The 55,970-nt window shown below is 63.8% G+C and carries 69 protein-coding genes; 10 read left to right on the forward strand and 59 right to left on the reverse strand.

Features of this window, described 5'->3' with window-relative positions:
- Window positions 1-158, forward strand: a 158-nt coding sequence (locus IEX97_RS00645) for a transposase domain-containing protein (RefSeq protein WP_188880542.1), incomplete at its 5' end; no start/stop codon positions are given.
- Here the strand turns inward: IEX97_RS00645 and IEX97_RS13965 are convergent.
- The 6 genes from IEX97_RS13965 to IEX97_RS00675 all read right to left on the reverse strand — a co-directional run bounded on the left by IEX97_RS13965 (window position 120) and on the right by IEX97_RS00675 (window position 3,522).
- A complete protein-coding gene (locus IEX97_RS13965) occupies window positions 120-668 on the reverse strand; it encodes a class I SAM-dependent methyltransferase (protein ID WP_188880544.1) in 549 nt (182 codons plus the stop codon). The two genes, IEX97_RS00645 and IEX97_RS13965, sit on opposite strands and share 39 nt — an antisense overlap.
- Before the next feature lie 139 nt (window positions 669-807).
- Window positions 808-1,140: a rhodanese-like domain-containing protein gene (locus IEX97_RS00655; protein ID WP_188880545.1), complete on the reverse strand. Its 333-nt coding sequence runs from the start codon at window positions 1,138-1,140 to the stop codon at window positions 808-810.
- Window positions 1,141-1,155: 15 nt separating this feature from the next.
- A complete protein-coding gene (locus IEX97_RS00660; protein ID WP_188880547.1) occupies window positions 1,156-1,977 on the reverse strand; it encodes a dienelactone hydrolase family protein in 822 nt (273 codons plus the stop codon).
- A 64-nt stretch (window positions 1,978-2,041) separates the two neighbouring features.
- Window positions 2,042-2,773, reverse strand: coding sequence for a S1C family serine protease (locus IEX97_RS00665; protein WP_229776176.1), 732 nt, complete (start codon window positions 2,771-2,773; stop codon window positions 2,042-2,044).
- A gap of 125 nt (window positions 2,774-2,898) precedes the next feature.
- Window positions 2,899-3,243 (reverse strand): YuzB family protein, encoded by a 345-nt coding sequence (locus IEX97_RS00670; protein ID WP_188880548.1) that lies wholly within the window; start codon window positions 3,241-3,243, stop codon window positions 2,899-2,901.
- A 105-nt stretch (window positions 3,244-3,348) separates the two neighbouring features.
- A complete protein-coding gene (locus tag IEX97_RS00675) occupies window positions 3,349-3,522 on the reverse strand; it encodes a hypothetical protein (protein WP_188880549.1) in 174 nt (57 codons plus the stop codon).
- A 191-nt stretch (window positions 3,523-3,713) separates the two neighbouring features.
- Between IEX97_RS00675 and IEX97_RS00680 the strand changes: the two genes are divergently transcribed.
- A complete protein-coding gene (locus IEX97_RS00680; RefSeq protein WP_188880550.1) occupies window positions 3,714-3,980 on the forward strand; it encodes a YuzB family protein in 267 nt (88 codons plus the stop codon).
- A gap of 52 nt (window positions 3,981-4,032) precedes the next feature.
- Here the strand turns inward: IEX97_RS00680 and IEX97_RS00685 are convergent, their stop codons facing one another.
- Window positions 4,033-4,851: a DUF2797 domain-containing protein gene (locus IEX97_RS00685; protein WP_229776178.1), complete on the reverse strand. Its 819-nt coding sequence runs from the start codon at window positions 4,849-4,851 to the stop codon at window positions 4,033-4,035.
- Between the two features lie 52 nt (window positions 4,852-4,903).
- On the opposite strand from IEX97_RS00685, the gene IEX97_RS00690 reads away from it, so the two are divergent.
- A complete protein-coding gene (locus IEX97_RS00690) occupies window positions 4,904-5,608 on the forward strand; it encodes a PrsW family intramembrane metalloprotease (RefSeq protein ID WP_188880552.1) in 705 nt (234 codons plus the stop codon).
- A 4-nt stretch (window positions 5,609-5,612) separates the two neighbouring features.
- Here the strand turns inward: IEX97_RS00690 and IEX97_RS00695 are convergent, their stop codons facing one another.
- Window positions 5,613-5,975, reverse strand: a complete 363-nt coding sequence (locus tag IEX97_RS00695) for a hypothetical protein (RefSeq protein WP_188880553.1) — start codon at window positions 5,973-5,975, stop codon at window positions 5,613-5,615.
- Between the two features lie 307 nt (window positions 5,976-6,282).
- On the opposite strand from IEX97_RS00695, the gene IEX97_RS00700 reads away from it, so the two are divergent.
- A complete protein-coding gene (locus tag IEX97_RS00700; protein ID WP_188880554.1) occupies window positions 6,283-6,447 on the forward strand; it encodes a hypothetical protein in 165 nt (54 codons plus the stop codon).
- On the opposite strand, the gene IEX97_RS00705 is transcribed toward IEX97_RS00700, so the two are convergent.
- Window positions 6,419-7,150 (reverse strand): SIR2 family NAD-dependent protein deacylase, encoded by a 732-nt coding sequence (locus IEX97_RS00705; protein ID WP_188880556.1) that lies wholly within the window; start codon window positions 7,148-7,150, stop codon window positions 6,419-6,421. The genes IEX97_RS00700 and IEX97_RS00705 overlap by 29 nt on opposite strands.
- A 182-nt stretch (window positions 7,151-7,332) precedes the next feature.
- Here IEX97_RS00705 and IEX97_RS00710 point away from each other — a divergent pair, with 182 nt between their 5' ends.
- Window positions 7,333-7,731, forward strand: a complete 399-nt coding sequence (locus IEX97_RS00710; RefSeq protein WP_268238299.1) for a helix-turn-helix domain-containing protein — start codon at window positions 7,333-7,335, stop codon at window positions 7,729-7,731.
- Between the two features lie 74 nt (window positions 7,732-7,805).
- Here IEX97_RS00710 and IEX97_RS00715 read toward each other — a convergent pair whose 3' ends face one another.
- From IEX97_RS00715 to spoIIAA, 19 genes are all read right to left on the reverse strand, one after another.
- Window positions 7,806-7,970, reverse strand: a complete 165-nt coding sequence (locus IEX97_RS00715) for a hypothetical protein (RefSeq protein ID WP_188880559.1) — start codon at window positions 7,968-7,970, stop codon at window positions 7,806-7,808.
- 15 nt (window positions 7,971-7,985) lie between these two features.
- Window positions 7,986-9,755 (reverse strand): HAMP domain-containing sensor histidine kinase, encoded by a 1,770-nt coding sequence (locus tag IEX97_RS00720; protein ID WP_188880560.1) that lies wholly within the window; start codon window positions 9,753-9,755, stop codon window positions 7,986-7,988.
- Window positions 9,752-10,456, reverse strand: a complete 705-nt coding sequence (locus IEX97_RS00725; RefSeq protein WP_188880561.1) for a response regulator transcription factor — start codon at window positions 10,454-10,456, stop codon at window positions 9,752-9,754. Before IEX97_RS00725 ends, IEX97_RS00720 begins: the two co-directional genes overlap by 4 nt.
- 163 nt (window positions 10,457-10,619) lie before the next feature.
- Window positions 10,620-11,435, reverse strand: coding sequence for a pseudouridine synthase (locus tag IEX97_RS00730; RefSeq protein WP_188880682.1), 816 nt, complete (start codon window positions 11,433-11,435; stop codon window positions 10,620-10,622).
- A 132-nt stretch (window positions 11,436-11,567) separates the two neighbouring features.
- Complete coding sequence (locus IEX97_RS00735) at window positions 11,568-12,107, reverse strand: spore maturation protein (RefSeq protein WP_188880562.1); 540 nt, start codon at window positions 12,105-12,107, stop codon at window positions 11,568-11,570.
- Entirely contained in the window at window positions 12,107-12,697 is a 591-nt protein-coding gene (locus IEX97_RS00740; RefSeq protein ID WP_188880563.1) for a nucleoside recognition domain-containing protein, read from the reverse strand. The genes IEX97_RS00735 and IEX97_RS00740 overlap by 1 nt, the downstream gene beginning before the upstream one ends.
- A 126-nt stretch (window positions 12,698-12,823) precedes the next feature.
- Complete coding sequence (ytfJ, locus tag IEX97_RS00745; protein ID WP_188880564.1) at window positions 12,824-13,288, reverse strand: GerW family sporulation protein; 465 nt, start codon at window positions 13,286-13,288, stop codon at window positions 12,824-12,826.
- Window positions 13,236-14,027: a DUF2953 domain-containing protein gene (locus tag IEX97_RS00750; RefSeq protein ID WP_188880565.1), complete on the reverse strand. Its 792-nt coding sequence runs from the start codon at window positions 14,025-14,027 to the stop codon at window positions 13,236-13,238. The genes ytfJ and IEX97_RS00750 overlap by 53 nt, the downstream gene beginning before the upstream one ends.
- A 59-nt stretch (window positions 14,028-14,086) precedes the next feature.
- The gene (scpB, locus tag IEX97_RS00755) at window positions 14,087-14,656 is read right to left on the reverse strand and encodes an SMC-Scp complex subunit ScpB (RefSeq protein WP_229776182.1); all 570 of its coding nucleotides are present in this window, start codon (window positions 14,654-14,656) and stop codon (window positions 14,087-14,089) included.
- Window positions 14,657-14,701: 45 nt separating this feature from the next.
- On the reverse strand, window positions 14,702-15,439 hold the full coding sequence (locus tag IEX97_RS00760; RefSeq protein ID WP_188880567.1) for a segregation and condensation protein A: 738 nt from the start codon (window positions 15,437-15,439) through the stop codon (window positions 14,702-14,704).
- Window positions 15,440-15,459: 20 nt separating this feature from the next.
- Window positions 15,460-16,095, reverse strand: a complete 636-nt coding sequence (locus IEX97_RS00765) for a site-2 protease family protein (RefSeq protein ID WP_229776184.1) — start codon at window positions 16,093-16,095, stop codon at window positions 15,460-15,462.
- 14 nt (window positions 16,096-16,109) lie between these two features.
- Window positions 16,110-16,868 (reverse strand): spermidine synthase, encoded by a 759-nt coding sequence (locus tag IEX97_RS00770; protein ID WP_188880569.1) that lies wholly within the window; start codon window positions 16,866-16,868, stop codon window positions 16,110-16,112.
- Between the two features lie 193 nt (window positions 16,869-17,061).
- Complete coding sequence (locus IEX97_RS00775) at window positions 17,062-17,214, reverse strand: hypothetical protein (protein WP_188880700.1); 153 nt, start codon at window positions 17,212-17,214, stop codon at window positions 17,062-17,064.
- Window positions 17,215-17,333: 119 nt separating this feature from the next.
- On the reverse strand, window positions 17,334-17,699 hold the full coding sequence (gene spoVAE / locus IEX97_RS00780) for a stage V sporulation protein AE (protein WP_373289357.1): 366 nt from the start codon (window positions 17,697-17,699) through the stop codon (window positions 17,334-17,336).
- Window positions 17,696-18,715, reverse strand: a complete 1,020-nt coding sequence (gene spoVAD, locus IEX97_RS00785; protein ID WP_188880570.1) for a stage V sporulation protein AD — start codon at window positions 18,713-18,715, stop codon at window positions 17,696-17,698. Before spoVAD ends, spoVAE begins: the two co-directional genes overlap by 4 nt.
- Before the next feature lie 83 nt (window positions 18,716-18,798).
- A complete protein-coding gene (gene spoVAC, locus IEX97_RS00790; protein WP_188880571.1) occupies window positions 18,799-19,263 on the reverse strand; it encodes a stage V sporulation protein AC in 465 nt (154 codons plus the stop codon).
- Window positions 19,264-19,353: 90 nt separating this feature from the next.
- A complete protein-coding gene (gene sigF / locus IEX97_RS00795; RefSeq protein ID WP_188880572.1) occupies window positions 19,354-20,109 on the reverse strand; it encodes an RNA polymerase sporulation sigma factor SigF in 756 nt (251 codons plus the stop codon).
- Between the two features lie 13 nt (window positions 20,110-20,122).
- On the reverse strand, window positions 20,123-20,587 hold the full coding sequence (spoIIAB, locus tag IEX97_RS00800) for an anti-sigma F factor (protein ID WP_373289358.1): 465 nt from the start codon (window positions 20,585-20,587) through the stop codon (window positions 20,123-20,125).
- 9 nt (window positions 20,588-20,596) lie between these two features.
- Entirely contained in the window at window positions 20,597-20,935 is a 339-nt protein-coding gene (spoIIAA, locus tag IEX97_RS00805) for an anti-sigma F factor antagonist (RefSeq protein WP_188880687.1), read from the reverse strand.
- A gap of 281 nt (window positions 20,936-21,216) precedes the next feature.
- Here spoIIAA and IEX97_RS00810 point away from each other — a divergent pair, with 281 nt between their 5' ends.
- Window positions 21,217-22,521, forward strand: coding sequence for a helix-turn-helix domain-containing protein (locus IEX97_RS00810; RefSeq protein WP_188880574.1), 1,305 nt, complete (start codon window positions 21,217-21,219; stop codon window positions 22,519-22,521).
- 205 nt (window positions 22,522-22,726) lie between these two features.
- Here IEX97_RS00810 and IEX97_RS00815 read toward each other — a convergent pair whose 3' ends face one another.
- The 11 genes from IEX97_RS00815 to lipA all read right to left on the reverse strand — a co-directional run bounded on the left by IEX97_RS00815 (window position 22,727) and on the right by lipA (window position 31,919).
- The gene (locus tag IEX97_RS00815) at window positions 22,727-23,992 is read right to left on the reverse strand and encodes a D-alanyl-D-alanine carboxypeptidase family protein (protein ID WP_229776186.1); all 1,266 of its coding nucleotides are present in this window, start codon (window positions 23,990-23,992) and stop codon (window positions 22,727-22,729) included.
- 341 nt (window positions 23,993-24,333) lie between these two features.
- Window positions 24,334-24,528 (reverse strand): DUF1540 domain-containing protein, encoded by a 195-nt coding sequence (locus IEX97_RS00820; RefSeq protein WP_188880575.1) that lies wholly within the window; start codon window positions 24,526-24,528, stop codon window positions 24,334-24,336.
- 61 nt (window positions 24,529-24,589) lie between these two features.
- On the reverse strand, window positions 24,590-25,474 hold the full coding sequence (gene xerD / locus IEX97_RS00825; protein ID WP_188880576.1) for a site-specific tyrosine recombinase XerD: 885 nt from the start codon (window positions 25,472-25,474) through the stop codon (window positions 24,590-24,592).
- 85 nt (window positions 25,475-25,559) lie between these two features.
- The gene (locus tag IEX97_RS00830) at window positions 25,560-25,793 is read right to left on the reverse strand and encodes a hypothetical protein (RefSeq protein WP_188880577.1); all 234 of its coding nucleotides are present in this window, start codon (window positions 25,791-25,793) and stop codon (window positions 25,560-25,562) included.
- 17 nt (window positions 25,794-25,810) lie between these two features.
- A complete protein-coding gene (locus tag IEX97_RS00835; protein ID WP_188880578.1) occupies window positions 25,811-26,140 on the reverse strand; it encodes an RNHCP domain-containing protein in 330 nt (109 codons plus the stop codon).
- A 103-nt stretch (window positions 26,141-26,243) separates the two neighbouring features.
- A complete protein-coding gene (locus IEX97_RS00840; protein ID WP_188880579.1) occupies window positions 26,244-26,924 on the reverse strand; it encodes a stage II sporulation protein M in 681 nt (226 codons plus the stop codon).
- A 126-nt stretch (window positions 26,925-27,050) separates the two neighbouring features.
- A complete protein-coding gene (locus IEX97_RS00845) occupies window positions 27,051-28,295 on the reverse strand; it encodes an endonuclease Q family protein (RefSeq protein WP_229776188.1) in 1,245 nt (414 codons plus the stop codon).
- Window positions 28,292-28,861 carry an NUDIX hydrolase gene (locus tag IEX97_RS00850; protein WP_188880581.1) on the reverse strand — a complete coding sequence of 190 codons (570 nt, stop codon included), beginning with the start codon at window positions 28,859-28,861 and terminating at the stop codon, window positions 28,292-28,294. The genes IEX97_RS00845 and IEX97_RS00850 overlap by 4 nt, the downstream gene beginning before the upstream one ends.
- Window positions 28,839-29,987, reverse strand: a complete 1,149-nt coding sequence (locus IEX97_RS00855; RefSeq protein ID WP_188880582.1) for a M20/M25/M40 family metallo-hydrolase — start codon at window positions 29,985-29,987, stop codon at window positions 28,839-28,841. Before IEX97_RS00855 ends, IEX97_RS00850 begins: the two co-directional genes overlap by 23 nt.
- Window positions 29,988-30,136: 149 nt before the next feature.
- A complete protein-coding gene (gene lipB / locus IEX97_RS00860) occupies window positions 30,137-30,832 on the reverse strand; it encodes a lipoyl(octanoyl) transferase LipB (RefSeq protein ID WP_188880583.1) in 696 nt (231 codons plus the stop codon).
- Window positions 30,833-30,935: 103 nt separating this feature from the next.
- Window positions 30,936-31,919, reverse strand: a complete 984-nt coding sequence (gene lipA, locus IEX97_RS00865; protein WP_188880689.1) for a lipoyl synthase — start codon at window positions 31,917-31,919, stop codon at window positions 30,936-30,938.
- 238 nt (window positions 31,920-32,157) lie between these two features.
- Here lipA and IEX97_RS00870 point away from each other — a divergent pair, with 238 nt between their 5' ends.
- Entirely contained in the window at window positions 32,158-32,460 is a 303-nt protein-coding gene (locus IEX97_RS00870; RefSeq protein WP_188880585.1) for a DUF2627 family protein, read from the forward strand.
- 8 nt (window positions 32,461-32,468) lie between these two features.
- Here the strand turns inward: IEX97_RS00870 and corA are convergent, their stop codons facing one another.
- On the reverse strand, window positions 32,469-33,410 hold the full coding sequence (gene corA, locus IEX97_RS00875) for a magnesium/cobalt transporter CorA (RefSeq protein ID WP_188880587.1): 942 nt from the start codon (window positions 33,408-33,410) through the stop codon (window positions 32,469-32,471).
- A 187-nt stretch (window positions 33,411-33,597) separates the two neighbouring features.
- On the opposite strand from corA, the gene IEX97_RS00880 reads away from it, so the two are divergent.
- Window positions 33,598-34,995 (forward strand): glycosyl hydrolase family 18 protein, encoded by a 1,398-nt coding sequence (locus tag IEX97_RS00880; protein ID WP_188880589.1) that lies wholly within the window; start codon window positions 33,598-33,600, stop codon window positions 34,993-34,995.
- A gap of 48 nt (window positions 34,996-35,043) precedes the next feature.
- A complete protein-coding gene (locus tag IEX97_RS00885; RefSeq protein ID WP_188880590.1) occupies window positions 35,044-35,532 on the forward strand; it encodes a permease in 489 nt (162 codons plus the stop codon).
- A gap of 72 nt (window positions 35,533-35,604) precedes the next feature.
- Here the strand turns inward: IEX97_RS00885 and IEX97_RS00890 are convergent, their stop codons facing one another.
- The 9 genes from IEX97_RS00890 to IEX97_RS00930 all read right to left on the reverse strand — a co-directional run bounded on the left by IEX97_RS00890 (window position 35,605) and on the right by IEX97_RS00930 (window position 44,922).
- Window positions 35,605-35,742 carry a hypothetical protein gene (locus IEX97_RS00890; RefSeq protein WP_188880591.1) on the reverse strand — a complete coding sequence of 46 codons (138 nt, stop codon included), beginning with the start codon at window positions 35,740-35,742 and terminating at the stop codon, window positions 35,605-35,607.
- 15 nt (window positions 35,743-35,757) lie between these two features.
- Window positions 35,758-36,474, reverse strand: coding sequence for a cytochrome c biogenesis protein (locus tag IEX97_RS00895; protein ID WP_188880593.1), 717 nt, complete (start codon window positions 36,472-36,474; stop codon window positions 35,758-35,760).
- A gap of 1 nt (window position 36,475) precedes the next feature.
- Window positions 36,476-37,150: a heme exporter protein CcmB gene (locus IEX97_RS00900; protein WP_188880594.1), complete on the reverse strand. Its 675-nt coding sequence runs from the start codon at window positions 37,148-37,150 to the stop codon at window positions 36,476-36,478.
- A gap of 5 nt (window positions 37,151-37,155) precedes the next feature.
- Window positions 37,156-37,821: an ATP-binding cassette domain-containing protein gene (locus tag IEX97_RS00905; RefSeq protein WP_188880595.1), complete on the reverse strand. Its 666-nt coding sequence runs from the start codon at window positions 37,819-37,821 to the stop codon at window positions 37,156-37,158.
- A gap of 3 nt (window positions 37,822-37,824) precedes the next feature.
- Entirely contained in the window at window positions 37,825-40,623 is a 2,799-nt protein-coding gene (locus IEX97_RS00910; protein WP_188880596.1) for a heme lyase CcmF/NrfE family subunit, read from the reverse strand.
- Window positions 40,624-40,625: 2 nt separating this feature from the next.
- Entirely contained in the window at window positions 40,626-41,066 is a 441-nt protein-coding gene (locus IEX97_RS00915; protein ID WP_188880597.1) for a cytochrome c maturation protein CcmE, read from the reverse strand.
- A gap of 191 nt (window positions 41,067-41,257) precedes the next feature.
- Entirely contained in the window at window positions 41,258-42,451 is a 1,194-nt protein-coding gene (locus tag IEX97_RS00920; protein WP_188880598.1) for a D-alanine--D-alanine ligase family protein, read from the reverse strand.
- 117 nt (window positions 42,452-42,568) lie between these two features.
- Window positions 42,569-44,152 carry a UDP-N-acetylmuramoyl-tripeptide--D-alanyl-D-alanine ligase gene (locus tag IEX97_RS00925; protein ID WP_188880599.1) on the reverse strand — a complete coding sequence of 528 codons (1,584 nt, stop codon included), beginning with the start codon at window positions 44,150-44,152 and terminating at the stop codon, window positions 42,569-42,571.
- Window positions 44,152-44,922: an alpha/beta fold hydrolase gene (locus IEX97_RS00930; RefSeq protein ID WP_229776190.1), complete on the reverse strand. Its 771-nt coding sequence runs from the start codon at window positions 44,920-44,922 to the stop codon at window positions 44,152-44,154. Before IEX97_RS00930 ends, IEX97_RS00925 begins: the two co-directional genes overlap by 1 nt.
- A gap of 319 nt (window positions 44,923-45,241) precedes the next feature.
- Here IEX97_RS00930 and IEX97_RS00935 point away from each other — a divergent pair, with 319 nt between their 5' ends.
- The gene (locus IEX97_RS00935; protein WP_229776191.1) at window positions 45,242-45,982 is read left to right on the forward strand and encodes an endonuclease III domain-containing protein; all 741 of its coding nucleotides are present in this window, start codon (window positions 45,242-45,244) and stop codon (window positions 45,980-45,982) included.
- Window positions 45,983-46,001: 19 nt separating this feature from the next.
- Here IEX97_RS00935 and IEX97_RS00940 read toward each other — a convergent pair whose 3' ends face one another.
- The 10 genes from IEX97_RS00940 to IEX97_RS00985 all read right to left on the reverse strand — a co-directional run bounded on the left by IEX97_RS00940 (window position 46,002) and on the right by IEX97_RS00985 (window position 55,619).
- Entirely contained in the window at window positions 46,002-46,262 is a 261-nt protein-coding gene (locus IEX97_RS00940; protein ID WP_188880601.1) for a metal-sensitive transcriptional regulator, read from the reverse strand.
- Window positions 46,263-46,342: 80 nt separating this feature from the next.
- Window positions 46,343-46,732, reverse strand: coding sequence for a rhodanese-like domain-containing protein (locus tag IEX97_RS00945; RefSeq protein ID WP_229776193.1), 390 nt, complete (start codon window positions 46,730-46,732; stop codon window positions 46,343-46,345).
- Window positions 46,733-46,838: 106 nt separating this feature from the next.
- Window positions 46,839-47,633, reverse strand: a complete 795-nt coding sequence (gene spo0A / locus IEX97_RS00950; protein WP_188880603.1) for a sporulation transcription factor Spo0A — start codon at window positions 47,631-47,633, stop codon at window positions 46,839-46,841.
- Window positions 47,634-47,751: 118 nt separating this feature from the next.
- Window positions 47,752-49,050, reverse strand: a complete 1,299-nt coding sequence (gene spoIVB, locus IEX97_RS00955; protein WP_188880604.1) for a SpoIVB peptidase — start codon at window positions 49,048-49,050, stop codon at window positions 47,752-47,754.
- A 96-nt stretch (window positions 49,051-49,146) separates the two neighbouring features.
- Complete coding sequence (recN, locus tag IEX97_RS00960) at window positions 49,147-50,874, reverse strand: DNA repair protein RecN (RefSeq protein WP_188880605.1); 1,728 nt, start codon at window positions 50,872-50,874, stop codon at window positions 49,147-49,149.
- A gap of 17 nt (window positions 50,875-50,891) precedes the next feature.
- Window positions 50,892-51,740: an NAD(+)/NADH kinase gene (locus IEX97_RS00965; protein WP_188880606.1), complete on the reverse strand. Its 849-nt coding sequence runs from the start codon at window positions 51,738-51,740 to the stop codon at window positions 50,892-50,894.
- 47 nt (window positions 51,741-51,787) lie between these two features.
- Window positions 51,788-52,201 (reverse strand): hypothetical protein, encoded by a 414-nt coding sequence (locus IEX97_RS00970; RefSeq protein WP_188880607.1) that lies wholly within the window; start codon window positions 52,199-52,201, stop codon window positions 51,788-51,790.
- Between the two features lie 29 nt (window positions 52,202-52,230).
- Window positions 52,231-53,073 carry a TlyA family RNA methyltransferase gene (locus IEX97_RS00975; RefSeq protein ID WP_188880608.1) on the reverse strand — a complete coding sequence of 281 codons (843 nt, stop codon included), beginning with the start codon at window positions 53,071-53,073 and terminating at the stop codon, window positions 52,231-52,233.
- A 2-nt stretch (window positions 53,074-53,075) separates the two neighbouring features.
- Window positions 53,076-54,959 (reverse strand): 1-deoxy-D-xylulose-5-phosphate synthase, encoded by a 1,884-nt coding sequence (gene dxs / locus IEX97_RS00980; RefSeq protein WP_188880609.1) that lies wholly within the window; start codon window positions 54,957-54,959, stop codon window positions 53,076-53,078.
- 54 nt (window positions 54,960-55,013) lie between these two features.
- A complete protein-coding gene (locus IEX97_RS00985; protein WP_188880610.1) occupies window positions 55,014-55,619 on the reverse strand; it encodes a hypothetical protein in 606 nt (201 codons plus the stop codon).
- Between the last annotated feature and the right edge of the window lie 351 nt (window positions 55,620-55,970).

Below are 55,970 nucleotides of genomic sequence, written 5' to 3' on the forward strand. Positions count from 1 at the left end.
CGGCCAAGGAGAACGGACTGGACCCATACTTGTACCTGGAGTACCTGTTCGAACGGCTACCCAACATCCAGACTGACGCCCGGACAGCGATGGACGACTTGCTGCCGTGGTCGGAGCGTCTACCAGAGCGAATCCGCAGGCGGTCGAAAAAAGCATAGTATGCGAAACTGCCCCGCTGGTTCCCCGGCGGGGTTGTTCGTCATGCATGAGTTTGGGGGAGCCGTGGAGGGAATGCAAGGTGGGCGGGATTTGACGCTTACGTAGAAACCGCCCGGGTTGAGGACGCGATGAACCTCGTGCAATGCTGCGGGCAACTCAAGATGCGGATCGAGAAACACGTTCACCGACTCCGTAATCACCAGGTCGAACGAGGCGTCGGAGAACGGAAGGCGGTGAGCCGGCGCGACCCGCCAAGTACCTTTGACTTGGGCGAGTTCTGCCCGCCGCCTCGCTTTGCGAATCATCGCAGGGCGGATATCCACACCCACGATCTCACATCCAAACCGCTCCCGCAAATAAACCAGCGTCCGACCCGTGCCGCAACCCACATCGAGGACGCGCCAGGAAGCGTCCGGTTGCACGCGCTCTGCCCACAGCGCGGTGCTCGCCATGGCACCGGGATGCGCAGCGCCTGCGCCGACAGCGGCGAGTGCATCGTGGTAGTCCACCAGGCTCCCCCCTGCAGATGGCCTGAACCTTTTGCCAGACTATGAACGGGAGTTTCACGGTGCCCGGGCGACCACCCCAACTCGCCACCTGCCAAAACGCAAAGGGCGCGGCTTGTAAGCCGCGCCGCGCATCAGACCATCAAGGGGCTGCACCCCGCTCGACCTCGCCGTTCCAAGCGAGCATGCCGCCGTACAAATTGGCGACTTGGCGAAAGCCACGGTCCCAAAACCACTTCGCCACCGTCTGCGAACGCCGGCCGCTGCGGCAGACAAACACCACCGCATCATCCGGACGGATTTCATGCGCCCATGACTCCACCACTTGCATCGGGCGCAGCGGCACCCCCGGAATGTGACCATCCGCGTACTCTTCCGGCGTCCGGACGTCAATCACCCTGACCTTGCCTTCTGCGAGCAGTTGCTTGAGCTCATCCGCGCTGTATTGCAGGATACCTTCGTGTTCAAACGCCACGAAAAGCCCCCCTTTTTATTCCGCCAGCACGTCGCGGAGAAATGACAACGTGCGCACGTACGCGTCCCGAGCAGCCGCGACGTGATACGAACGGCGGGTGTCGTTGAAGAACGCATGCCCAGCGCCATCATATACCTGTGACGCGAAATCCTTGCCCGCTTCACGCATGGCCGCGGCGAATTCCGGGACAGCTTCCGTGATCCGCTTGTCCAACGCCCCGTAAAAACCGCGCACGGGACACTGGATGGAAGGAATCATCTCCGCCGGCGGTGCTTGGCCATAGAACACCACCGCACCGCGCAGGAGCGGATCGCGACAGGCAAGGCGAGCCGAGAGCGCACCTCCCATACAGAAGCCGACGGACGCAACCCCCTGGCCTTGGCTGAAAGGGCATGCCTCCCGCAGGAAACGGGTGGTCGCCAAGAGTTGTTCCATGTATCCGTCCGGGTTCAGCCCTGCAAACAACGCTTGCAGGGTCTCTCCGATCACGGCCTGATCCGGGGCAGGCAAAGCGGCAAGCGCCCTTGCCCGCTCTTCGGGATTTCCCCATGCCCCTGGCGGGAGCGAGTCAAGAAACTGCTTCGCGCGGTCAATTCGTTCCTCAGTCAGAGCCCTGGGACGCTCTCCGCCGCGCGCATACAGGTCTGGTGCGAACGCCAAGTAACCAGCGGCGGCCAACCGCCGCGTGACATCCTGAATATGGTCATCCACACCCCAGATCTCTTGCAAGACCACGACGGCAGGCAGACGTTCGTTTTCCGGAAGCGAAGGGCGTGCCATGTATCCGGAAAATACGCCTGCTTCTCCGTAGCGAACCCACTCCGCCCGCACGGGCATCCTTCCCCATCTCCTTTCGGCCAAACCGGTGGCGCAAAGCGTGTGTTCAGAGCGTGTGATTCCATCACAGGCGAACCCGATGTTCCCGGGAACTTTCGCGCAAGATCCGTTGTGTGACCTCGCGCAACACGTCGGCCGAAATCGCAAAGCCGATCCCTTGGGAGCTTTGACTGACCGCCGTGTTCATGCCGACCACTTCGCCGCGCAAATTGATGAGAGGTCCGCCGCTGTTGCCCCTGTTGATGGCGGCATCCGTCTGCAGAAGGTTCGGATACTCGCGGTCGCCAATTTGCATCGGCCGCTCAATCGCGCTGATGATACCCACCGTCACCGTGTGGTCCAATCCCAAGGGCGAACCGATGGCGACGACCCACTCCCCGACCCGCGCGGATTTCGAACGCCCCAACTTCAATACCGTCTCCGGGACCGGGATATCTGCCTTCAAGACGGCGATATCATGCCGATAATCGGTTCCGACGACGCGGGCGCGTACAGGCTGCTTACGGCCGTACAGGCGCAGAAAGACTTGTGACGCGCCGTGGATGACATGTTCATTCGTCAAAATGTAGCCACGCGGATCGAAGATGAAGCCGGTCCCGATGTTGATGGTGCGGACGGAGGGTGAAGCCGGCCTCTCCCACGGCAATCCGAACACAAAACCGCGTGGCGCGCGGTTCTCACGCACCACCTCGATCCCGACGACCGCCCGCTTGTACCGCTCGACGAGACTGGCGAAATTCGGGAGAGCAACTGCGGTCTGTCGCGCCGGGCGCACGGCCCGCTTGGAGCGCATCATGGCCACCCCACCTCTACGTCCAGCAGGACTAGGTTGGTTGATCATATTCCTTGCCAGAGGTGAAAGTGAGGTGAGCCAGACCGATTCCACGCCGGCCCAACTGTGTCACTTCCTGCCCCACGCCATCAACCGTCCGGTGTGTCGGCTTGACCTTGGTGATGGCCTTGCACCGCCACGGCGCCCGTCCTCGCGGTCTGCGAGAGGAACGCGTATGTGCCGGGCAGCGCCGGCTTGCTGAAAAACGACATGCCGCGCTCCAACTTGGCGTACAGCCCGCGTGGATCCCGGGCGGCGACCACCGCCTGATTGCGCAAGGCAAACGGGACATCGGTGCACAAACCGCAAGCATCCAGGCATGGTTCGATGGACATCTCCACGTCCGGGTACTGCTCACGCAACAACTCATACACGTCCCGGCCAAACTTGTCCAAATTGCGCTGACACCACCTGATGTTCAACGACGACGGCATGACCCCACCCCTTCCTGTGCCTCACCTCTATCTTACAAAACCCAACATCCTGACGTAAGAGGCAGCGTGCCCTCGCGGGCATGCCCGCATGGTGTTGCCGCACGCTCAGCCTGGGCGCTGGCTGCGATACCGTATGCCGTAGTTGCCTTTGCGCGTGCGGAACACCTGGACTTTGACACCCTGCAGGCCGCGGGAGAGCTGGTCGTCGCGCAGACACATGGCCACATACGATGCGACAGACCTGGAATCGTACAGCCGAGCCTCGTAAATCCAAGACATGCCTATCCCTCCACGCCGTTGCTCGGTGTTCCGTCCCGTAGTCTGTCCGGTGCCGGACGTCCTTCATGCGCCCTCTCGAACACCGTACCCGGTCGGACGCCTGGTCAGCACGCGGCGGCCGACAAGCCGGAGGATGCGCCAGGAACGTTTCGATGCTACACTGGATGCGGTGCGAAAACGGAGGGACAAGGATGAACGGCATCGTGTTGATTGAGGTGTGCGACGCGAATCCGGCGTGCACCAGCGCATTGTTCGCGCTCGAGCACACACTGCCCGGCGTCACCGTCCTGGAGACGTCGTGCATGAGCCAATGTGACCTGTGCGCAACACGACCGTACGTGTTTGTGAACGGAGAACTCGTGACCGCAGATACGGTGGAAGCGCTGATCCAACGCGTCCGGCAACGGGTTGCGGCATGGTTGACGGACGATCCCGATGTACCCGGCGATGAAGGGTGAAGCGCAACCGTATGCAGCGCGCACGTGACATCCGCCGTCACTCCGTCCGGCATCAGTCGCCAAACGCCACGCGCACGCGGTACCCCTGATGCCGCTGGACATGGAACACACCGTGCGCCAACAAGAGGTACTGGCCTTTGATCCCCAGCAACACGCTGTCGATGTGCGGTGACTTGTCGAGCGAGAGCGCGTCCAGGTTGACAGACGCGCCTTGCAGCCGCGGATACACAAACTGATGCACCGTATTGTCCTCGTGGATCCAGTAACCGCGAAACCGCGAGCTGCCTTGGAGCTTCGACGCCAACTGAGCCTTGATGCGCACGAGGTCGTCCGGCTCCGCCGCCTCCGACAACATCTTGCGCCAATCCGTCCTGTCGGGAAGGAATCGGGCAATCTCCATTTCCAACTCCCCTGCGGCTTTGCGCGTCGGCAATTCAGCACACAGGACGGCGCGCGTGGCGCCTTGATCTATCCAACGCTGCCGCTCGCGTCCCTTGCGGGTGAGGCCAACCTTGACCGCGCTGCTCCACGCCAGGTAAACGTAATGCGGCGTCATGCAGTGAGCGGCTGCGAACGCCTCGTCGCGGCAAGTTCCACGGGCGTGGTGACATGTGTGGGGTTTGACGATGCACAAATCGCACTCCGCCAAGGTGGTAAAACAGGGATAACAGTATCCCTGATGGTACAGCTTCTTTACCCGCCTCCCGCAGTGGATGCAAGCCTTCTCCCCCGTAAACGTGATGACCATCCGCCGGCCCAGATACGCGTTGAGCGGCAACCGCGCCTCATCGGTCACGAGCGTATATGCCACAGGTGTGGCGATTTCATGGGCCAATGCCCTGAAGAACCCGGAAACCTCCGGCAGTTTCACCCACCCCCTCGCGCACGAGCGCCGCATCGTATCCACGCCGGCCATTCTGGGCATGGTAGCCCGTAAACGTAAACATCACCGGCGGGAGGGATACCCCATCGTTTACATCGCGCTCGCCTTGTTGCCTGCCTTGCTGCTCCTGACCTGGTTGTACACACGGGATGTATGGCACCCTGAGCCGAAACAAAGCGTCTACCGCATCTTTCTGCTGGGGGCAGCGGTCGTGCTCCCTGCAGGTCTCCTCGAACGGGCGCTCCTCGACACCAGCTTTCCCGGATTGAAAAACGGATGGAAGGTCACCGTGGCCACCGCCTTCTTCGTCGCCGGAATGGTCGAAGAGTTTCTGAAGGCCTCCGTCGTGGAGCGCGGCGCATTGGACAAGGGGCTGATGCGCACCCGCATCGACTGCATCGTGTACGCCGGTGCGGCCGCGCTCGGGTTTGCCGCGGTCGAAAACGTCCTGTACGTCACGAGCTCCGGTTTCACGACCGCGCTCCTGCGCTCCGTCACCGCCGTCCCGGCCCACATGATGTTCGGTATCCTCATGGGCAATGAGTTCGCTCACCACGTGCTGGAGGGCAAAAGCCGAGGACGAGCCTACGTGATTCCGGCTCTCGCCCACGGCGCCTACGACTCGTTTGCGCTCGCCGAGAGTTGGTTGGCCGACGTGTTGTTGGTCGGATACCTCATCTTTCTGCTCGAAGTCTGCTTACGCATCCTCGACCGGGCAGCGACAAGGACCTGGCGATGGGCGTGATGGGTCAGCGCGTGTCATACCCGCTTTGGCCGAACGGCTTGGGCGAAGCAGGTATACCCTCGAATACGAACAGCCAACCTTTATCCGCCCGGTAGACCATCACGTCTGCCGATTCATCGAGCATCAACATATGAAACAGGTTCATGTCCGTTTTGAAGTACGGGCTGAGGTGCTCTTCGTGCAGACGGATGTTGAGCACCCTGTATTTTTCCCGTTGCGGCACCCTCACCCCGTCCCAAGCGGCGATATTCTGCCACATCACCGCCGGTTCAAACACGCCGTTTGCTTGCTGACGGAGGTATTCATACACATGGCGCGCAGCCCTGGCTTTGCGGCTCTGCTCGAGAATCAATCCGTAGTGCGGCACGCTGCGTGCCCTCCTGCTCCTTCACGGTACACGAAAGCCCCCTGCGGTAAACCAACCAGATTAGGGGGCCATCGTGCAAAAGGATATGGGAAAGTCTGTCCTCATTATACGCAAAAGGGGGATGGTTGAAAATAGGGACGTTCAGGGACAAGGTTGCAGCGCAAGGCCCAAGAGGTGCCTGCCCCGGGGAGACGCCGGCCCTGGGTTTGCTTGCGGCCGGATGCATGCCCAAAGGATGACGGCACCTGATTGCGAAAACTCTAAGAAGTGATATGATGAAACCAGAGACGAGGGAGGAGGAGCCGTCTTGTTCAAATACTATCTCGGTATCGCCATCATGTGCGCCATCTTCGCCTTGGTCGCCATTTTCTTCTCCCAGCACGCCATCACGTTGGCCAGTGTCTTTTTGGCTATGGCAGGTGCGTTTTTGGCCATCGCGTTTGTCACGTCCGACCCGGACGCGCGCTGGTGAACCTGCCTTGTAGCCGCGGGATGTCGAACAAGCGGGGTACCCACACTTCAGCCTCCTCATTGATCCACACCACCAAACGCCGGTTCCGCCGAGCGATTTCCGGCAGACGGCGAACCGGCTCCTTTGCCAATTGCGTGCCAATCACCAGGAGGGCGTCCGCCTGGCCAACCCAATCGACCGCGCGGGCAAAATGGCGCACGGGTTGTCCTTCCATCGTGAAACCCGGGCTGAGTAACCGCCCGCACAGACGGCAACGCGGGACGGGTTCGCGAAACACCAGATCGCTGCGATAAATCTGGCCGCATGCCCCGCACCGCAGTTCACGCAGATTGCCGTGCAGTTCAATCACCCGCGACGAGCCGGCACGCCGGTGCAGACCGTCGATGTTTTGCGTGATCACCCAAGCACCGCGTTTGGCGATGGCGACATGAGCGGCGTTGGGCACAGCCTGCTGCCACCAGGTCAGCAGGTGGCGGTACAGCGCATAAAACCGCACCGGGTCTTCCTGGAAAAACCGTGGTTCAAAGACGATTTCCAGGGGGACCCCGTCCACTCGGTCATGCCCCAAAGGAAGACCGCTGGCGCGGCTGATCCCGGCGCCCGTGATCACGACCACCCGTTCCGTGACGCGCAGGAAGGCTTGGAGATGCGCGAACTCCTCCGTGCTTATCCCCTCAGAAACCACATGATCTTCCGCCGTCATATCCATCGATGCCTCAACCTGAGACGCCATGTGTATCCCGGACACGCACAAAAGCTTAAAAATTATTTATCACATGATATTTACAAATCGAACGGAGAGGACTACCCTAGTGTACGTAGACAACATATTCCTACAAGGAAGGAGGGATCCCGGTGCCCGGACAGGAAAGCTTTGGTGCCCGAGTGCGCCGCCTTCGCCGCGAACGGGGATGGTCACAGCAGGAACTGTCCTTGCGGACCGGAATCTCGACACCGCACATCTCGTCCTTGGAACGCGGGAAACGCAACCCATCCCTCGACTACGCCCGCAGGCTGGCCGAAGCTTTGGGCGTTCCCATCACCGCACTCATCGAAGCCATGCCCATGACCATCCCGAAGATGTACAAGTCCACCGATGAGTTGCCACCCGTGCTGCAAAACTTCATCCTCAACGAGGCGTCGACACCCTACCTGTACGCAGCGCACCGCATGAGTTACTTACCCAGGGAAGACGCAGAGTTCCTGACCCTGCTCATCGAACTGCTGGTGGAACGCCGGCATACCGACTTCGGAAGGTCAGCTCAGCCGAAAAAGCCGATGTGACGAACAGCGGGTGCGTCACCCGTCCGCGCGGGGATGAACGGGTCCGTCACGCGGCTTGGCCTCATCTTGGAGGATTACCAAAGGACCTTGATGCCATACCTGCCGTGCTTGGTTCGAAAGACGCCTACGTATTTGGGCACCTGGCGGTACAGCCAGCCTTGGGCGTCTTCGAACCGCGCGGCCAGACACTGCGCTTGAAATTTCGTATCGACCAGTTTGAGGTAATACACCCAAGCCATGTGCCGTTCTGCCTCCTAATCATCCATTCCATCGTGAGGCAAGGGCGCCACGCGCGGGTTCTTCGGCAGCATCACGGTGAAGACACTGCCTTGCCCCACCGTGCTCTGCACGCGCACGTCTCCCCCGTGCGCCAAGACGATGTGCCTGGTGATGGCAAGACCGAGACCGGTTCCCGAGTTGCCGCGGGTGCGCGCCTTGTCGGCCTTATAGAACCGCTCCCAAATGTAAGGCAGGTCTTCTTCCGGGATACCGGTGCCGGTGTCTGCCACCTCGACTTCGTAACGGTCATCCTGCGGACGGAGGGTCACGTCTATCCGGCCCCCGGGGGGCGTGTGGCGCAGCGCGTTGTCCAACAGGTTGGTGAACACCTGTTCCAACCTGCCGACGTCCCCTTCCATCTCGCAAGGTTCGACAGGGCAACGGGTGGACAGCGTCACCTTCCGTTCTTGAGCGAGCGCTTGAAACTTGCGGTCCACCCGTTTCAACAACTCATCCAAGCGAAAGCGGGTGTAGACCATCGGCAGATGCCCGGATTCCAGTTGCGCCAGGTCCAACAGATCGTTGACCAGGCGGCGCATGCGCAGGGTCTCATCATGAATGATCTCCGTGAGCTCGCGCCTCTGCTCAGGATCTGCGGCCAAGTCGTCGAGCAGCGCCTCCGTGTACCCCTGCAGCATACTCAGCGGCGTGCGCAATTCGTGCGACACATTGGCGATGAGGTCGCGGCGCAGCCGTTCCAAACGGCGCTCCTCCGTCACGTCACGCAACACCGCCACGACGCCGCGCAGGTTGGCCGTCGCGGAATCCCGCAACGGGGTCAGCGTCACGCGCACCGTCCGACCGCCCAACGACACCTCCCGCGTGAGGATGCGCGCTTCGCGCAAGACATCCTGGACGAGATGGTGCAACGGCGCCGGCAACGCAAACGGCCGTACCGGTTCATGGCCGACGCCAATTTCATGCCCCGCACCGCGGTGGTCGGGAAACAACCACGCGAGCGCCGGCGGGTTGGCCAGCGTCACCTGTCCGACCGAATTGGTCGCAATGACGCCGTCCGCCAACGAGGACAAGATGCTCGCCAACTGGGCTTTTTCATTCGACAACAGCGCAATGGTTCCCTTCAGGTCGTTGGCCAGTTGATTGAACGTCCTGCCCAAGCGCCCGACTTCGTCGTGGGTGGCCACATCAATGCGGACGTCAAATTGGCCTTTGGCCATTTTCTCCGCCACCTCGTTCATCTGCAAGAGCGGACGCGACAGGTTCTTGGAGACCACAAACGCAAGACCGGTCGCCAACAGCACGCCGAAGCACGTGGCGAGGATGACCAGGTTGCGCATGCGGGCGATGTCGGCATCCGAAACGCTCACTTCCTGCGAAACCTGCAACAACCGGCGGTCGTCCTGGTGCAGGCGGGCGTACACACTGACGTAGGTTCGGTCGCGCCAGACTGTGCGCAGCACCACCGGACGGCCGTTGTCGAGGGCCCGGCGTTCCTCGGGATGGAGCGCGGCCAGTGCGTTCGCCCCTTCACGTCCCGAGAGGAATCGGATCTGCGCGTGCTGGCCCTCTGCCAACGCCTGCGCGACTTCGCGGGCCACCCTTTCCCCCTGCTTCTCGGCCAAGGTTTCGACCGAAGCGGTCAACCGCAACAGTTGCCGGGATTGGAGTTGGTAGACGTAGTTGTCAAAAAACTGCTCCAGCATCACGGACAACAGCACCAAGACCACCACGTCCATCCCGACGATGGTCAGCCACAATTTTGCCACGATGCTGTTCCGAATCACGGCGACACCTCAAACTTATACCCGACGCCCCAGACGGTCGCGATGTACCGGCTGACCTGTTCGGAGTGCTGGCCCAGTTTCTCGCGCAACCGTTTGACATGCGTGTCCACCGTGCGCTGGTCTCCGTAGAACTGATAGTTCCACACGTCGCGCAGCAACTCTTCCCGGGTAAACACCCGCGCCGGTCGTTGGGCCATGTAGACAAGGAGATCGAACTCTTTGGGTGTGAGGTTGACTTCTTTGCCGCATACTTCCACTCGCCGGGCGTCGACATCAATATGGAGATCAGGAAACGTGAGCACCTGACGCAACGCCGACCAATCGGCGCCATCCCCCGCACGCTTCAACAACGCCTTGACCCGCATCACCAGTTCGCGCGGGCTAAACGGCTTGACGACGTAATCGTCCGCTCCCAGTTCAAAACCTTGGATGCGGCTGACCTCGTCCCCCGCCGCCGTCAGCATGATGATGGGAACCTGCGAATGCTGGCGGATCTGCACACACACAGCGCGTCCGTCCATGCCTGGCAACATGATATCCAGGATGATGACAGCGTATCCTCCGCGCCGAGCCATTTCGAGGGCCGTCGGTCCGTCCTCCGCCTCATCCACCGCAAAACCGTTTCGTTCGAGGTACATGCGAACCAAACGCCGGATCCGCTCCTCATCGTCGACGACCAGCACGCGCGGTGGGTGGTCCATGTGCCATCCCTCCGTATCCAGCACCATGGTAGCTTCATTATGCCCGCCGTCACCGGCGCCGGCAACCAGACAGAAAAAAGGCACCTGCACGAGGTGCCCACCTGCTTCGTGTACCGCCAAGCCACATCCTGCATCCGGATGTGAACCGACCTGAGCCGCGCGGTCAACGAACCGACCGTTTCCGCGCCGCGACAGCATAAGGAGGATGACCAGACCGTTTCCGTACGGCTTCCGGAGGGGCCGGGACGCGGTACGGCGGCGGCGTGAGACCGACGCTCTGGTACAGCGCATCCCACTCCTCGCGCGTCAACCACCGCCACCGCCCGGGGGGCAAGCCGCCGAGTTCCAGCGGTCCGAACCGGACTCGTTTGAGGCGCTTGACCGGGTAACCCACCGCTTCAAACATCCGGCGCACCTGTCGGTTGCGCCCTTCGCGAATGGTGATCTCCAGCACCGATTCAAGCGGGTGATGGCGGAGTACCCGGACATCCGCCGGCTGTGTCACCCCGTCTTCGAGCGGTACGCCCTCGCGCAATTTGCGGATCACTTCGCGCTCCGGCATGCCCAATACGGTGACGCGGTACACTTTCTCCACCTTCCATGAAGGGTGGAGTAGCCGGTGGGTGAGCTCCCCGTCGTTTGAAAACAACAACAAGCCCGTACTGTCGTAATCCAACCGGCCGACCGGATACACGCGCTCGTCCACCCCGCGCAACAACGCCATCACGGTCCGGCGGCCCTCCGGGTCGTAGACAGAGGAAATGTAGGACGTGGGTTTGTGCAACATCAAGCACACCGGAGATGCCAGCGAGATGGGCTTGCCGTCGACGGTGATGGTCTGCGTGGCGGCGTCCACCTTCGTTCCGAGCGTCTGGACGATCTCGCCGTCGACCGCGACCCGCCCTGCTGTGATCAACGCTTCACAGGCGCGCCGGGAAGCCACCCCGGCCCGCGCCAACACCTTTTGCAACCGTTCCAACGCCACGTCTGCTCACGCCCCTGCGCAACGCTTCCTCGCCGACTGCGGAAGCTCTGCTGCCCGATGGAAGCAGCACGGCCCCTTGGCGGCAGTTTGACCTCATTCAAGATTGTTGCCCACTTCCACGTGATTTTACCATTTCCCTGTGACCCAGTGCACGGCGAAGACGCTGGCGAGGACGCTGATGAAGTCGGCGAGCAATCCGACCTTGAGCGCGTACCGGATGTTGCGGATGCCGACGCTGCCGAAGTAGACGGTGATGATGTACAGCGTCGTGTCGGTGCTCGCTTGCATGGTCGAGGCAATGAGGCCAAGGGTCGAATCCGGTCCTTTTTCTTTCAAAATGTCTATCAACAAGGCCAAGCTTCCCTGCCCGCTGATGGGACGGAGCAAACCGAGCGGCGCCACCTCCGGAGGCACGTGCAGCCAATGAAGCAACGGCGACAACCCGTGCACCATGATATCCATCGCCCCGGAAGCCCGAAACACCTGAACCGCCACCATCATGGCGACCAGATGCGGAATGAGGCGCACACCCCACGCAAACCCTCCTTTGGCGCCTGCGACGAACACGTGATACACAGGGAGGCGCCGGGCGTAGCCGGTGACAAGGATGACGGCGATGAGCGAAGGGAGCAACCACGAGGAGACCATCGAGATAACGGCCTGCATCAGGCGCGCCTCCGCTTCGACCAAGCACGAAAGGCGCGGTCCAACACAATCGCCCCGGCAGTGCCCAAGGCAGTGGCGATGAGCGTCGTGCCCACCACGGCCGTCGGATCGTGCGAACCGAGTTGCATCCGGATGGCGATCACGGTCGTCGGAATGAGCGTGATGCTGGCGGTATTCACCGCCAGCAGCGTGCACATCGCGTCGCTCGCCGTCTCTTTGTCAGGATTGAGGGTCTGCAGTTCCTGCATGGCCTTCATGCCGAGCGGTGTGGCCGCGTTGCCGATGCCGAGAATGTTGGCGGTCATATTCGCAAGGATGGCGCCCATGGCCGGATGGTCCGGCGGGACGGAAGGAAACAACCAGCGTCCGACCGGCCGCAACAGCTTGGATAACCCATCGACGAGCCCCGCCTGGGTCGCGACATGCATCAACCCCAACCAGAGGGTGATGACGCTGACGAGTCCGATGGACAACTCGACGCCGAGTTCCGCACCGCCCAAGACCGCGCGCGCCACGGCGTCCATCCGACCTGTGCAGGCTGCGGTCAGCAACCCGGCCAAAAACAAGAGCAGCCAGATGAAATCAATCAAGCTGGCACCCCCTGATGGCATTCCGTCTGCTTCAAGGGTATGCCAGCTGATGCGCAATTAGGACGAGGGGCGGTGTGGACACGGACGCGCGCAGGATGGCTTCGGCAGCTTCACCCCTGCGCAGCTTCACATCGGCTTGCCGCGTTCTTCGTCGTCATCCTCCTTGGCGCTCTGGCTTTTGCCTTTCGATCCGGCTGAACCGCGAAGCAGCGCTTGGATCTTGTCCACCACGGTCGGCGCCAGATCAATCAAGCGGTCGTACAGCTGGTTCGGGTGATCGGTCGACAAGAGGCGCACGTTGTTGCCGTTGACGATGAGAAACCCGATGGGCACGATGGAGACGCCGCCGCCGGAACCGCCGCCAAATGGGTGTTCCTTCGCCGCCGCTTGGCCGGATCCGCCGCCTTGCTGTCCCCCGGATACTTGAAATTCGCTCCCCCCGGCCGCAAATCCGAATCCCACGCGGGAAACCGGCAGGATGACCGTCCCGTCGGGTGTTTCCACCGGATCGCCGATGATGGTGTTCACGTCCACCATCTCACGGATGCTGGACATCGCGGTCTGCATCAGTCCCTGAATCGGGTGCTCCATCTCGCTTCCTCCTTCTCCACAGCGCAACTAGACGATACGTTGCGCGGATAGCGTGTCCGAGGCGGATGCGCAATATGCAGTGCGCTTCTCCCTCCAACACCCGCCGCTGGTAATCCGGTACCACCCGCAAGACGGGGACTTGACGGAACGAGCTCGTCCCCGTCCAGCGGCCGACCAGCATCGACAGCACCGCCCAGACCGTTCCACACACCACGCCGCTCGTCACGACGTCGCCGGTACCCACACGCAGGGACAGGCGCAGTTCATCGACCGTCAATCGTCGGAACACGTCGCAGAGCACCGCCCAAATCCGCCGGACCAGGCTGATGTCGCGCAGCACGTGCCATACTTCTTCCGCGGTCAGGGCGGTTGCGGATGCCGCACGGCGGTATGCAGCGTCCCGGTTTGCGGCGCGGCCTGCCGGTCGGCCGGTTTCACCACCGGGTTCACCACCGGTTTCACCATGCGCATGGGCTTGCCGTTCGCGGCCTGCTTGTGGCGGACGCGCGACCTTGACCGAAGGCCCCTCGGAGGAGAACCCAAGGTCGAGCCCGGTCAGGGTGCGACGGAAGTGCAACAGACCACCCAATCCCCGGATATCGACGAATCCTGTGTCGTCATGTCCGACGTGCCGAAAGGAGACGGTCATCCGCAAGGGAGCATGATAGATGAGAACTGCGAACAGGAAAAGCACAGCGAACACCGTGGCGGCGCAGAGCACTGGCAACAACCGTCCCACCCTCTTTGCGGCACGGTTGTAATCTGCCCGCCCCGCGCTTTTCCCATACGCACTTGCCCTTAATCCCGCGGCACGGGATCGGGAAAGTCGAAGATGGACAGCCCTTCCGGCTGTCCAAGGTCCTCTGGCAGGGGCGGCAGGTCATCGAGACTCTGCAGGCCGAACGCTTGTAAGAACACATCGGTGGTGCCGTAAAGGATGGGACGGCCCGGACCGTCTTCCCGTCCAACCTCCTGAATGAGTTGCCGCTGCAAGAGCGTCGCGATGGCACGGTCCGACTGCACGCCGCGGAGGGATTCGATGGCGTACCGCGTGATGGGTTGATGATACGCGATGATGGCCAACACCTCGAGGGCCGCGGAACTGAGGTTCGGCGGCGGCGGGACGGACGCCATTCGCCGCAGGTACACCGCGTGCTCCGGCCGGGTGACCAACTGCCAAGACCCGCCCCACTCCACCAGCTTGATCCCGGCTTCTCTCGCATCGTAGGCAGCCGCCAACTCCGCGCACATCGCCCGCACCTCATGAGCCGGAACCTGCAGAACGTCCGCCAGTTCCTCCGTCGTCATGCCTTGGCTTCCCGCAGCGAAAAGGACCGCTTCAAGCGCTCCCAGCAACGACACAAGCACCCATCTCCCTCCTTGCCTTTGGACGACGCAGAGGCGTACGTCCGCCTACACCACGCAACCCGCCGTCTCCGCCAAGACCACTTCAATTTCCCCGAACGGGTGCGGCTGCAGACAGCGGACAACCTGGGCCTTCATCAATTCAAGCAGGGCGAGAAACCCGGAGACGATCTCGCTGCGGCTGTGCGCGCTGCGCAGCAAGGCGTAAAACGGCAAGCGGCCGGCGCGGCGCAGCAACCGGATCATCCGCTCCATCATCTCCTCGACGCTCACCACGTGGCCGCGCATGGCCGCGACCGGCTCCGGTTTCGGGCGGCGGGCCATCCATCGGCGGTAGGCGTCCAAGAGGTCCCACAGCGTCACCCCGGTGAGCGAGGGGGCGGGTTGCGCACGGTAAGGCGAGAGGTCCAGCGGATCACGCGCGTAGACCAAGCTCCGGGCAGCATAGCGCGCCCGCAATTCCTCCGCCGCCCACTTGACCCGCTGGTACGCCATCAGCTGGGCAATCAAGGCTTCCCGCGGGTCTTCTTCCGGTACCTCTTCTTTGGCCGGTTGCGGCCGCGGCAGGAGCATCCGGCTCTTGATGGCCAACAGCGTCGCCGCCATCACGACGAATTCGCTGGCGATTTCGAGCGACAACTCTTCCATTGTCCGCAAGTAGCTCAAGTATTGCTCCGTGATGTCCGAGATGGAGATCTCGCGGATGTCCACCTCTTGCTTGCGCACCAAGTGCAGGAGCAGGTCCAAAGGGCCCGAGAAGTTTTCGAGGACGACCTCGACCGCCACGTGACCACCTCCTCCCTGCCTCAGCCGAGGTGCAGGCCGAACCACCCGAACCACGAGCCAATCCAGCTTTGCGCCGCCAAGAACAGCGTACCAAAGACCGCGTAGCGAACCTGTGGCACCATCACGGCCAACAGGAGGACAAACGGCCCGTAGACCTCCCACTGGTGGTACACCATCGCCCACCGCCTGGGGAGGAATCCGGCCAGGATCCGCGCCCCGTCGAGCGGCGGGACAGGGATGAGATTGAAGACACAGAGGTTGACGTTCACCATGAACATCCCGTTCAACAACATAAACCAAAACCCGTACGGGTCGCGCAGATGGGCAGCGTCGAGCGCGGCGATGGACGCGACCGCCAACAGGAGGTTCGACATCGGACCCGCAAGCGCGGTGATGACGAGACCGTATCTCGGCCAGTGAAAGTTGGCCGGCTGAATCGGCACCGGCTTCGCCCAGCCGATGGGCGCAAACAACATGAGGAGGAGACCGATCGGATCGAAGTGGACCAGCGGGTTGAGCGTCAAGCGCCCGGCGAGGCGGGGCGTCCTGTCGCCGAGCCAGTCGGCAACCACCGCGTGTGCGAACTCATGCACCACCAACCCGGTCACGACGGCGATGATGCGAAACAAAAAGTCCGGGCCAAAGAAGTCCAGCAAGTCGTTCCCTCCCGTCAATGGTACGTCCGCAACCGCCACGGCCACAACCACCGTTCCGACCAGTGCAACCAAGGATGGCGTATCATCGTGCGCCGCCATGCCGGTCCGACGTCGGTTCGTTGCGCAAAGACGGCGAGGACGTTTTGTTCACCGCCCGGCAAACCTACCGGAAGCAGCCATACGCCGGCGAACGATCCGGCAGCCGCATCGAGGAACGCCCGCATCATCCCGGATGGCGGCCAAGCGAAAATCAGGTTGCATGCGGCCACGCCATCCGGCGCGACCACCTCCGCCAACCGGCGCGCAAACTCGGGTGTGACGCACGGGCTGTATACCCGGTCCGACAAATACGCGTCGACGAACACCAGGTCGAACGAGGTGCGGGCGGCAGCGAGGAACCACACGCCATCGCCGATCCAGTATTCCACCCGGTCGGGCCCCGGACAAGCGAAAAACGCCGTCGCGACGTCAATCACCCGCCGGTCGATCTCGACCCCCGTCAGCCGGGCCTGCGGATGGCGGTGCGCCACATGGCGCAGTGCGGTCCCGGTGCCGACACCGACGGAGAGGAATCGTTCGACACGCGGCAGGCTGTCGGCCAGGGTCATGAACGCGCGTTGATACGGAAACACCGGCCGGTCGGGTCGGCTTACGTCGATGGCGCCCTGCCATCCACCGTGATCGCCAAAGCGGAGGTAGCGGACGCGCCCGCGTTCGATAACCTGAATGTCCGGTTGCACATCGCCTTGGGTGCGAAAGATCAATCGGTACACGCCATCCCTCCGAACGGCAGCCATGGCAAGGCAAAGCCAACCTGCGGCGGCGCTTTTTGTCCGCTGCGGACCTGATGGATGGTATTCCGCATCGCGGCGGAGAAAACCTCTTGCCTGCTGAAACTCGGCGGAGGATTTGGGGAAAGAAGACCTGCGCGGGAAGGGCCGGGCCCGGCGGATGCGCCGGGCGGCGTCATGCGAGGGCAAGGTGGTTTGCTGCGGGGGCGCCGGACCGGCGCTGCCACAGGCGGGACACGTAGGGCCACAACGGGCGGACGACGCCGAAAAAGACCTGAAACATCCCGAAATACCGCAGCAACCGCGGCAACATCATCAACACGCTCACCAAGCGTCCTCACCTCTCCCTTCGCTTCACCGCAGTGTATGACCTTAGGCCGCGCGGCGGCAAGGCGGGTGTCGGAGGATCATGTCTCCTATGCGCAAGCAGGAGGCCTTTTTCTCTCCTCAACCTTTGGGGCGCGCGAACAACGCGGCGAGAAACGCGAAAAGGATGGCGGCGGAGACCCCTGAGCTCGTCACCTCGAAGATGCCGCTTAAAATCCCTATCAACCCGTGGCGCTCTGCTTCCGCCATCGCCCCCTGCACGATGGCGTTGCCAAAACTGGTGATGGGCACGGTGGCGCCCGCCCCCGCCAGGCGCACGAGCGGATCGTACCAGCCGAGCCCGGCCAAGACGGCGCCGGATACGACGAGAACCACCATCACGTGGCCCTGCGGCAGCTTCAGGGAATCCATCAGGACTTGGCCCACGGCGCAGATGGCGCCGCCGACCAGAAACGCAAAGAAATACGTCGTCCAGGTGATGCTCACGATCCGTCCTCCTTTCGCTCGAAGACCACCGCGTGGGAGATGCAGGGGATGGTGTCCTGCTGCTGCACGCTGACCATCGACAACAGCGCTCCCGTCGCGGCGACCAGGATGCGCCGCCACTCCCCTTCTTCCAACTTCCGCAGCAGATATCCGAACGTCACCATGGTGCAGCACGCGCAACCGCTGCCGCCGCTGTACACCTCAGGTTGATTGCGGTCGAAGATGAGCATGCCGCAGTCGGTGACGTTGTCAGGCACCGCGATGCCGCGCTCCTTGAGCAGATCGCAGAGGATCTCGTGGCCGACGAAACCGAGATCGCCGGTGGCGACACAATCGTAATCGGCGAGCGTCCGCCCCGTGTCGGCGAGATGGGCGGCGATGGTGGCCGCGGCCGCCGGAGCCATGGCGGCGTTCATCTCCCACGGGCTCTCGAGGCCGTAGTCCAGAACCTGGCCCACGGTCGCCATCGTGATGGCAATGGGGCTGCCCGTCCGGGCCAACACGGCGGCGCCGCTGCCTGTGACGGTGCGCTGGGCACTCGGCGGTTTTTGCGCGCCGTATTCGGTCGGGAAGCGAAACTGCCGCTCCGCGGTGGAAAAGTGGCTGGATGTCCCGACGAGGACCCGTTCCGCCATGCCGCTGTCGATGGCGAGCGCACCGACAGCCAACGATTGGCAGATGGAAGCGCAGGCAGCGTACATCCCCATGGCAGGGACCGCGTAATGGCGCAGGCTGAAAAAGTAACTGATGAGCTGGGCGTTCAGGTCCGCGCCGACCACGAGATCGATGTCTTCCGGCTTCAGATTGGCCTTCGCGAGCGCAAGGGCGAACGCTTCGTCGGCCAATGCCCGCTCCGCGTGCTCCCACGTGTCTTCCCCCATGCGGTCGTCGTGGTGACGGATATCGAAGCACGTCCCGAGGGGCCCTTGGCTCTCGTTTTTTCCTGCCACCGTCGCCCGGCTGATGACGCGCGGCGCGGACGCAAACACCCAAGTCTGACGGCCTGACTTCGGCATCCTGATCTCTCCTTTGCCTGTGTCCGCCTGAATCATCGTCCGCATGAATCATCATGCCCGATGCGCTGGCCAAGCCGCCTGCTTCATCCTGCCAGATGTCCGATGATGTACCGGACGAGCGCGACGAAAAAGGCGCTCACCACCCCGAACACAATCACGGCGCCGGCCAGCTTGAACATGCTGCCGCCGACCCCGTTCACCCATCCCTCGCTGCGGTACTCCATGGCTGCGGACGCCATGGTGTTGGCGAAACCGGTGACCGGCACCGCGGACCCTCCGCCCGCCCACTGCGCGAACTTGTCATACACGCCGAGGGCGGTAAAGATCACGGACAGAAGGATCAGGACGGCCACCGTCGGATTGGCCGCGTCCTTCACCGTAAAATGCGCAAAGCGCACGAACGCATGCTGGATCGCTTGCCCCAGCACGCAGATCCCGCCGCCGACGAGAAACGCCCGCACCGTGTTTTTTGCGATGGGGCGATTGGGGATGTAGCGGCGGGCCTTCCTTTGGTATGCCATCTGTTCCTGCCGACTGACCGGGCCCATACCTCCGCCTCACCATCCTGAAAAGTGGCGATGCGGATGGTATTGTGCCCGCAACCAGCCCCCCATACTCGGCACCCTGATGCCGAAACCTTAGGTTAACTGGTCGCGGATGGTGCGCAAAATGCGCTTTTCAAGACGGGATACCTGCACCTGCGAAATCCCGAGCACCTTCGCCACGTCGGACTGCGTCTTGTCCTGAAAGAAACGCATGTACATGATGAGCCGTTCCCGTTCAGGCAACCGGTTCAGCACTTCATGCAAGGCGAGCTTGTCAAACCATTCCTCGCTCTCCTCGTCGGCAATCTGGTCCATGAGGTAAATCGGATCGCCGTCGTTTTCGAACACGGTCTCGTGGATGGATGCGGGGGCCCGCAGCGCCTCCTGCGCCAACACCACTTCCGACGGTTCCATCCCCAGTTCCTTCGCGATCTCGCTGATGTAGGGTTGCCGTCCGAGCCGCCTCGTCAACTCGTCCCGTACACGGCGGATGTGCCGCGCCTGTTCCTTTAAACTGCGGCTGACTTTCACGGTGCTGTCATCCCGCAGAAAACGCTGGATCTCCCCGATGATCATCGGCACCGCGTACGTTGAAAATTTCACGTCGTAGGATAAATCGAACTTATCGATGGCTTTCATCAACCCGATGCAGCCAATCTGAAACAAGTCATCCGGATCGTAGCCTCGGCCGAGAAACCGCTGGACGACGGCCCAAACCAGGCGCTGGTTGGCCAACACCAACTGCTCGCGCGCAGCAGCATCTCCCTGCTGACTGCGCCCGATGAGTTGCCGCACCTCTTCGTCGCTGAATTTCTGCGTCCTGTCCTCCGCGTCCCTCGCATGTTCCATGTGACATGCTCCTTCAATGCCCTTCGCGTTTGGGCGCGATGGTTTTCCTCATGATGACGCGCGTCCCGCGGCCCGGCGCCGAATCGATGATCAGTTCGTCCACGAAGCTCTCCATGATGGTCAACCCCATGCCAGAACGCTCCAGTTCGGGCCGCGAGGTATACATCGGCTGGCGCGCCTGCTCAATGTCCGCGATGCCCACCCCGTCGTCCTCGACGACGACCTCGACGGTGCCGTCCCGGATACGGCACTCAATCCGCACCTCCCCGGGACCCTCCTCGTAGCCGTGGATGATGGCGTTGGTCACCGCCTCAGACACGGCCGTCTTCAATTCGGTCAATTGCTCCACCGTCGGATCCATTTGGGCGACGAACGCCGCGACCGCCACGCGGGCGAACGACTCATTCTCCGAGCGGCTCGCGAACTGGATTCGCATATAGTTGTCAGAAAGCGCATCACTGTTTAGTTTGCTCGCCATGATGGCTTCCTATGCCTCCTTCACGTGGGCAATCGCTTGTTCTTCGTCCGGGAAGACGGGCACGATCTTCAGAATGCCCGACAGCTCGAACAGCTTCATCAAGGATGGCCCGACTTCGCACAACGCCATCCGCCCCCGGTGCGAGGAGACGGAACGGTACCGTCCGAGCACGAGTCCGAGACCGGAGCTGTCCATGAACGACACGCCCCGGCACGACAATACCAAAGCCCGGTGCCTCACCCATGCCAGTTCCCGTTCTATCTCGTCCCGGATCTGTTCGACCACATGGTGGTCCAGTTCTCCTTGCAGCCGGACGACCAAAACGCCATCCACTTTGTGAACTTCCATAGCCACCTTGTGCAAGTCTCCTTCCCACCCGCATTCTGAGACACACCCTCCATCTTTTGCGGTCGGGATGAGAAAGTCCTGCCGGCTGCCAAAACTCGTGGGAATTTCCTATCATTCGACAAACAGGTCAAGCAAGGTTCGCGAAGCTCGGTAGGAAATTCTGACGACATCGAGTACAATGAAATGGACATGTGTCTCCAAGCTTGGTGAAGCCTTTGCGTTTGACCGGGTGTACTTCAAGCGTGCAGAAAAAGCACGCCGATGCAGAAGGTGGTGTCAGCGTGTCGACCATCGGATCGAAAATCCGCGCCTTGCGGACGGAGCGCGGGATGAGCTTGGAGGATGTGGCGGACGGATACGTTTCCACCAAGACGTTGGCGCGGATTGAACAGGACGACGCCGTCCCCTCCCCGTCGCTGCTCGCGCACGTGGCCGAAAGGATGGGGGTCCCGGTGACGGTGTTCGCGCCTGACGGGGCAAATCCTGCGGACGCGGTGCAGACGTACCGGCAGGCGAAAAACTTACTCGGCAGGGAGCGGTTTGCAGAGGCGGCGAAACGCCTGGAGTCCCTGCTCGTCCTGCCCGGGCTGCCGCATCATCTGCGCGAGGAAAACGTATTCGAAGACCTCGGCGACTGTTATGAACGCCTGCAAGCGGACGCGCGCGCGGTCTCCTGCTACGAACAGGCTGCCGAAGCCGCATTGGCCCACGACGACATCCCGCTCGTCATCCGCGCCTACCACAAAGCGGCGCAGGTCTACAAGCGGCGGGATGAGACAGGGCTCGCCCGGCTCTATTGGCTCCGTGCCAGAGAGACGCTCCTGCGCCACCCTGGCATCGCAGTGCCGCTGCTCTGCAAAGTGGAGATGCACCTCGGGCGCATCGAATTGTCCGCAGGCCGTTACGGTTCGGCGCTCACTTACTACGAGGCTGCGTACGCGCACAGCGATCTCGGCGCGAGCACGGGCGACCGCGCCCTCATCTGCCACGGCTTGGCCTACGCCCTCGCCGCCCACGGGCGCTACGAGGAAGCAGCCCGCTTCACCGATGAGGCCGTGGAACACTACCGCGCCATCCACCATACGCGCGGGCTCTCGCAGTGCCGCGTCAACCAAGGGGTGCTGCTGCGGCTGCAAGGCAGATGCGAGGAAGCCGTCCAACACTTCACCGCATGCCTGGATGAAGGGGACGTTGCGAACGACGCCATCCGCGCCGCCAACCTGCTCGCGGAACGCGGGTGGTGCCGCCTCTTGACAGGAGACGCAGAGGGAGCCTTGGCGGACGGAGCAGAATCGCTCAGGCGTGCGCGTAACCACCCGCGGGCGGTGTCGTTTGCCCATCTGGTGTGCGCTCACGCCAACCTGGCGCGCGGCCGGACGGACGAAGCCATCCGCCATGCCGAAGCCGGGTTGGCCGCATGCGAGCGCGGGAAGGATTGCGACGGTCCGCGCATCGCCTTGCAGAAGGTGCGGCAACGAGCATGGGTCGCAGGCGGCCGAACCGCGGATGCGCTCGCCGCGGCCGTGGCTTCGGCCCGGGAAGTGCTGGACCGCGGCGCCGTCAGCCTCATTGGTCCGGAAGCATGACCTGGCGCGGCCGGCGGCCCATTCTCATTTCCGGAAAAATAATAAAAATCGATGGGGTTCGAGCGACGGCGGCACCACCTGTCATCCCTAGACATGCGGTGCCGCACGGCGACAGCACACGACACACTCGGGGCATGGCTGCGCTGGCGCGTTTGCCGTGGTCTCACGGGTCACGGGACACTCGCTGCGTCTTCATCCCCTCATCTCACCCGCGGCCGAAGGTGACGATGCGACGGATGGTCTTTCCAATGCTCTGCCAGAATGAGGCCCGTTGCACGTCGACGGCGGCGAGCAACGGCACTTGACTTACCGGTTGCCCGTCTTCCCGTACGACGAGCGTACCGACGCGCTGGCCAGCTTTCAACGGGGGTTGCACCTTTTCCCACCGCCACTCGGTCGTGTACTGCCGGTTGGACCCTTTTTCCGCAATCACGCCGACGGTGTCGCCCGCCACCACGGGCACCTGTTCCGGGATACCGTGGGGCACCCGCAGCAGCGTGACGCGCTGGCCCGCACGGTACAACACCTTGGCTTCAAACTGGCTGAACGCCCAATTAAACAACTGTGCGACTTCGGCGTTCCGCACGCTTGGCTTGGGCTCACCCATCACGACGACGATGACCCGGAAGTCGCCGCGTTTGGCTGTGGCCGACAGACAATACTGTGCCTCGGACGTGTAGCCGGTCTTCAGGCCGTCGACCCCTTCGTAAAACCGGACAAGCTTGTTGGTGTTGACAAGCCACAAAGGATGCGCCGTGTCTTTGCGCAAATAATCGCTGTACACCGACGTCCAGCGCGTAATCTGTTCATGTTTGAGCAACTCGCGCGACATGAGCGCGATGTCGTACGCGGAACTGTAGTGATTGGGTGCCGGCAGGCCGTTGCAGTTGACAAAATGCGTATCTTTCATCCCGAGTTCTCTCGCCCGCTGGTTCATCCGCTGAACAAACACGTCTTCGCTGCCATACAAGTGTTCAGCCAGCGCCACACTGGCGTCGTTCGCCGACGCAATGGCCACGCCTTTCATCATGTCGGCCAACGTCATGGTCTCTCCCGGCTCAAGGAAGATTTGGGAACCTCCCATGCTGGCGGCGTGTTCGCTCGTCTTCACCGGGTCTGACCATTTGGCTTTGCCTTGATCCACGGCCTCCATGACGAGCAACATGGTCATGATCTTCGTGATGCTCGCCATCGGCAGCCGCGCATGCGGGTCTTTGGCAAACAATACCTTTCCGGTCGCAAAGTCCATCACCACGGCTGAACGGGCATGGGTGGCCAATCCAGCCGGAGACGGGGCACCCGCGTTGGGGTTCGCAGCCCACGCAGGTGGTTGCACTGGATTCGGCAGCACGGGGCCGTTCCCCGCCAAAGCAGCGCGCGCAGCTGGAAATGGCGCCGCCATGACCGGCACCTGCCCCGCCATGGACAAGGTGAGCGCCGCCGCACACCATACTGCCTTCATATGCTGCATGTCTCACATCGCCCCTTCGTCATCCATCGCGCGCCTCGCCAAACGAACACGCGCCTCGCCAAACAAACCGAAATCACGCACCGGTGCACTGCCCAGGCGTTGCTTCGCACCGCCTCGCGCATGATAGTGTTTACGCCGCTGCGGCTTTTCATCCCCATCGAGCAGGAGGGGGCGTCTCCTCCCCGTCCTCGCGCACACAACCCCCCGTACACAACCCCGCAACCCCGTCGCGGACGTTCACTACTTCACGTTCGCCCATGCCGGGCGTACCAAAAAGGTTGCGCGCCCCGGCAGAGCCGGAGCGCGCACGTTGCGCCGTCAGGGCAAGCGCAGCACGGCGGTCAAGCATGCACCGAAGGTTGCATGGACTGCACCCCTTGATCGAAGTTGCGGAAACGGAACGTCGCGCACAACGTGCCTTTGGCCGTTCCCACGATGTCGTTCCCGTTCGACCGCACCTCAATCGCATCGGCGATGCAGTCCCGATCCTCGTTGAAGATACACTCCTCGACGAGACACCGGACGCCTTTCGGCATGCCTCTCACCCCCGCGACGGATAGCGTGCCGCGAATGCGGCCGCTTATGTAAGCGGGAAGGTCAAGCCCGCGGATGGGACGCCGCGTACACCTCTTTCATGCGGGCACGCGTCAGGTGCGTGTACACCTGCGTGGTCGATATGTCCGCGTGGCCCAGCATCTCCTGCACCGCGCGCAGGTCCGCCCCGCGTTCCAACAGGTGTGTCGCGAACGAATGCCGCAAGGTATGGGGGGTGATGTCCGTGAAAATGCCGGCCGCACGCGCGTATTTTTTCAATATCTTCCAAAATCCCTGCCGGGTCAATGGATGCCCATGATGGTTGACGAACAGGTGGTCCATGGCGCCCCGCACCAACTGCGGCCGCCCAAACTGCAGGTAGTGGACGGTCGCCCGCTGCGCAATCTCCCCCACCGGGATGATGCGCTCCTTGCCGCCCTTGCCGAGGCAACGCAAAAATCCGCTCGTGAGGTTCAAATCCGCCAGCCGCAGCGATACCAATTCGCTCACCCGGATGCCCGTGGCATACAGAAGTTCCAACATCGCCTTGTCCCGCGATCCCGCCGGGCTGGTTGGATCTGGTGCCGCAAGCAGCCTCTCCACCTCCGCTTCCGTCAAGACACGCGGCAGCCGTTTTTCCAACTTGGGCGTATCGATGTGCAGCGTCGGGTCGACTGGAAGCGCCTCTTCGCGCACCAAGTAATGAAAAAACGAGCGGATGCTGGCCAGGCTGCGCGATACCGTGGCGCTGGCACGGCCGCGCGACCTCAGATAGGAAAGGTATTGCACGATGTGCGGCCTGCGCACCTCGGTCAGGGATACCGGTCCGTGCTCAGCCAAATAATGGGCAAACGCCTCCAAGTCCCTGCGATAGGATGCCAGGGTGTTGGGAGCCAATCCCCGTTCGACGCGCAAATACTCCACAAACTGCAAGATCCAAGCCTCCATGCGCAACCCCTCTGCACCGTGTCTCGGCCGTCCCACGAAAAATCATTGATTCCACACGCGCGGCGCCGATCCTGCTCAGAAAAAACTAAAAACTTCCAACCCGCCAGAACGCCTCGATGCCTGACCAGACGCCTTGCGCCAACTCGGCCGCGAACGTCTCGGGACCGCGACCGGCCACCGGCGTGGAAGCGCCTCCTTGCGGGGGTGCATACGGATTGCGCGGAGCATTCCCGGTGAGGATACGCCAACCGGTGGCCATCAACCAAGCAAGCCCGATCACCATGAGCACCCAGCGCACGCGGCGAACCCACGTTTGCACGAAGACCAACCCCTTGTTCACTCGCGGCAGGTCATGATGGTGAGCGCCCGCTCGAGGTCATCCGGACATACCGGGTCTTCGAGCAAGAGGATGTTGCGGGACGTGTGACCGCACCGTTCACAGCGGTGAACCACCTGGAACCCTTTGCGGGGATGGCGGATGACTTCCACCGGGCGCATCAAACCGCCGCAATCTGCAGCCCTGTCTCCCGGAAACACGTCCACATGAAGTGAAAACAGGCAAAACGGACAGTGGTTGCGGCAGGTCCCTTTCGCAGGCGGTACCTCCCGGCCACACTTCGCGCAAATAAATCCCTCGTTGCGCACGGTGAATCGCTTGGCGCACAACGCCGCCTTCGCCTCCTTGGCGGTCCAACGCAGCGTACCTTGTTCGCTCTGTTCCGGGCTGACCTTTGGCCATCCCGGCGTGCAAAGAGGGAAATGAGCACCCCTAACCGCGCCCCCACAACGCGGACAACACAAACGGTGCCACGTACGCCTGCCAAGCCGCAGAGGCGGCCATCCAGGCGGCACACGCACCGAGCATGCACGTGTAGCCCGTGAGCGCACGTGGAAAGGAACGCAGCTGCGACCGGCGCAAAAACGCCGCAGAAAAGCGCATGGCGGACACACCTGCTGCGAGCAGGGCGAGGAGCGCCAACGCCTGGTGCAGCAGGATCACCGTACCGGCGAGAATCAGCCCGCGCCATCCCCAGGTGAGGACGGCAAATCCGACGGCGAAACCGGTGCCAAACGCGCGCAAAAACACCACCGCCACCACGCCCGGATTGCAGAGCAGGGACAATCCGAACGCCCAGATGAGGGCGATGAGCCCCGCATCGGCGAGCGCGCGGTGCGCCCAAAGTTGATCGCTCGGCAGGATTTGACCTGCGGACGCTGCCGCGATGAGCCGGGCAAGCGCGTGTGACACCCACGCGCGGTCGTTCGGGCTGAGTTGTCCGGCCACCAACAGGCCGAAGACCATCCCGCACAGGGTGACCGCCAGGAGGAACGCACCCTCCTCGGCATACAGTGCGGCGACACCCCTTCGCCAACGGTCCCATCCCGCGTGCGGTGCATGGAGCTTCCCTCCGCCGGAGCGTCTTTGCAATCCGGAAGTCCGTCCCAGCATCGGCCACGACCTCCCCATGCCGTTTGCCACGCGGTCACCTTGTCCCGCTCGCGGTCAGTGTATGCGCCATGGTGCGAAGATAGAAGCATTCGCATCCGGCATGGACGTCCGCAGCCAAAAGCCAGGTTAAGCCTGGGCAAGCCGCAATCGTCCGTACACCCCGCCTCCGCCCGGTTCCACCGTGAGCAACCCGCGGCGGGCGAGATCGATCCGCTCCGCCAGCGCCTCGCCGCACACCGTGGCCAACGCATCGCGGCTCGTGCGGTGTAACACGTCCATCTCCGTCCCAAACGCGGCCAGGAGGCGGGCATACCACTTCTCCCCAATCCCAGGGACGAACGCCAACGGCACCTGCCGGATGTACGGCGGCCGGTGCGGCGGATGGCGAGGCGGATCGCAATCAGACAGTTCGCGCAACCGTTCCCGGACACCGCCGACCGCCTGACGGCTTCCGCACCGGCATACGGTTTGGCCCGGGGACCACGGTGCCCCGCACGCCGCACACACGGAGCGATGGTACTTGCCAAGCTCAGGCAGCAAGCCGTAGTTGGCGGCGACGCGCCGGCCCGCCTCCCGACGCAGGGCTTTGGCCACTTCCGCGAACGTCGGGGCGGCCAAGCGCAAGGCGTTGTACTCGCGCGCCACCTTGGGCAAGGAGTGGGCGTCCGAATTGGTCAAAAAGGTGAATGGCGCGAGTTCGCTCAACCCGTCCGCCATCTCGGAATCGGCCGACAATCCGAGCTCCACCGCATCGACGAGCTGAGGTTCGAGCATATCGGCCATCGACCGCACACAGCACCCGTAGAGGCCCTTGTGCGGCGTGAAAGCGTGGTGGACGACGAACAAGCCCTGCCGTGCCGCCACTTCGCGTTGCAGGGCGGTCGCCTCGACGCGGGCTCGCTGCGAAGAGAGCGCGGGATTCCCTTGCACCGTGGCCAGCCAGGCGTGAAAGTCTGCCGCCGCAGCCAACGTGGGGAACCAAGCCCCGAAGTGTGCCGCCCCGCCCGCCGGGCCTGCAATCTCCACCTCCGCCCCCGGAAAGACGACGAGGCCGTTTTTGTGCCGGAGACCACCTCCAGGTTGCTCCGTGAGCTCACCCGTTTGCACAAGGCGGGTCAGCTCCGCCAGCACACCGGTGCAGACGCCGTCGATCACGGTGACGATGTCCAAGCCTTTCACCGCGCGGGCGTGATGCAAAAGCCGGTCCAAGGTCAGGCTGGGCGCGGCCGCCATTTTCACCGGCCGGCCCATCGCCCGGCCGATGTGGATGTGAAAGTCGGCGAACCACAGACCAAGGCCGTCCGTGCGCTCCGCTTCAGACCCCGCATCCGCTTGACGCGCCGCCTCCGTGTGCACCGGATCCTGTCTCACCGGCACCCTCCTCCGTCGGCACCGCCGTTCGCGCGCAAAAGCCACCATTGGACGGCGATGATGGTTTTCGCGTCCCGCAGCTCCCCCGACCAGAGCTTGCGCGCGACCTCCTGTTGCGGCAGTTCATGCACCGCCAGCCATTCGTCCGCGTCAGGATGGCTCCGCCCGGGCACAAGGCCGCTGGCGACGAACAAGTGGACCTTTTCGTCCGAAAAACCCGGTGTGGAAAAGAACTCGCACACCTTCGCCACGCCGGCCGCCTGGTATCCTGTCTCTTCCGCAAGTTCGCGCAACGCGCACCGCTCCGGGGACTCACCCGGGTCGAGCTTGCCCGCGGGGATCTCGAGCAACGCTTGTTCCGGGCCCTTTCGATATTGCTCCACCAGCAAAAGATACCCTGGCCGCGGTTCCGCCAGCACCGCCACGGCGCCCGGATGGCGGACGACCTCCCGGGTCGACCGCGACCCGTCCGGCAGCTCGACCGTCAGGCGCTCCAAGCGGACGACGCGCCCGGAGAACAACGTCTCCGTGCCCACGGTCCGTTCATAAAAACGATGCGGGGACAATTTCTGTCTCACTCCCGTACGCCAAGGTGCAGAACGCGAGCGCAACCCGCGCAGCCCCGACGATGTCTTGGATCCGGATGTGCTCGCTCGTGGTATGAATGTCCTCGTAGCCGATGCCGACGTTGATGGTCGGCACGCCCAAGCTGGTCAGGATGTTGGCGTCGCTGCCGCCGCCGGTCGCTGTCGCCTGCACCGGAAAGCCAGCCTGGCGCAGGGCCGTCTCCGCAAGCTGGCGCACAGGGTGGTCCGCAGCGAACCGAAACCCGTCGTACATGCGCTCATGTTGCAGCGAGGCGGCCGCGCCACACGCTTCAGCCGCCTGCTGAAACGCCGCTGCAATGTCGGCCATCACCTGCGCCAGCTTCCGCTCGTCGCGGCTGCGCGCTTCCCCAATCAGGCGGACGTGATCGCACACGATGTTGGTCGGCCCGTCCCCGACAAAGCTGCCGATGTTCACGGTCGTCTCCTCATCGATCCGGCCGTGCGGCATCTTGGCCACCGCCTGCGCGGCGACGCGGATGGCGCTTATCCCTTTCTCGGGCGCCACCCCGGCATGGGCAGCCCGCCCTTTGACCTCCGCCGTCCACTTGACCTGCGACGGACCGGCCACCACCAGCGTGCCGAGCGGTCCCTCCGCATCGAGGCACAACCCCGCGTCGGACGCGATGAGCGACGGATGGAGGTGCTTGGCGCCCGCCAGGCCTATCTCTTCGGCGACGGTGAACACCACCTGCACCTGCCCGTGCGGCAGCTTGCGCTCGACGAGCGCTTTGACCGCGGCGAGAATGGCGGTGATGCCCGCCTTGTCATCCGCACCGAGCACGGTGGTGCCGTCGCTTCGCACCACCCCGTCCGCAGAGACGCGCGGTTTCACGCCTTCTCCCGGCCGCACCGTGTCCATGTGGGCGAGGAGCAAAACGCGCCGCCGCCCGGCATCTCCCGGTAAGGTGGCAATCAGGTTGCCGCACTCCCCGCCGAGCGTCTTGCCTGCGTCGTCCTCGATGACAGAGAAACCCAGGCTTTGCAAAACCTCACGGACATACGCCGCCACCTTGCCCTCCCGCAGCGAGGGGCTGTCGATTTGCACCAGTTGCAAAAAGGTCTCTCGAATCCACGCTTCGTCCACCCGGCGTCCCTCCCGATGCGCACCAACCGTTATCGGCGCCGCCCTTTACCCACGATGCCGCTCGCCACCCAGACAGCCCCCATGGCCACCACCACGATGCCGACCATCCAAGCTGCCGTCGCTGCCAAGCCCATGCTTCGCGCCCCCTTTCAGCTTGTCTCCCACGCAAAGCCAAACACCTCGGCCATCGCCGTCCGCAGGCGGCCAGCCCAATCGTGCCAGTCCGCGGCACGCCCGGTGACCTGTGCCACCGACGTCACCCCTTTGTCGCGGATGCCGCACGGCACGATGACGCCAAAATGCGACAAGTCGGTCGTGACGTTGAGCGCCAAGCCGTGTGACGTGACAAACTCGCCGCTTTTGCGCCGGCGCACGCGCGCGCCGACGGCGCAGATCTTTTCATCCCCGACCCATACGCCAGGGTAACCTTCGCGCCGTTCGCCCTGAATCCCTTCTGTCCGCAGCGCCAGGATGACGCTCTCCTCCAGGCTGCGCACATACCAACCGACGTCGTTGCCCCACGGTCCCAGGTGGAGGATGGGGTAGACGACCACTTGACCGGGGCCATGGTACGTCACGTCACCGCCGCGATCGACCGCGAACACGGAAATGCCCATCTGTGCCAACCGATCCCGCGGCAGCAAGATGTTTTCCTCACTGCCGTTGCGCCCGATGGTGATGGTGGGCGGGTGTTCCACGGCGTACACCACCTGGCGTTCATCCACCTCTGCGAGCAGCGCTTCCACCCGCGCCTGCTGCACGGCCAACGCCTCTTCGTACGCCGTCTGCCCCAACTCCGTCCAGCACGCCGCCACACGCGATCGGATTGCACTCCGGTGCGTCATGCCGCAGTGTCCCTCCCATTCTGTTTGCGGGATGGCGTGAAGATACGCCCGCCCTCCTCCCGTTCCAGACAAACGGTGGCAGGCCGCACGGCGGACGATTGGCTCACGCCTTGGCCGGCTTCGCGCTGCGATCCGCTTCCTGCAACAAGGCGTCGAGGTACTGGCGGCGCGCCGCCTCGTCGAGGGACTGCAGCGGCAGACCGCCCGCCCGCACCACCTGTTCGTGGGCGTGGTAGGAACTGCGCACCAAGGGGCCCGCCTCGACGTGCAGAAAACCGCGGCGCAACCCTTCCGCGCGCAGGCGAAGAAACTCGGTCGGGGTGTAGAACCGCTCGACCTTGAGGTGTTTTTTCGTCGGCTGCAGGTACTGCCCGATGGTCAAGATGTCGACGCCGGCGGCACGCAGGTCGTCCATCGTGGCCAGGATCTCGTCCCACGTCTCCCCGACGCCCACCATGATGCTCGACTTGGTGCGGATGTCCGGCCGCGCCGCCTTCGCGCGCCGCAAGAGCTCGAGCGAGCGATCGTACTTCGCCTTGGAACGCACCTTGTCCGACAACCGGCGAACGGTTTCCACGTTGTGGTTGAGGATGTCGGGGGATGCGTCCAACACCACTTGGAGCGCATCCCAGTTGCCCTGAAAATCCGGGATGAGCACCTCGACCCCGCAACCCGGAACCCGCTCCCGCACCGCGCGGATGGTGGCAGCAAACACGGAGGCGCCGCCATCGGCCAAGTCGTCGCGTGCGACGCTGGTAATGACGACGTGCTGCAGCCCCATGGCCACCACAGCTTCCGCCACCCGCTTGGGTTCCGCGAGATCGAGCTCAGTCGGCCGTCCGGAGCGGACAGCGCAAAAGCGGCAAGCGCGCGTGCAGATGTCGCCTAGGATCATGAAGGTCGCCGTGCGGTGTTCCCAGCAGTCGTAAATGTTGGGACAACGCGCCTCTTCGCACACCGTGTGCAGAGACTGGGTGCGCATGATCTGTTTCAGCTCTTTATAGTTCGGCCCGGCGTGAAGCCGGATTTTCAACCACTCGGGCCGGGAAATGGCTTGTGCGCTCCTTTGCTGATCCTCGTCCGTCAACCTGCCAAAAGCTTGGTGTTGTTCGGCCACGTCACCACATCCCCTTCCCTGCGGACGGCCCGCGGGCGGCCGTGCGCGTGAACGCCTTCCTCCGTCCCTTCCCAGTGTATAACAACGGGCAGCGGAAGCAAAGGCGACCCAAAAGCTGACGGCTGTGCGGGATGGAAGCACGCGGCCATGATTGTCATGGTCAAGGTGTTGCAGTACGATGGCAAAGGCAGAAGCGGGGAGAGCAAACATGCGAAAGGAGCTGCACCGCGTGGGCAAGGCTTTGGCGGCGTGGGGTGTGTTGATAGGGGTCTTTCTGTTGGCCGGAGAAGGGATCAACTTGGTGCGCCTCGGTGTGGAAAACTGGTTGGCGTACGGCCGCTTCCGCGACGCAGCGCAAGCGATCCTGGGATTGGTTTTGGCGGGTGCCTGTACCGCCTTTCTCGGTGGCTTCATCTATCACCGGGATCAAAAGCGCGGGCGGATCCGCCGCCGCGGCAAGGCCGCGTCCAACCGCCGGGAGACCGCGTCAAACCGCCGGCTTCACCCCTGAAACATGCTTCACCACCACCCTTTGCGCTTAAACACATACACGAAGGCTGCTCCGGTCGCCAGCATCAACCCCCACACATACGCATAACCGTAGCGCCAGTGCAACTCGGGAATGTTCTGGAAGTTCATTCCGTAGAGACCGACAATGAAATTCCAGGGCAAAAAGATCGTGCTGAGCACGGTCAGCGTCTTCATGACGTCGTTCATGCGGTGGGTGCGCTGCGCCATCTGCAAATCGAGCAAGCCGTTGAGGTGATCGCGGAGGGCGTCGAACTCGTTGACCATGCGCAGGGCGTGATCGCGCACGTCCGCGAAGTAGACCACTTGCTGCGGTGCCGTATACGGGAACGCCTCATGGCTGACCAACTCGATGACGTGGATGGCGTCGGCCACCAAGTAGCGTATGCGCTGCAGTTGGCGCTTGAGCCGGAAGATATCGGGCGTCACCTGCGCCCCCGGGTGGTGGATGACGGTCATCTGCAGGTTATCGACCACGTTCTCCAACTCTTCCACGACCGCAAAGTATTGATCGACGCACGCATCAAGAATGTGGTACAACACCCGGCCCGGAGAATCCATCACCTCCGGGTTGTTGCGCGCGTCATGATACACCCCTGCGATGGCAGGAATCTCGTCGCGCACCACCGTCACGATGAACCCGTCGCCGATGAACGCACAGAACTCTTGCGAAACCGGGCCCGAACGAAGCGCGTAAAACGAAATGAAGGCATGCTCCGCGTTCGTGTCTGTCGCTGCATAGTGATCCACCTTCGGGCGTTGCCCGAAGTGCAGCGCATCCTCAATGGCGAGCGGGTGGCAACGGAACATGTGCGACAAGGTGTGCGTCAACTCCTCTGCGCCAGGGTGAACCAGGTGCAACCACACCACCTCACCCGGCTGCGGCGGGCGCAATTCGACTTCCTGCACCGCACGCTCTGTGCGAACCAACATCTTCCATATCCCTCCTCAGCTTCCCTGCCGCGCCGGTGCACGAACCCTCGTGACCAGCATATCCGCCGCCGCTTCTAAAACGCGCACGCGGCGTCATAGACTGGAGCGAATCCACCCTGCGGACAAGTTCCGCTTGGCAGGTCAAGCGTTCGCCAAACTGCCAAACCGGGGAAAGGGGTCGTCCTTTGTGCGCTGGCCGTTCCATCCCCGCCCGCGGCGGCACGCGACCCGGGAGCGGGCGCGCATGCGATCCGTCCTGGCTGCGGGCGGAATGCTCGCCCTCAGCCTGGCCGGTTTCACCTGGCCGCGCGACGGCGGGGCAGGCGCATGGCACTCCGCAGAAGCCGTTCCGTTGGCCAACGTGGCTGTGGCGGAAGTCGTGGGAACGCCGGACTACCTGCGTCATCCCGCGTCCGCTCCATGGTGGCAGGCGGCGTTGGCGAAGCTGCATCTGCCCCTCGCCGACCCGTACGGGATGGTCGCCGGCGCGATCTTGCCGTCTCCCATCACACCACCCGCGGTGCCCGCCCACGAACCTGCCGCCGCGGCGCCTTTGCCGGCAGCGAGCACGGCGAACACAGCAAACGCGCAAGCACAAGGAGATGCGACGGGGAGCTTTGCTGCGGGCCCATCCAGCGTCATCCTTGGGTGGGCACCCGACACCACGGCGGACGCGACCATCCAACTCATGGCGGAACACCCTGGACTCACGGTGATCAGCCCCAAGTGGCTGACGGTATGGTCGAGCACCGGGATGGTGAAGAGCGACATCCAACCCGAGGTGATCGCATGGGCGCACCAGCATCATATCAAAGTCTGGCCTCTGCTCGACAACCAGTTCAGTGCCCGCCTCACCCACGACCTGTTGAGCGATCCCAGCCACATCGCACGTGCCGTGGACGAGCTTGCTCACTTGGCCGCCGCAAGCGGCATCGACGGCATCAACGTCGACTTTGAGAACGTGCGCCCGGAGGACCGGGACGCGTTTACCGCATTCATCGGCAAACTGCACCAAACGCTCGCCCGCCGTGGGGTGAATCTGTCGGTGGACATCACCCCGGACATCGCGTTCCTCCGCGACGATGCGGCGTTCTTCCATGCTGGATTGGCGGCGGTCTGCGACGAGCTCGTGTTGATGGCGTACGACGAACACTGGGGGGGAGATCCCGAACCCGGCCCGGTCGCCGATGTACCGTGGACGACCCAGGCGGTGGAGGACCTGCTCAACACGGGCGTCCCTGCCAACCGGCTCATCCTCGGGTTGCCGTTTTACACCCGGTTCTGGTATGTCCACCGCGACGGTTCCGTGACGAGCGAAGCCGTCGCCAGCGGCCACGTTGCGGATATTCTGCGCCAACACGGGGCGAACGGCCAGTATCAACCCGAACTGGGCGTGGGGTACGCGCGTTATGGCAAGCCGGACGGCTACATGGAGGTTTGGTACGACACTGAGGAGACGCTCGCCCAGAAACTCCGATTGGTGCGCGAGGAGGGCTTGGCCGGCGTCGCCGTTTGGGCGTTGAGCCTGCCCAATCCGGCGGGTTGGCGGACGGTTGTCGCCGCCATGTATCCGCCTGCGCCTTGAAGCGGGCGGATCCAGACGAGTCATGACCAGGGAAAGGGGCGTGTCGGGATGGACCGGACGCTGTGGGGACTGGCATGGGCAACCTGCGCAGGATACCTCTGTGCGGCGGTGTGGCGACCGAGCGTGGCGCGCGAAGGTCTGGAGGCGACGGTGGAGATGTTCATCCAAGCGGTGCCGTGGATCGTCGTCTCGATGTTCGCAGCCGGACTCATGATGCAGCTCATCCAACCCCAGGCCATCGTCCACTTGTTGGGCCGGGAAGCAGGGGTGTGGGGCATCCTCGCCGGTGCGCTCTTGGGTTTGTGCGGCACCGGATCGCGCTGGGCCGTCTACCCGTTGGCCGCCGGCCTGCTTGAGGCGCAGGCCAGCCCTGGAGCCATCTTCGCCTTTCTGACCACCTGGCAGTTGGTGTCGCTGCCCCGCCTGCCTGCCGAAGTTCCGTTTCTCGGGCCCCACTACACCATCGTGCGGGCGGTGACCTCGTTCGCCATGGCAGTGCTCGGCGGCATCCTCATCGAACTTGCGCGCGTGGCTTGACCGCCGCGCTGCCGGATCTGCCGGCCGGAAACGCCGTCGATTGCGGACGCCGCGCGATTGGGACGTCGTGCGTCATTCGAGTTCACGTTCGAGCCGGGCGACCAGCTGCTCGAGCCTCGTTTGGCGCATCCACAACAGGACGGTATACGCCAGCGTCCCGAGCGTGACCACACCTGCGGCCGCCCATAAGAACCAAAGGTCACGCAACACCTTGCTCCTCTCCCTTCAGCTTGTCTGCGCGCGAACACGGGCCACCAGACGTTCCACCCGTTCGCGCTGGCGTTCCATCCGGTACCGGACGGTCAACAGCAAGGCGTACACGGCCATCCATGTGCAGAGCCCCATCCACAGCGCATCCGCCATGCCCGGCGGCATATGGATGCCTTGGCTGCTGACGACGGCGGGGTGGATGGAGCGCCACCAGGTCACCGACATGTGGACGACGGGGACGTCGAGGAACGCGATCACGCCGTACACCGCGCTCACCCGCGCGCGCCGTTCCCGGCCGTCCAAACTGCCGCGCAGCAGAAAGTACCCTGCGTAGAGAAACCACAGGATCAAGGTGGTGGTCAGGCGCGGGTCCCAGGTCCACCACGCCCCCCAGACCGGGCGCGCCCACAGGGCACCGGTGATGAGCGCGAGCGTGGTGAAACAAAGTCCAATCTCCGCGGACGACACCGCCAGGCTGTCCCACCCCGTGTTGCGTCGCCACAGGTACATGCCTGCCGCGATGAACGAGACAAAAAAGGCGAACAACGCCACCCAGGCGCACGGGACATGAAAGTACATGATGCGCACCAAATCCCCCATGTTCTCCTCCGGGGGAGAGGCGATGAGCGCCAGATACAGATCCGCCCACACCACCGCGGCGAGCGCGCCTGCGGCGGCGAGAAACCATCCCACGCGAGGACGACGCCTCGCATCCGCTCGGTGCTTCTCCATGTCACTCCTCCAGTGCCGGTTCGTACAACAACCAAGGCAAGACACACAGCAAGACGAAGTACGCCAGCAGCACTTCCCACCACACTTGCGGCCGTCCGTAGGATGCTGCCGCGTACACGGTGAGGCGCACGCTCGCCAAGATCACAGGCAGCGCCACCGGGATCAACAGCAGCGGGAACACCGCCTCGCGCGACCGGCTGACCGTGGCGAGCGTGGCCAAAAACGTCCCCAGCCCGGAGAGCACGACCACCCCGGAGACAAACGCCGCCGCAAACCATGCAGGATGGCGCGGAGGCGGTTCGTTCAGGATGATGAACGACGTCCCCGCCACCGCGGCCGCCGTCAGGCACGCGAAGCCTGCGCGCACGCACCAGCGCGCGTAAAAGATCCAGCTGCGGTCAAGCGGAGCCAGCAGCAGACCGGACGTGGCGCCCATCTCCGCATCCCCCGCGCTGTCCGCCAACCACTGCGGCACGAGCGTGCAGAGCACCCCGAGCCAAAGCAGGCCGCACCACCAAGCCGCCGGCAGACGGGCCGTTCCGTCGAGCGCGATGCCGGCCACGAGGACCCACAGCACACCGAAACACACACCCGCGATCCAGCCCGTGCGCGCGCGCGCCCGGGACGCCGCTTCGGCGCGCACCAGCGCGGCAAACCGCCACCACCACAGCCCCACCTCCCTCACCTCGTCCGCCTTTCCTGCGGCGAACGCGGCGTGACCGCTGCCGCCGGCAGCAGGCGGCCGCGGTGGAGGGTCCAGCGGGCGTCGGCCGGCAAAGGATCGTCCGCGTGGTGCGTGACGAGCCACACCGAGCTTCCGTCCGCCGCCGCCGCCGCGACGGCGCGCGCAGCCCATGCCTGCCCGTCAGCGTCCAATCCGTCAAACGGTTCGTCGAGCAGCAACACGCACGGTCGATGGAGCAACGCCCGCGCGACGGCCAAGCGCTGCCGCATCCCTTTCGAATAGGCGCGGACGCGCACGTCCCTGGCCGCCGCCAAACCGGCCTCCTCCAGCGCGCGCAAGACGCGCGGACGCACGGGACGGATGCCGTACAACGCGGCGAACAGCGCGAGGTTCTCCCATCCGGTCAGGTCGGGATAGACGAGAGGCTGCTCCAGCACAACCCCCAGATGGCGCCGGTCGCGCGCGGTGAGCGGACGTCCGCGCCACAACACGCGGCCTGACGTGGGTCTGAGCAATCCGGCCATCACCTTGAGCAACGTCGTCTTGCCGCTGCCGTTCGGCGCGCGCAGGATGTGGATCTGTCCCGGTTCGAGGCGGACAGACACCCGGTCCAGCACAGGCCACACGTCGAACGACTTGCTGACTTCGTCGAGCTGGAGCATCCCTCAACCTCCCGCGTGCTCGCCAGGGTCTTCCGCAGAAGAGCGCGACCGGCGGCGGGAAGACCAAGTCCCCCATGCCGCCAGCGCGATCACGGCCGTAATCCACCCCAGGTTACCCATGACCTGCCACACATCCACCTGCGCCCCGGCCACCCGACCGAGCACGGGCAGGCCGGCCGGGGTGGGCGCAAAGAAGGGATGAGGCATCGTCGCCACGTGAACGACCCACGGGACGCCCCCCGGCTGCGACAGCCTTGTGTAGACACGCCACGCCGTTCCACCCATCGCGGTGGTCTGCGTCGCGGCCAACAGCCCTTCTGCGCTCACGAACCAACCGCCCTCGGGAAGAAACAGGCGGATGACGTCGGCGTCGTACGCCGTCGTGAGGGAGAGCGCCGTCCCCGCCGCCGAATACGGCACGGTGTATGTCACCGTCTCCGCCGCAGTGGCACCCGGTGACACGCCGGGTGCCACCTCGATCCACTTCATTCCGCCCTGCACACCGGCCCACCGCCAGTGCCCCGGGTTCACCGTGACGCGGCGGCTGTCCCCGGGCAATGCCAAGCGGATGCTCCGTGGCTCAGATCCGCGATTCGTGACCTGCATCCGCTCGACCACATCCATCACCCCTCGCACCGGGGCGGGAATGAGCACGACGTCCAACCGCGGTACGCGCATATCCGCCCGGGCGGAAGCGGATGGCCGCGTGTTTGCTCGCGGCGCACCCCAAGCGGTCCCGCCCGCAGCCGCCAAGATGACGAGGACCACGGTGCCGGCGACGGCAGCACGGCGCAGCGGGCTGCGTACAGGGACGCGCAGCGTTTTGGGCCACAGGCACAGCAAAGACCCGGCGAGCAGCACCTCGCCGCCGAACCAGATCCATGCCACCATCGGATTCAGGTGCGCGTCCAACACCGCGCTTCCTCCGTCTCCGGTGCCGAGCAGCACCAGGTAAAGATCCGACCACGGTTCGGAGTAAATGGCCACGCGCGTGAGCGGAGGCGTGCCGTCAGGGTAAAACGTGGCCGAGGGCTGCATCACGCCGAGAACGCGTCCGCCGCGGGCGACCAACACGTTCGCGTATAACGTGCGCGCCCGTTGCCCCGGGGTCACGCCGAGCCCGGTGAATGTGAGGTCGTACCGGCCGACCGTCAACTGCGCCCCTGGCCGCATCACCCGTTGTACCTCCAGATGGTATGCGCCGGACGCCGCGACGCCGATGGCGCACACCGCGACCCCCACGTGCACCAGATACGCTCCGATGCGGCGCCGGTGCGCACGGAGCCACAGCCACAGGGCAAGCGCCGAACCGCGCCCGCGATCTGCGCGCGCGGCACCCCGGCGGGACGACACGGCGGATCGCAAGGAGCGATAGACGTCCGCCGCGGCACTCGCGATGACGAACCACGCCGCGGTGAGGGCCGCCACGGCGAGCCACGGCGAGCGACGGTACACGGCGTGCAGGCTCGCCGCCGTGGCCAAACCCATGACCAGCGCGAAGAGGGCGGCGCGTGCGATCCACGCCCATGCATCATCCCGCTTCATCTGCCGCCAAGCGAGCCAAGGCGCCAACCCCATCCCAAGCAACAGGCAAACGAACAACGGAGCGTTCACCGCGTTGTAGAACGCGGCCGAGACCGTGAGGCTGCGGCCGGCGACAAGCTGGCTCCACCACGGGAGCACCGTCCCGCACAGCACGGTGGCGAGCGCGGACAAAAGCAACAGGTTGTTAAGCCAGACCCCGCCTTCCCGGGAAAGCACGCGTTCTATCCGGGCGCGCGGCGTCAGCGACCGCCACACGCGCGCGATGGCCAGCGCGGCACCGGCGGCAAACACCAGCATGACCACCAGCAACCAGGGTCCGAGGCGGCTGCTGGCAAACGCGTGAATGCTCCAGAGCGCGCCGCTGCGCGTGAGAAATGTGGCAAACAATGACAGCCAGAAGGAGACGGCAACCAAAACGGCGTTCCACCGGCGGAACATGCCGCGCCGCTCCTGAGCCATCGCGGTGTGCAAAAACGCCGTGGCCGACAGCCAAGGCAACAAGGAAGCGTTTTCCACGGGATCCCAGGCCCAGTAACCTCCCCAACCGAGCACCTCGTAAGACCAGCGGGCGCCGTACAACATGCCGATGGTCAAAAACGACCAAGCCACCAATGTCCAGCGCCGGACGACCGGAAACCACTCGTCCTCCGGCAGACGCAGCACCCATCCCGCCACACCCCAGGCGAAGGGAACCGTCATCCCCGTCAGCCCGAGATACACGTCCACCGGATGGACCGCCATGCCGGGATTCTGCAAGAGCGGGCTCAGACCGCCGCTCGCCGAAACCGGTGAAGCCGTCGGGCCGGGCAGGCGCACGAACGGGTTGGCCGCGAACACAAGCAGCGTCGCGAATGCGAACGCCACCGCGGAGAGGACACCGCCGGCCCAGGTGAATGCACGGTCGTCCCCGTCCCTTGGCTGCGCCCACGCCATCACCGCGCCGTACAGGGTGATAAGCGCCGTCCAAAACAACAACGAACCTGCATTACCGCCCCACAGCGCGGCAATCCGGTACAGCACGGGCAGCCCGGGACCGGTATACTCCGCCACGTACGCATACCTGGCATCCTCGCGGACCAACAGCACGACCAAGCTGGCACACGCCAGCGCAGCCAGAAAAAACTGTGCCCACAGCGCGGCCCGCCGCAGTCGCTTTCCCGCACGGCCACGTGACCAAGCGGCCCACGCATGGACCACCAGGCTCAACCATCCAACCAGCCACAACCCGCGCAGCGCCGCCGCTCCCAGCGCGCCCATCGCTAATTCACCGCCGTGTAGGTGCCTGATTTCGCCTCATACTTGGAGGGGCACTTGACGAGCAGCTGTTGGGCATTGAACGTGCCGTCCGCACGGAGCGTCCCGGTGACGACAAGCGGCCAGCCGCGGTCAAAATCGTCCGGCTTGGGGCCGCGGAACACCACGTGCAGCTTGGCGTGGCCGCTCTCGTCCTGCATGTCGAACACGAGGGTCTCGCGCGCGGGTGACCACCGGACGCTCCGGCCGACGACGGTACCGCTCACCGTCCACGGTTTGCCGACCGCAGCTTGTCCCTTCTTCGCCAGCTCGTCCACCGTGAGATAGTAGGACGAGGCGTGAATCACCGCCGTGCGGATCAACCAGCAGAGGACCAACACCACCGCCCCGAACGCGATCCAAAGGCGCACACGCGGGGACCCAAGCCCCGACAGGCCTGCCACCATGCCCGCCCCTCCCTGTCACGACATCGTGCGCACCTCGATTATACGATACATTCGACTCTATCATCTATTCGCAGATGCTCAGGAGAATCGTGCCGGTTGCCTCGGTTCAGAAACCTTTTCCCCGACAAGGCACGCGAAAAGCCGCGCGGTCCGCGGGCCGGCGGGCAAACGGCAAGACCGCGCGGCACCCCTTACTTGCGCAGGGAGAGCTTCTGGCCGCCGAAGCGGTCGAGCAGGTCCGTGTCGAAGGTGGTCATGTTCTGCGCCCGGCGCCGGTGGCTCCGTTTGGCGATCTCGATGAGTTCCGACAACAGGTCCCGGTAGGAGAGCCCGGCCGGCTCCCACAGATAGAACGCGAATGAACCAGGGATGGTGTTGATCTCGTTCACATACACCTGCTCCTCCCGGGAGATTAAAAAGTCGACGCGCACCACACCGCGGGCGTGCACCGCCCGGAACGCCTGCACCGCGAACGCCGCGACCTGTTCTGCGACACGCGCGGGGATGTTGGCCGGGATTTCCCGCGCCACGCCCTGGCCTTTGTTGAAGTTGCCCCGGATGTACTTGTCTTCATAGGTCAAGAACGACTCCCACGACACCGGCCGCTCAATCCACGACGGGCGGCATGTATATTCATCACCCAACACCGAAACGTTGACCTCCACCGCCTGATCCACACCCTGCTCCACGAGGATGCGTTCGTCGTAATGCGCGGCAATTTCGATGCCGCGCCGCAACTGCGACGCATCGTCCGCCCGGGTGATGCCGACGGATGAACCGAGGTTCGACGGCTTCACGAACATCGGGTAGGTCAACCGCGCCTCCACTTGCGCCACCACGCCGTCCGGGTCGTTCTGCCACGCCTCGCGGGTAAACCATTCGTACGGGACGATGGGGATGCCGGCGGCCGCAAACACCTTCTTCATCACAATCTTGTCCATGCCGACCGCGGAACCCACCACCCCGGCGCTCGTGTACGGCACGTCCGCCAACTCCAGAAACCCTTGCAGGCTCCCATCCTCCCCGTAGGTGCCGTGCGCGGCCGGGATGGCACACGCCACCTTGACCTCGCGCGCCTCCGCCCGCCGCGCGCCGAACCATCCTCTGCGCTCCCCCTGTTGCGGCACCAGCCTCACCACGCCGCCCGGTACAGGCAGCCAGTGCACCAGGTCTGCCTCCGCCAGCGTCTGGGCCAAGCGTTCCTTCCGAAAGGCATCGATGTTCAACATCGCCGGGCTGGAATACCAGACGCCGGTTTTCGCGATGTACACCGGCAGGGGGGTGAACCGGTCCCGGTCGAGATTTTCCATCACCTGCAGCGCCGTGACGACCGACACTTCATGTTCGACCGAGCGGCCGCCGAAGATCACCGCCACCGTCTCCATGTTGCCGTCTCCCCTTCCTCTCCGATTGCAGGCGTTCCACGCTCGCTGCACGCACAAGGTGTACCCAAGCGCTGCACGCACGCCTTGCCTGACACGCCGATCCGGCGGTTCCCGTGGTCACTCCAGGTGGTCAGGCAGGTCGTTCTCGAACAACACGACATCACCGCGGCCGAATCCGAGCTGTTGCATCAAGGAGGTGGCTTCCGCAAGATTCTTCGCAAAGTGAAGGTTTGCCTCCGGAAAACCGGCCGCCCGTAAGCCTTCCGCCATCGCCGCGGCGTTGAGGCGGCCGACGAGGATGACGACGTCGCACACCTTGGCCATCTGTTCCCCGAACCGGCGGTGGATGTCGGCTGACGCTGCGCCCAATTCCACCATGCCGGGCGTGACCAGCCACTTCCGGTACGCCTGAAACTGCCCCAGCACTTCCAAAGCCTGCGCCGCACCTTCCGGGTTCGCGTTGAACGCATCGTCGATGACGATGGCGCCGTTGCCGGGGTCGATGAGTTGCAGCCTGTGTTCGACCGGCTCGATGCGGCCGATGCCGGTGTGGATCTCATCCGGCGTCAGGCCCAAGCGGCGCGCCAAGAGAGCCGCACCGACGATGTTCAGCACGTTGTGCCGGCCGAGCAGCCTGGTGCGGCACGGGATCTCCGCGTCGCCGCGCAAGACGAGCGTGAATGCGGTCCCCGACCTGTCGACACGGATGTCCTTCGCCCACGCATCCAGATGAGGCGCGCCGGATAACCCGTAAAACAGCACCGGCCGCCCAAGGGTGCGCGCTTCGCGGACGCAGTGTTCATTGTCGCCGTTGACCACCACGACGCCGCCCTGCGCCGTGCCGCGGGCGAGATCGAACTTGGTGCGGGCAATCTGTTCGATAGAACCCATGGTGTCGAGGTGCGCCGGGCCGACCGCGGTGATGATGCTGTGGTCCGGTTCCACGAGCTTCACCAGTTCGCGGATGTCCCCTTTGTACCGCGCCCCCATTTCCGCGACAAAGACCTGATGGTGGGAGGCGAGCTGATCGTTGATGGTCTTGCAGATGCCCATCGGGGTGTTGTAGCTCGCGGGCGTGATGAGCACGTCGTACCTCGCGCCGAGGATGGCGCCGAGGATGTGCTTCGTGCTCGTCTTGCCGTAACTGCCCGTGATGCCTACGACCTTCAACTGGTGCAAGTCCCGCAGCTGACGCAGCCGCCGTTTCGCTCGCCGCTTGTAGCGGAGCTGGATCGCGGCCTCCATCGGCTTGGTCAGGATGATGGCCGCCGCCATGTTGAGCGCAGGCAAACCGGCGATGAGGAGCGCCGCCGGCGGGTACGCGCGCGCGACCGCCCACACCTCCAACGCCGCGATCACGGCGTACGCCCCGACCAACCGTTTGACGCGTGCGGTCCAGACGAGCGGTTTCTTGTACTGCGCACGGTGCGCCTTGACCGCGAGCACTGCGCCGCATGCCAACAAAGCGACAGCCGCCGGCACCACGACGAATCCGAAACCGGCGATGCCCCACAGTGCGCCTGCGAGCAAGGCGATGCACCACGCCCACAGGTCGGGCGGCAACGCGACGGCCTTCAGGTGGTGGCGCCGGTACCCGGTCCATTGATAACTCTCCAACTGCGCCAGATGGGCGTACACCGGCCCGCGCAAGATGTCGTACGCCCACGCGGCGAACGCAGCCAGCCATGCGTATCCGCTCATCATGCACTCCCCAAATAGAAATGTTTCACAATCTTGTTGAACGAACCGAGTTGATCCAGATAGCTGTAGTGGCCCGCGTTCGGCAACACCACGAGCCCGGCATCCGGAATCAGCCGCTCCATCGTCTTGCCGAACCACACCGGCGTCGCCTCGTCGTGCTCGCCCCAGATGAGCAGGGTCGAAGCCTTGATGTTCGGCAACAAGGGGGTCAGGTCCTGGTTGACGACGCGGACCATGATGTTGCGCAGCGGCCCGGCCTCGCGGTAGTCGGCCGATCCGAACAACCGGTACAGCCGTTCGAGCCGTTCCGGGCGTCGCGGACCCAACAGTCCCAGGTTGTAGAGTCGCTTGCACGTTTTGAAAGTGTAGACTTTCACATAGTACTTCCAGGACCGGCGCGGCCGGATACCGGCAGCGTCGACGAGCGTCATTTTGTCCACCACTTCAGGATGATGGGCGGCGAGCCAGATGGCCACCCGGCCTCCGAACGAATGGCCGATGACGTGCGTTTTGTCGATGGCGAGGGCCTGCAGGAAGTGGTACACGCATTCCGCGTATTCGCCCACCCCCCATGTCTCCGCCGGCAACGAGCTTTCACCGAAGCCGGGAAAGTCGATGGCGATGACGCGGAACCATTGGGCGAACGTTTGGTAGACCGGCAAGAAGCTTTTTGCGCTCCCCCCCCAACCGTGAAGGAACAACATGGGAGGGCCTTCTCCGTCGATGTCGTACGCCACACGGACTCCGTCGATGTCTATGTACTGTCGCAAACGCGCCACCCCTTGCACCCAACTCGCATGGTTCGCCTGCCCGGTTCTTGCCGTCCGCCTTCCGCAGCGCGCAGCCGGCAACACGCCCATACCCTTTCGTGCGCCAGGCCGAACCTAGTGTACCACAGGTCCAAGCCCTGCGTCTGTACCCGGACTTGCCCGCGTGCACGCACGCTTGCACGCGCTCTATAGCAACGTATGCGGGCGCGCGCGAGAAAGACGCTCATGCGCATTTGTCAAAGGACAGCACTGTACGAAAGGCCGGCCGACCTGTATCATCTCATGTGGGAAAGCGGGTGCGGGAGACATCTTTGACCTCATGAGCGGCCATCGCACGGGAAGGACGGAGGAGAAGATGAAAGGGGTCTTGCACGGAAGGATGGACATGGCTGGGCCCATCACGGCGAAGCTGCTGCACATCTACCGTCTGATGGAGGACGCGTTGGGCGATCGCGGCTGGTGGCCCGCAAAGACCCGGGAAGAGGTGGTCATCGGCGCCATTCTCGTCCAGAACGTCTCCTGGAAAAACACCGTGATCGCCATTGAGCGCCTGCGTGAGCGTGGGTGGCTCACCTTCCCGGAGCTGTACCGGGCCCCTGTCGAAGAGATAGCGGCGTGCGTGCGGTCGACGCGGTTTTACGTGTCCAAGGCGAAGAAACTGCACGCCTTCGCGGCACACGTCTGCACCCGTTACGGCGGCCGTCTCGATCCGATGTTCGATCAACCCCTCGAAGCGCTGCGCGAGGAGTTGCTCGGGCTCTACGGCATCGGACCGGAGACGGCGGACGACATCGTGCTCTATGCAGCCGGGAAGCCGACGTTCGTGGTGGACGCTTACACGCGCCGGATCTTCGCCCGCCTGGGGCTTTTGCGCGAAGACATGCCGTACGAGGCGGTGCGAAGGTGGTTTATGGACCATCTTCCGGCCGACACCCGGCTGTTCAACCAGTACCATGCCCTGATTGACGCGGTTGGCCATCACTTTTGCACGGCACGCAAGCCACGTTGTTCCGCATGTCCTCTTCGGTCCGTCTGCGGGTACGCGGCCAACCTGAGTTAGCCCAAGCCGCGTTCCCTCTTCACCTGCTCTTCATCAACAGTTCAATCGCTTGTTGAATCACCTTGTCGGCGCTGCCACCGCCGGCCATCTCCTCGCGGATGCACTGTTCCATGTGCTCGCCGACCACGTACATGATCACCCTGTCCACAGCGGCTCGAATCGCCGACAGCTGCGTGACGACCTCCTGGCATGACTTGCCCTGTTCCATCATGTGCAGGACGCCGCGAACCTGGCCTTCGATGCGACGCAAGCGATGCTTCACGGGATCGGTGTATTCCATAACCTTCTCCTCCTGTCTGTACCTTATTATACCTACCCCCCTCCGTACAAATGGACATCCTGCACAATGCCATGGACGGATTATCTTCCCGTGCCGCGACGGGTGTTCCACGCCAGGATGCCGCCGGGGAGATGGCGCACATCCGAAAACCCATGTTTCACCAACAGCCGTGCCGCTTGGGCACTGCGCATTCCGGACTGGCACATCACAACCACCGGTTTGTCCCGGTCAAGTTCGTCTAAGCGGTGCCTCAGTTGGCTGAGCGGGATGTTGCGAAACCCTTCGATGTGTCCCTGCCGGAACTCCCCCGGCTCGCGAACATCCACAAATTGCACCGACCGGGGACGATTCCGCAGCAATTGCCGCAATTCTTCAACGTGGATGGCTGGCACGCCTCGGACCGGCAACATACGATACACGCCATATGCGAACATCAACAGAAGGAGCAACATCAACCCGATCCAACTCACGGACGGACACCTCATTCAGCACACCGAGACCGGTTTATACCTATTGGGGTATATACGATTCAGGGTATATGTTACGGTGTCCATCCTCGCTTGTCAATACACGCGCTCATCCCACCCGGTATTCCATTCGCAGCTTGTCGGCAATCATGGCGATGAACTCCGAATTCGTCGGTTTCGTCTTGGCGGCGCTGACCGTGTAGCCGAACACGTTGCGGATGGCTTCCATATTCCCGCGCCCCCAGGCCACCTCGATGGAATGACGAATGGCGCGTTCGACACGGGACGGCGTGGTCTTGTACCGCTCCGCGATCTTGGGATACAACACCTTGGTGATGGAACCGAGGATCTCCACATCATGAAACACGATGGCGATGGCTTCGCGCAGGTAATGGTAGCCTTTGATGTGTGCGGGGACGCCGATCTCGTGGATGATCTGCGTGATGGCCGCATCGAGCGAGCGGCGCGAAAGGTCAGGGCCGTTCAGCCGTTGTACCGCCGGCATGGTCGCCGCCACTTGGGCCGCTGCGCCGACGCCCGCCACCTGACGGATACGGTCTGCGAGGACGGGCAGGTCAAACGGCTTCAGGATGAAGTACGACACACCCAATGCGGCTGCGCGACGGGTTACGTCCTCCTGCCCGAACGCCGTCAACATGATCACCTTCGGTGCCGTCGGCCGGCCGAGATCCAACCGCTCCAGGGCACCCATGCCGTCGAGCAGCGGCATCACAATGTCGAGGACGAGGACGTCCGGCTGGTGCTGTTCCACCATGGTCACGGCGTCGTTGCCGTTGTACGCGACGCCGCAAACCTCCATATCATCCTGGGATGAGATGAAGTCCGAAAGCACATCGGCGAATTCCCGATTGTCATCGGCGATGAGGACACGCAAACGGCGCACCAAGAACTCCCCCTTCAGCAAACTCCGAGGAGAGGAGTTCGACGCTGAAAGGGGATGTCCTGCCATTTTATATGAAACACTTTTCGTGGCCCTTCAACGAAATTCGACATCCGGATCGTCATACCGCAACCCGTGTTCCCAATACCGCACCCTTTTGGGTCCGTGCAGGCAACCAAGCTGCTTGCGGCCATCCGGCACGAGGATGTTGCGCCGTCCGCAGAGCCTCTTCGACCATCCAAGCGGCATACACCCCGTATCCGCGCGTCACGTCGGACAAGAACACGTGCGTCACCGCACCGACCAACCTGCCATCCTGGAGGATGGGGCTGCCGCTCATGCCTTGGATGATCCCTCCGGCTTCGCGCAACAGCCGGGGATCCGTCACACGAACAACCATGCTGCGCGTATCCGGCACCGACTGGTGAACCGCACGCTCAATCTGCACCTGATACGCTTCGACACGCTGACCATGCAGGACGGTGAGCATCATCGCGGGACCGTCGTGGACCTCATCCGGCCGCGCCACAGGAATGACGCGCGGAAGATAGAGGTGGGCGGGCGGGCGCTCCATGTGTCCGAAGACGCCAAACTCGCAGTTCTCTTCAATCTCGCCCATCACCCGCTGCGGAAACACGAAATGCCCTTTCTTCTCACCAGGCCGGCCTGGCTCTCCGCGCATGATGCCGGTCACCTCAGCCGGGTACAGCGCACCGCTTCCTTCGATAGGCTCGCCTGTGTCCACGTCGGTGATGACATGGCCCAATGCCCCGAAGCAACGGTGAAGCGGATCGAAGAACGTCAACGTACCGATGCCCGTCGTTTTATCCCGGACGTACACCCCCAGATGGCGATTCCCTGCGACGTCGGTCACCGTCCGCACGCAGACACGCCGGGTTTCCCGCCCGCGGCGGAGCGTAAGCCAAACCTGCGGACCGCCAAGGTGAATGAGCCGGCGCAGGTCGTCCACCGTGCGGACCAAAGCCCCGTTCACCCGTTCGATCCGATCACCAATTCGGACATCTGCCGCAGCGGCCGGTGATTCCCCTTGCGGTCCGACGCGCTGAAACCCGACGACCAGCAACCCGCGTGTGAAGAGGCGGACGCCGACCGTTTGCCCGCCGACGTAGACCATCGGCGGAGGCGGCGCCACACCCGGCGCACGTCGAGCCCGTGTGAAGCGTTGCCACCAGAGGTGGGAACCAACGCCGGCGCCGAACACCCCCGGGGCGTCGGTGGGCGGGAGCGTACTTCGCTTGGTTTCCGTATCACGTCCAGGGATGTCATGACCTGGTCCAGGCATACCTGCCGCCATGGCCGGGGACACTGGAGCAAAGTCCAGCCCTCCTGCCAGCACGACGACCGAGGCCAACGCCGTCGCCGCCGTCCCCAGCCGTCCAAGCCCGTGCCAGCGCTTCATACACCGCCCCCCTTTTGCAGAGCACCTCCCGCGTCGGGTTCGTGGTTGTAAGGTGCCCGGGGAACCGGTGATTATGATGCAAAAAACATGCCACGCTTAGACTTGGACATCGGCGGATGGCACCGCGTCCGTTTGCAGGGAACGGAGCATCGCCCCGGCGTGTTCCCATGCCGTCGCATCCGAGACGTCGGCACCGATGAGACGCGCCACTTCGCGCACCCGGCCTTCTTCTGACAACGGCCGCACGACCGTGGTCGTGTCGTGATCCCGCTCCACCTTCTCAATGCAGAAGTGAGCGTGGGCGGCGGCTGCGATCTGCGCCGCATGGGTGACGCACAGCACTTGCCGGCGGGCGCCGAGACGGCGCAGTTGTTCCGCGACCGCGAGGGCCGCATGGCCGCTGATGCCGGCGTCGATCTCGTCAAACACCAAGGTATCGACGTCGTCGACCTCGGCCAACGCCACCTTGAGCGCGAGGAGCGTCCGCGACAACTCGCCACCGGAAGCCACCTTGTGCAGCGGACGCGCATCCTCGCCAAGGTTGGCGGAGAACCAAAACACCACTTCATCCGCCCCGTCCGGTCCTGCGTCCCAACCGCCGTCGGAACCGCGCTTGGGCCGGACCTCCACTTCGAAGCGGGCGCGTGGCATATGCAGTTGGCGCAACAGGTCCGTGACCGTCGCCGCAAGTTTGGCGGCAGCTTCTGTGCGCGCGTGATGTAACCGTTCGGCCAGCGCCTCCACTTCCGCCCGTGCCGATGCGGCCATTTCGCCAAGGCGCCGGATTTCCTCATCATGGCTCTGCAGCCTGTCCCGCTCCGCCTGGATCGCCGCCAAGTGCGCCAACACGTCCTCCACCGTCGCACCATACTTGCGCTCCAGGCTGCGGATGAGCGCCAACCGCTCCTCGACCGCCTCCAGTCGCCGCGGGTCCGCTTCAATGCGGTCGAGGTACCGAAACAATGCGCGCTCAGCCTCTTCCGCATACACTTGGGCCGTCTCGAGGAGCGATGCCGGCTCGGCCAACGCCGGATCGTACGCTTGCGCGGCCGCGACCTCTTCGCGGGCGCTGGCGAGCTGTCCTGCTGCGCCCGGCGCGCCGCCGCGTCCTTGCAAACGTTCGGCCGCCTGGCGGATCCACCCCAAAATCCGTTCCGCGTGCAAAAGGCGCTGGCGTTCTTCGCGCAGCGCCTCCTCCTCCCCCGGTTGCAAGTTGGCCGCAGAGATCTCCTCAATCTGAAACTGGATCATATCCAGGCGTTGCGCGCGCGCCCGCTCGTCCAGTTGCGCGGCCTCCCACGCCGCCAACGCTTCACGCCACGCGGCGTACGCACGCTGCATGGCGCAGAGGTCCGGCGTGAGGCGGGCGTACAAGTCGAGGAGGCGGCGTTGTTCGTCCAACCGCAGCAAACCGTGTTGATCGTGCTGCCCCTGTTGTTGAACCAGAAGCGCCCCAAGTTCTCTCAACATTTGCACGGTCGCCATGCGGCCGTTGATACGGCAGACCGTCCGGCCCGACCGGTGGATCTCGCGTGACACGACGATTTGGTCCACCTCGTCTTCCATCCCCCATGCAGCCAGGCGCTCGGCGATGCGGGGCCTCGTGCCATCGCTGGGGACGAACAACGCTTCCACCAAAGCGGAAGCCGCACCGGCACGGATCATATCCGCTGAGGCGCGCTGGCCGAGCAACAGCCCGATGGCGTCGAGGAGAATGGATTTGCCGGCGCCCGTCTCGCCGGTGAAGGCGATGAGCCCGTCCGGAAATACAAGGCGCGCTTGTTCGATGAGCGCAATGCGCTCCACCACAAGCTCCGCCAGCATCCTCTCGCCCCCTTCGCTCATTGCGACTCCCGGTTGCGCAGTTTGGCGCGCAGCACCGAAAAGAACTCGCGATCCCGCCACTTGACGAGCGTGGTATCGAACGGCGAGCGGCGCACCATCACCTCATCCCCCACCGCCATGCGCACGCCCACTTGACCGTCCACGGTCAACCCCACGTCGTCGTGGGTGGACTCGACCACCAGCCGCACCTCCTGCGTATCGGCGATCACGCAGGGACGTGAAAACAGGGTATGCGGGCAGATGGGCGTGATGAGCAACACGTGCAGGTGCGGGACGATGATGGGGCCCCCGCATGACAGCGAATACGCGGTCGAACCGGTGGGCGTGGAGACGATGATGCCGTCGCCGCGGTACGTGTCGACGAACACCCCGTCGACATACGCGTGCACCGTGATCATGCGGGCAAACGATCCCTTCGCGATCCCGGCATCATTCAGCGCCACCAAGCGCGCCACTTCCTGCCCGTGCCGGTACACCGCGGCTTCGAGCATCAGCCGCCGTTCCAGGTCGTATTCTTTGTGGACCACGCGCCGCACCGTCTCCTCCAACTCCGCCGGTTCCGCCTCGCTGAGAAACCCGAGGTGACCGATGTTGATGCCGAGCAGCGGGACGCCGTGGTGCGCGAACCTGCGCGCCGCGGTGAGCAGCGTGCCGTCCCCGCCGAGCACAAACAGCAACTCCAGCGGCAACCGGTCGAGGTCATCCGCCGCTTCGACATCGCTGCCTCGTTGTACCCCGGCGCAGACGACGTCGAAGCCGGCGTCCCGCAAGAGCCGGGTGAGCCGCCGCTGCACCTCCGCCGCCTGCGGTTTGTCCAGGTTTACAAACAACCCCACCTGACGCACGGCACTCCTCCTCGCCCCGGACACAGCCTGACAGCCCACCACACCGCTCAGGCCCGGTGCAACCAGATGAACATGAGCAGCGCGCCCGACAACAACCAACCCGCCCGGTGGCCAAACCGGCGCCAAACTACGCTGGCGGGAGAACGCACCTCGAAGTCCATCTCGTGCACCGTCTGCCGGTCCGGATCCATCCATAAAACACCATTTGCCGCAAACGCGACGGCGAGCGGATACACGTCTTCGCGCAGGCGACTGCCGTTCATGGGAGGACCAGGTTGCATCGGATTGGACAGCTTCACCACATACCGGCGCGGACCTTTGGCGACGAGAAAATCGGCCACCAACACCTTCCGGAACGCCCGGGCGTCCACATAACCGATCCATTCCGCCCGCGCACCCTCCCGGACGATGTGGTACCCGCGTTGTTCCAACCACGCACGGGCGCGCGCTTCCCGGCTCATCCCCATCACTCCTGTCGCAGCCCGTCCCGCTACGTCTTTTGCACCGTCTCCCCGGCGCGCGCCTTTGCCCAAGCCTCGGCTACGACTTCGCGCAGCCTCTCGTCCGACACGGCGGGCGGTCCGTCCCCCTCGCGAAACCACGCGAGGAATTCCACGTTCCCGTCTCCGCCGGTGATGGGTGAAAAATCCACCCCATGGCACCGTAAACGGTGGTTCGTCCCGGCCGCGATGGTCTGCGCCAAAACCTGCAGGTGCACGTCCGGGTTCCGAACGATGCCACCCTTGCCGACGTGGGCACGCCCTGCTTCAAACTGAGGTTTGACCAAGACAATCACGTCTTTCGGCGGCAGCAACACCTCGGCCAGCTTGGGGAAGAGCAGCCGGACCGAGATGAACGAGACGTCCATCACGGCGGCATCCGGGCGCGGATGGAAGCGGGCAGGGTCCACGTGGCGAAAGTTGGTCCGCTCCATGACCACCACCCGGGGGTGATTGCGCAGGGTCCAAGCCAACTGCCCGTAACCCACATCCACCGCATAGACCAACGCCGCGCCGTGACGCAACGCACAATCGGTAAACCCTCCGGTCGAGGCGCCCACATCCACCACCACACGCCCCGCCAAGGACACGGGGAACACCTGCAACGCTTTCTCGAGCTTCAGGCCGCCGCGGCTGACGTACGGGTGCGCCTGCCCAGTGACCTCAATCCCGGCGTCCGCAGCGACGCGCGCGCCTGGTTTGTCGGCACGGGTACCGTCCACGCGCACGAGCCCTGCCATCACGGCACGGCGGGCTGCCTCCCGGCTCGGGAACAAACCCCGCGTCACCAGCAGCGTGTCGAGACGGACCTTGTTCGATTTCGCTTTCGTCATCGTTATGGCCACACATCCGAGGTTTTTTTCAACTCGACGCCGAGAAACGCCACCAGGTCCTTGATCACGCCGTCCGCGTCGAGCCCCAGGTGCCGAAGCAGCTCATCCCGGCCGCCGTGCTCGATGAACCGATCCGGCAATCCCTTGCGCAACAAGCGCGCAGACACCTGCTCGTCAGCCAACACCTCGGCCACCGCGGACCCCATCCCGCCTGCCAACGCGGCATCCTCCAAGGTCATGACCGGCATCCGCTCGGCATACTTCAAGATCAGGGACCGGTCCAAGGGTTTGACGAACCGCATGTTGATCACGGCAATCGACAGTCCATACTGGACCCGGGCCGCTTCGGCGGCCTTCAGTGCCGTCTGCACCATCGGTCCGAGCGCAAAGATGGCCGCGTCGCGGCCGTCGACGACCACCTCGGCTTTGCCCACCGGCACGGGCGACCACACGTCATCGAGCGGCACCCCGACGCCGTCGGCGCGCGGGTAACGCACCGCCACCGGGCCCTCCAATTGAAACGCGGTGTACAGCATGTGACGAAGCTCGTTCTCGTCTTTCGGCATCATGATGGTGAGGTTCGGAATGGCGCGCAGATACGAGAGGTCGAACGCCCCCTGATGCGTTTCGCCGTCCGGCCCCACGATGCCGGCGCGATCGACCGCAAACACCACCGGCAACTTCTGGATGGCCACATCGTGGATGATCTGGTCGTAGGCGCGCTGCATGAACGTCGAGTACACCGCAAACACAGGCCGCATCCCCGCAGCCGCCAGTCCGGCGCAGAACGTGGCCGCGTGCTGTTCGGCGATGCCGACGTCAAAACAACGTTCCGGGAAATGCTGTTGGAACTTCGACAACCCTGTCCCCGGCAGCATGGCGGCGGTCACGGCGACAATCCGCTCGTCCGCGCGGGCAAGTTCGATGAGCGCATCGGCGAACACATCCGTGTACGCGGGCGGCTTGTCCAACTTCACCGCCGTCGGCCACGAGTGAAACTTGTCCGGGGCGTTCTCCGCCGTCGGAAAGCCCTTTCCCTTTTCGGTGGCGACGTGGATCAGCACCGGTCCGCGCAGGTGAGACGCTTGTTGAAACACATCGATGAGCAAGGGGAGGTCGTGGCCGTCCACCGGACCGAGGTATTTGAATCCAAACGCTTCGAATAATAACCCCGGCACCACCAGGTGGCGCATCGAATCCTTGATCTTCTCCAGCGTCTTCGTCAGCTTGTCGCCGATGGCCGGCAGGCGGCGCAAAAGCTGTTCAATCTCCGCCTTGGCACGCGAGTAGGTCGGATCGGTGCGCAGACGGGTCAAATACTTCGATACCGCACCCACGTTTTCCGAGATGGACATCTCGTTGTCGTTGAGGATGACCAACAGGTCGGTGCCGAGGTGACCGGCGTGGTTGAGGGCTTCCATCGCCATGCCGCCCGTCAGCGCACCGTCGCCGATGACACAGATGACCTTGTAGTCCTCCCCTTTGAGGTCGCGCGCCACCGCCATACCGAGGCCCGCCGAGATGGACGTGCTGGCGTGGCCTGCACCGAAGGCGTCGTGTTCGCTCTCGCTGCGCTTGGGAAAACCGGCGAGCCCACGATACTTGCGCAAGGTGTGGAACAGGTGCTTGCGACCCGTCAGGATCTTGTGCACGTACGCTTGATGGCCGACATCCCAGATGATCCGGTCCCGCGGGCTGTCGAACACCTTATGCAGCGCGAGCGTCAATTCCACCACGCCGAGATTGGCGCCGAAGTGTCCGCCGGTCTTCGCGATGGATTCAATCAGGAATTGGCGAATTTCCTCCGCCAATTGCACCAACTGCGATGGACTGAGCCCCTTGAGGTCGGAGGGGCTGTCGATGTGTTCCAGCAGCGTGTTGGACACCCCATTTCTTTCGGTAACTGAATCCCATCGAAACCGCCGCGGATCAAAGATACATTACCCCGTCCGCTTCGGATCCATGACCGGGCGCCGCTTGCGGCGGCGGGAAGGGCGCCGGCCGGTGAGAAAAAGCGCAGACTGGATCACGCGCGCCGCCCACAAGATGATAGGCGTGGGAGAGTGAATGGCGATGGTCTTCCCCACCGCCTTCGCCCCGATGGTCAACGCGGTGGCCAATGCCGTCGTGGCGATGAGCACAAACTCTTCATACCCGCCAGCCATCGGCAGCGATTTCGACAATTGACCCGCCACCGCCATCGCCCCGGCACCGCTGAGCACACCCGCGATGTCCCCCACCATGTCGCTGCAGATGCTCGCCACCTTCTCCGCATTGCGGACGATCACGATGGCCTGTCTGGCGCCGTAAATGCGCTTCGCCGCCATCGCATGAAACGGCGTTTCGCGTGCGGCCGCGGCCGCGATGCCCAGCATGTCGAACAAGACGCCGACGAAAATGATGAGGACGACAAGCGCGGCCCCGACATACCAGGCCGCCTCATTGAGAAAAATCGTCGATGTATCGAAAACCCCGCTCACGGGAACGGAGATGGCCGCGATCATCAGCGCGAACTGCACCGAGCGGCGGATGGTCGCCCGCTTCATGATATGTACCTCCGAACCCGAGCGCTGCCGGCGTCGGGTGAGTGCGACGGGTGGCAGCCCCCTGGGTAAACTCTGTGGCTTAGGTCTAGTAGGATTTCCCAGAGGCGCACCGGTCGTCGCCGGCCCGGCGGTTTCCCTTTAAGCACCTCTTGACAGTGTCTCCAACTGTCAGACTAGATTACCACTTAGTCCACACTGTAATCCCCAGGGGACCTCGCCACAGGGCGAACAGTCTAGGCGTTTTCCGCGACAACCGCTCCCGTCCCCTAGCCTCTTTTGCAGTACAGATTTCACGCGGCACCGGCGGTGCTGCCTGGCCAGGGAGACGCCGCCTGATTCCCGCGATCCTTC

Origin of the sequence: Paenalicyclobacillus cellulosilyticus (genome assembly GCF_014647315.1) — a bacterium.
Lineage (GTDB): Bacteria > Bacillota > Bacilli > Alicyclobacillales > Alicyclobacillaceae > Alicyclobacillus_J > Alicyclobacillus_J cellulosilyticus.

Coding starts and splice junctions, on each gene's coding strand:
- IEX97_RS00815 (WP_229776186.1), bottom strand. CDS start 23,992: ATGCAGCATATGAAGGCAGTATGGTGTGCGGCGGCGCTCACCTTGTCC.
- IEX97_RS00935 (WP_229776191.1), top strand. CDS start 45,242: ATGAGCGGCCATCGCACGGGAAGGACGGAGGAGAAGATGAAAGGGGTC.
- IEX97_RS00870 (WP_188880585.1), top strand. CDS start 32,158: ATGCGAAAGGAGCTGCACCGCGTGGGCAAGGCTTTGGCGGCGTGGGGT.
- spoIIAB (WP_373289358.1), bottom strand. CDS start 20,587: ATGGCGAGCAAACTAAACAGTGATGCGCTTTCTGACAACTATATGCGA.
- IEX97_RS00680 (WP_188880550.1), top strand. CDS start 3,714: ATGAACGGCATCGTGTTGATTGAGGTGTGCGACGCGAATCCGGCGTGC.
- IEX97_RS00970 (WP_188880607.1), bottom strand. CDS start 52,201: ATGAGCCGGGAAGCGCGCGCCCGTGCGTGGTTGGAACAACGCGGGTAC.
- IEX97_RS00675 (WP_188880549.1), bottom strand. CDS start 3,522: ATGTCTTGGATTTACGAGGCTCGGCTGTACGATTCCAGGTCTGTCGCA.
- IEX97_RS00705 (WP_188880556.1), bottom strand. CDS start 7,150: ATGACGGCGGAAGATCATGTGGTTTCTGAGGGGATAAGCACGGAGGAG.
- sigF (WP_188880572.1), bottom strand. CDS start 20,109: ATGGAACATGCGAGGGACGCGGAGGACAGGACGCAGAAATTCAGCGAC.
- IEX97_RS00905 (WP_188880595.1), bottom strand. CDS start 37,821: ATGCTCCAGCTCGACGAAGTCAGCAAGTCGTTCGACGTGTGGCCTGTG.
- IEX97_RS00895 (WP_188880593.1), bottom strand. CDS start 36,474: ATGGAGAAGCACCGAGCGGATGCGAGGCGTCGTCCTCGCGTGGGATGG.
- IEX97_RS00725 (WP_188880561.1), bottom strand. CDS start 10,456: ATGGACCACCCACCGCGCGTGCTGGTCGTCGACGATGAGGAGCGGATC.
- spoIIAA (WP_188880687.1), bottom strand. CDS start 20,935: ATGGAAGTTCACAAAGTGGATGGCGTTTTGGTCGTCCGGCTGCAAGGA.
- IEX97_RS00985 (WP_188880610.1), bottom strand. CDS start 55,619: ATGAAGCGGGCGACCATCCGCCGCTCGGTGCAGTTCGCGCTGATGATC.
- xerD (WP_188880576.1), bottom strand. CDS start 25,474: ATGGAGGCTTGGATCTTGCAGTTTGTGGAGTATTTGCGCGTCGAACGG.
- IEX97_RS00660 (WP_188880547.1), bottom strand. CDS start 1,977: ATGCCCGTGCGGGCGGAGTGGGTTCGCTACGGAGAAGCAGGCGTATTT.
- spoVAD (WP_188880570.1), bottom strand. CDS start 18,715: ATGCCGAAGTCAGGCCGTCAGACTTGGGTGTTTGCGTCCGCGCCGCGC.
- lipB (WP_188880583.1), bottom strand. CDS start 30,832: ATGACGCACCGGAGTGCAATCCGATCGCGTGTGGCGGCGTGCTGGACG.
- IEX97_RS00940 (WP_188880601.1), bottom strand. CDS start 46,262: ATGGAATACACCGATCCCGTGAAGCATCGCTTGCGTCGCATCGAAGGC.
- IEX97_RS00885 (WP_188880590.1), top strand. CDS start 35,044: ATGGACCGGACGCTGTGGGGACTGGCATGGGCAACCTGCGCAGGATAC.
- ytfJ (WP_188880564.1), bottom strand. CDS start 13,288: ATGGAGCACCCGATTCAGGGACTGATGCAGACCGCGATGTCCAGCATC.
- IEX97_RS00925 (WP_188880599.1), bottom strand. CDS start 44,152: ATGAGCGGATACGCATGGCTGGCTGCGTTCGCCGCGTGGGCGTACGAC.
- spoVAC (WP_188880571.1), bottom strand. CDS start 19,263: ATGGGCCCGGTCAGTCGGCAGGAACAGATGGCATACCAAAGGAAGGCC.
- IEX97_RS00975 (WP_188880608.1), bottom strand. CDS start 53,073: ATGACGAAAGCGAAATCGAACAAGGTCCGTCTCGACACGCTGCTGGTG.
- IEX97_RS00715 (WP_188880559.1), bottom strand. CDS start 7,970: ATGGCTTGGGTGTATTACCTCAAACTGGTCGATACGAAATTTCAAGCG.
- IEX97_RS00735 (WP_188880562.1), bottom strand. CDS start 12,107: ATGCAGGCCGTTATCTCGATGGTCTCCTCGTGGTTGCTCCCTTCGCTC.
- IEX97_RS00820 (WP_188880575.1), bottom strand. CDS start 24,528: ATGCCGAAAGGCGTCCGGTGTCTCGTCGAGGAGTGTATCTTCAACGAG.
- IEX97_RS00690 (WP_188880552.1), top strand. CDS start 4,904: ATGGTAGCCCGTAAACGTAAACATCACCGGCGGGAGGGATACCCCATC.
- IEX97_RS00840 (WP_188880579.1), bottom strand. CDS start 26,924: ATGCTGGGACGGACTTCCGGATTGCAAAGACGCTCCGGCGGAGGGAAG.
- IEX97_RS00915 (WP_188880597.1), bottom strand. CDS start 41,066: ATGGTGGCAGGCCTGTCGGGGCTTGGGTCCCCGCGTGTGCGCCTTTGG.
- IEX97_RS00910 (WP_188880596.1), bottom strand. CDS start 40,623: ATGGGCGCGCTGGGAGCGGCGGCGCTGCGCGGGTTGTGGCTGGTTGGA.
- IEX97_RS00670 (WP_188880548.1), bottom strand. CDS start 3,243: ATGCCGTCGTCGTTGAACATCAGGTGGTGTCAGCGCAATTTGGACAAG.
- IEX97_RS00665 (WP_229776176.1), bottom strand. CDS start 2,773: ATGATGCGCTCCAAGCGGGCCGTGCGCCCGGCGCGACAGACCGCAGTT.
- spoIVB (WP_188880604.1), bottom strand. CDS start 49,050: ATGAAGCGCTGGCACGGGCTTGGACGGCTGGGGACGGCGGCGACGGCG.
- recN (WP_188880605.1), bottom strand. CDS start 50,874: ATGCTGGCGGAGCTTGTGGTGGAGCGCATTGCGCTCATCGAACAAGCG.
- corA (WP_188880587.1), bottom strand. CDS start 33,410: ATGTTGGTTCGCACAGAGCGTGCGGTGCAGGAAGTCGAATTGCGCCCG.
- IEX97_RS00920 (WP_188880598.1), bottom strand. CDS start 42,451: ATGGAGACGGTGGCGGTGATCTTCGGCGGCCGCTCGGTCGAACATGAA.